This window comes from Kocuria sp. WRN011, from assembly GCF_002295155.1.
Lineage (GTDB): Bacteria > Actinomycetota > Actinomycetes > Actinomycetales > Micrococcaceae > Kocuria > Kocuria carniphila.
The window spans coordinates 57672-115342 of record NZ_NSGI01000004.1 but is presented as its reverse complement, the minus strand read 5'-3'; the positions used below and the strand labels follow the sequence as shown (position 1 = coordinate 115342).

Annotated in this window: 47 protein-coding genes and 1 tRNA gene (2 of these 48 cut by a window edge); 33 read left to right on the top strand and 15 right to left on the bottom strand. The window is 64.7% G+C overall.

Features of this window, described 5'->3' with window-relative positions:
- The 3 genes in view from CKW39_RS06770 to CKW39_RS06760 are tightly spaced (at most 35 nt apart) and all read right to left on the bottom strand, a layout consistent with a single transcriptional unit that may run on beyond the window.
- On the bottom strand, window positions 1-5162 hold the 5' portion of the coding sequence (locus CKW39_RS06770; protein ID WP_095797385.1) for a DUF6531 domain-containing protein. It extends 622 nt beyond the left edge of the window; only the first 5162 of its 5784 coding nucleotides appear in the window; its start codon is at window positions 5160-5162; its stop codon lies beyond the left edge, outside the window.
- Between the two features lie 8 nt (window positions 5163-5170).
- The gene (locus tag CKW39_RS06765; RefSeq protein ID WP_143469948.1) at window positions 5171-6064 is read right to left on the bottom strand and encodes a hypothetical protein; all 894 of its coding nucleotides are present in this window, start codon (window positions 6062-6064) and stop codon (window positions 5171-5173) included.
- 35 nt (window positions 6065-6099) lie between these two features.
- Window positions 6100-7992 (bottom strand): hypothetical protein, encoded by a 1893-nt coding sequence (locus tag CKW39_RS06760; RefSeq protein ID WP_143469947.1) that lies wholly within the window; start codon window positions 7990-7992, stop codon window positions 6100-6102.
- A 302-nt stretch (window positions 7993-8294) separates the two neighbouring features.
- Between CKW39_RS06760 and CKW39_RS06755 the strand changes: the two genes are divergently transcribed.
- Complete coding sequence (locus tag CKW39_RS06755) at window positions 8295-9089, top strand: DUF4190 domain-containing protein (RefSeq protein WP_095797382.1); 795 nt, start codon at window positions 8295-8297, stop codon at window positions 9087-9089.
- A 125-nt stretch (window positions 9090-9214) separates the two neighbouring features.
- On the opposite strand, the gene hisN is transcribed toward CKW39_RS06755, so the two are convergent.
- The 4 genes from hisN to CKW39_RS06735 are packed head-to-tail and all read right to left on the bottom strand — an operon-like array spanning window position 9215 to window position 13048.
- Window positions 9215-10018, bottom strand: coding sequence for a histidinol-phosphatase (hisN, locus tag CKW39_RS06750; RefSeq protein WP_095797381.1), 804 nt, complete (start codon window positions 10016-10018; stop codon window positions 9215-9217).
- Window positions 10019-10023: 5 nt separating this feature from the next.
- Entirely contained in the window at window positions 10024-11154 is a 1131-nt protein-coding gene (gene rsgA / locus CKW39_RS06745) for a ribosome small subunit-dependent GTPase A (RefSeq protein WP_095797380.1), read from the bottom strand.
- Window positions 11144-12496 carry a 3-phosphoshikimate 1-carboxyvinyltransferase gene (gene aroA / locus CKW39_RS06740; protein WP_095797379.1) on the bottom strand — a complete coding sequence of 451 codons (1353 nt, stop codon included), beginning with the start codon at window positions 12494-12496 and terminating at the stop codon, window positions 11144-11146. The genes rsgA and aroA overlap by 11 nt, the downstream gene beginning before the upstream one ends.
- Window positions 12497-12511: 15 nt before the next feature.
- Complete coding sequence (locus tag CKW39_RS06735; protein WP_095797378.1) at window positions 12512-13048, bottom strand: DoxX family membrane protein; 537 nt, start codon at window positions 13046-13048, stop codon at window positions 12512-12514.
- Window positions 13049-13266: 218 nt separating this feature from the next.
- Here CKW39_RS06735 and CKW39_RS06730 point away from each other — a divergent pair, with 218 nt between their 5' ends.
- Together CKW39_RS06730 and rsrA are read left to right on the top strand one after the other, a co-directional pair.
- Window positions 13267-13941 (top strand): sigma-70 family RNA polymerase sigma factor, encoded by a 675-nt coding sequence (locus CKW39_RS06730; RefSeq protein ID WP_173674292.1) that lies wholly within the window; start codon window positions 13267-13269, stop codon window positions 13939-13941.
- A gap of 4 nt (window positions 13942-13945) precedes the next feature.
- Window positions 13946-14212 carry a mycothiol system anti-sigma-R factor gene (rsrA, locus tag CKW39_RS06725; protein ID WP_095797376.1) on the top strand — a complete coding sequence of 89 codons (267 nt, stop codon included), beginning with the start codon at window positions 13946-13948 and terminating at the stop codon, window positions 14210-14212.
- Between the two features lie 79 nt (window positions 14213-14291).
- Here rsrA and CKW39_RS15935 read toward each other — a convergent pair whose 3' ends face one another.
- The 3 genes from CKW39_RS15935 to CKW39_RS06715 all read right to left on the bottom strand — a co-directional run bounded on the left by CKW39_RS15935 (window position 14292) and on the right by CKW39_RS06715 (window position 19098).
- Window positions 14292-14366, bottom strand: coding sequence for a 50S ribosomal protein bL37 (locus tag CKW39_RS15935; RefSeq protein WP_371514661.1), 75 nt, complete (start codon window positions 14364-14366; stop codon window positions 14292-14294).
- 106 nt (window positions 14367-14472) lie between these two features.
- On the bottom strand, window positions 14473-15072 hold the full coding sequence (locus CKW39_RS06720; RefSeq protein ID WP_016998288.1) for a GDSL-type esterase/lipase family protein: 600 nt from the start codon (window positions 15070-15072) through the stop codon (window positions 14473-14475).
- 117 nt (window positions 15073-15189) lie between these two features.
- A complete protein-coding gene (locus CKW39_RS06715) occupies window positions 15190-19098 on the bottom strand; it encodes a multifunctional oxoglutarate decarboxylase/oxoglutarate dehydrogenase thiamine pyrophosphate-binding subunit/dihydrolipoyllysine-residue succinyltransferase subunit (RefSeq protein WP_095797375.1) in 3909 nt (1302 codons plus the stop codon).
- A 277-nt stretch (window positions 19099-19375) separates the two neighbouring features.
- Between CKW39_RS06715 and CKW39_RS06710 the strand changes: the two genes are divergently transcribed.
- The 4 genes from CKW39_RS06710 to CKW39_RS06695 all read left to right on the top strand — a co-directional run bounded on the left by CKW39_RS06710 (window position 19376) and on the right by CKW39_RS06695 (window position 23835).
- Window positions 19376-20833, top strand: a complete 1458-nt coding sequence (locus tag CKW39_RS06710; RefSeq protein WP_095797374.1) for a GuaB1 family IMP dehydrogenase-related protein — start codon at window positions 19376-19378, stop codon at window positions 20831-20833.
- 131 nt (window positions 20834-20964) lie between these two features.
- On the top strand, window positions 20965-21948 hold the full coding sequence (locus CKW39_RS06705) for a metal ABC transporter solute-binding protein, Zn/Mn family (RefSeq protein WP_095797373.1): 984 nt from the start codon (window positions 20965-20967) through the stop codon (window positions 21946-21948).
- A 7-nt stretch (window positions 21949-21955) separates the two neighbouring features.
- A complete protein-coding gene (locus CKW39_RS06700; protein ID WP_095797372.1) occupies window positions 21956-22864 on the top strand; it encodes a metal ABC transporter ATP-binding protein in 909 nt (302 codons plus the stop codon).
- Window positions 22861-23835, top strand: a complete 975-nt coding sequence (locus tag CKW39_RS06695; RefSeq protein WP_095797371.1) for a metal ABC transporter permease — start codon at window positions 22861-22863, stop codon at window positions 23833-23835. The genes CKW39_RS06700 and CKW39_RS06695 overlap by 4 nt, the downstream gene beginning before the upstream one ends.
- Here the strand turns inward: CKW39_RS06695 and CKW39_RS06690 are convergent.
- Together CKW39_RS06690 and CKW39_RS06685 are read right to left on the bottom strand one after the other, a co-directional pair.
- A complete protein-coding gene (locus CKW39_RS06690; protein ID WP_095797370.1) occupies window positions 23740-24705 on the bottom strand; it encodes a diacylglycerol kinase family protein in 966 nt (321 codons plus the stop codon). The genes CKW39_RS06695 and CKW39_RS06690 overlap by 96 nt on opposite strands.
- 2 nt (window positions 24706-24707) lie before the next feature.
- Window positions 24708-25127: a Fur family transcriptional regulator gene (locus CKW39_RS06685; protein WP_095797561.1), complete on the bottom strand. Its 420-nt coding sequence runs from the start codon at window positions 25125-25127 to the stop codon at window positions 24708-24710.
- 81 nt (window positions 25128-25208) lie between these two features.
- Here CKW39_RS06685 and CKW39_RS06680 point away from each other — a divergent pair, with 81 nt between their 5' ends.
- Both CKW39_RS06680 and CKW39_RS06675 read left to right on the top strand, forming a co-directional pair.
- A complete protein-coding gene (locus CKW39_RS06680; RefSeq protein ID WP_095797369.1) occupies window positions 25209-25865 on the top strand; it encodes an MBL fold metallo-hydrolase in 657 nt (218 codons plus the stop codon).
- Between the two features lie 99 nt (window positions 25866-25964).
- The gene (locus tag CKW39_RS06675; protein ID WP_095797368.1) at window positions 25965-26393 is read left to right on the top strand and encodes an HIT family protein; all 429 of its coding nucleotides are present in this window, start codon (window positions 25965-25967) and stop codon (window positions 26391-26393) included.
- Between the two features lie 73 nt (window positions 26394-26466).
- Here CKW39_RS06675 and hrpA read toward each other — a convergent pair whose 3' ends face one another.
- A complete protein-coding gene (gene hrpA / locus CKW39_RS06670) occupies window positions 26467-30597 on the bottom strand; it encodes an ATP-dependent RNA helicase HrpA (RefSeq protein ID WP_095797367.1) in 4131 nt (1376 codons plus the stop codon).
- A gap of 161 nt (window positions 30598-30758) precedes the next feature.
- On the opposite strand from hrpA, the gene CKW39_RS06665 reads away from it, so the two are divergent.
- Genes CKW39_RS06665 through CKW39_RS06650 form a run of 4 tightly spaced genes read left to right on the top strand, consistent with a single transcriptional unit; the run spans window position 30759 to window position 33928 of the window.
- On the top strand, window positions 30759-31748 hold the full coding sequence (locus CKW39_RS06665) for an ABC transporter substrate-binding protein (RefSeq protein ID WP_095797366.1): 990 nt from the start codon (window positions 30759-30761) through the stop codon (window positions 31746-31748).
- A gap of 6 nt (window positions 31749-31754) precedes the next feature.
- Window positions 31755-32714 (top strand): ABC transporter permease, encoded by a 960-nt coding sequence (locus CKW39_RS06660; RefSeq protein WP_095797365.1) that lies wholly within the window; start codon window positions 31755-31757, stop codon window positions 32712-32714.
- Window positions 32715-32717: 3 nt separating this feature from the next.
- A complete protein-coding gene (locus CKW39_RS06655; protein ID WP_095797364.1) occupies window positions 32718-33551 on the top strand; it encodes an ABC transporter ATP-binding protein in 834 nt (277 codons plus the stop codon).
- 5 nt (window positions 33552-33556) lie between these two features.
- Window positions 33557-33928, top strand: coding sequence for a hypothetical protein (locus CKW39_RS06650; RefSeq protein WP_238663250.1), 372 nt, complete (start codon window positions 33557-33559; stop codon window positions 33926-33928).
- Window positions 33929-34132: 204 nt separating this feature from the next.
- Here the strand turns inward: CKW39_RS06650 and CKW39_RS06645 are convergent.
- A tRNA-Arg gene (locus CKW39_RS06645) sits at window positions 34133-34205 on the bottom strand.
- Between the two features lie 122 nt (window positions 34206-34327).
- Here CKW39_RS06645 and argS point away from each other — a divergent pair.
- From argS to CKW39_RS06600, 9 genes are all read left to right on the top strand, one after another.
- The gene (gene argS, locus CKW39_RS06640; protein ID WP_095797560.1) at window positions 34328-35998 is read left to right on the top strand and encodes an arginine--tRNA ligase; all 1671 of its coding nucleotides are present in this window, start codon (window positions 34328-34330) and stop codon (window positions 35996-35998) included.
- A gap of 4 nt (window positions 35999-36002) precedes the next feature.
- The gene (gene lysA, locus CKW39_RS06635) at window positions 36003-37442 is read left to right on the top strand and encodes a diaminopimelate decarboxylase (protein WP_095797362.1); all 1440 of its coding nucleotides are present in this window, start codon (window positions 36003-36005) and stop codon (window positions 37440-37442) included.
- Window positions 37443-37465: 23 nt separating this feature from the next.
- Window positions 37466-38782 carry a homoserine dehydrogenase gene (locus CKW39_RS06630; protein ID WP_095797361.1) on the top strand — a complete coding sequence of 439 codons (1317 nt, stop codon included), beginning with the start codon at window positions 37466-37468 and terminating at the stop codon, window positions 38780-38782.
- 82 nt (window positions 38783-38864) lie between these two features.
- Window positions 38865-39974, top strand: coding sequence for a threonine synthase (thrC, locus tag CKW39_RS06625; protein ID WP_095797360.1), 1110 nt, complete (start codon window positions 38865-38867; stop codon window positions 39972-39974).
- Between the two features lie 8 nt (window positions 39975-39982).
- Window positions 39983-40960, top strand: coding sequence for a homoserine kinase (gene thrB, locus CKW39_RS06620; protein ID WP_095797559.1), 978 nt, complete (start codon window positions 39983-39985; stop codon window positions 40958-40960).
- Between the two features lie 299 nt (window positions 40961-41259).
- Complete coding sequence (gene rho / locus CKW39_RS06615) at window positions 41260-43434, top strand: transcription termination factor Rho (RefSeq protein WP_095797558.1); 2175 nt, start codon at window positions 41260-41262, stop codon at window positions 43432-43434.
- Between the two features lie 48 nt (window positions 43435-43482).
- Window positions 43483-44577, top strand: coding sequence for a peptide chain release factor 1 (gene prfA, locus CKW39_RS06610; RefSeq protein WP_095797359.1), 1095 nt, complete (start codon window positions 43483-43485; stop codon window positions 44575-44577).
- 6 nt (window positions 44578-44583) lie between these two features.
- A complete protein-coding gene (prmC, locus tag CKW39_RS06605) occupies window positions 44584-45483 on the top strand; it encodes a peptide chain release factor N(5)-glutamine methyltransferase (protein ID WP_095797358.1) in 900 nt (299 codons plus the stop codon).
- A 10-nt stretch (window positions 45484-45493) separates the two neighbouring features.
- Complete coding sequence (locus CKW39_RS06600; RefSeq protein ID WP_254049315.1) at window positions 45494-46630, top strand: L-threonylcarbamoyladenylate synthase; 1137 nt, start codon at window positions 45494-45496, stop codon at window positions 46628-46630.
- 78 nt (window positions 46631-46708) lie between these two features.
- On the opposite strand, the gene CKW39_RS06595 is transcribed toward CKW39_RS06600, so the two are convergent.
- A complete protein-coding gene (locus CKW39_RS06595) occupies window positions 46709-47677 on the bottom strand; it encodes an NAD(P)-dependent oxidoreductase (RefSeq protein WP_095797357.1) in 969 nt (322 codons plus the stop codon).
- A gap of 155 nt (window positions 47678-47832) precedes the next feature.
- On the opposite strand from CKW39_RS06595, the gene CKW39_RS06590 reads away from it, so the two are divergent.
- The 11 genes from CKW39_RS06590 to atpA form a co-directional block, all read left to right on the top strand.
- Window positions 47833-48759, top strand: a complete 927-nt coding sequence (locus CKW39_RS06590; protein ID WP_095797356.1) for a glycosyltransferase — start codon at window positions 47833-47835, stop codon at window positions 48757-48759.
- Complete coding sequence (locus CKW39_RS06585) at window positions 48737-49606, top strand: glycosyltransferase (protein WP_095797355.1); 870 nt, start codon at window positions 48737-48739, stop codon at window positions 49604-49606. The genes CKW39_RS06590 and CKW39_RS06585 overlap by 23 nt, the downstream gene beginning before the upstream one ends.
- A 29-nt stretch (window positions 49607-49635) precedes the next feature.
- The gene (locus tag CKW39_RS06580; RefSeq protein ID WP_095797354.1) at window positions 49636-51546 is read left to right on the top strand and encodes a nucleoside-diphosphate sugar epimerase/dehydratase; all 1911 of its coding nucleotides are present in this window, start codon (window positions 49636-49638) and stop codon (window positions 51544-51546) included.
- The gene (locus tag CKW39_RS06575; RefSeq protein WP_254049314.1) at window positions 51543-52655 is read left to right on the top strand and encodes a glycosyltransferase family 4 protein; all 1113 of its coding nucleotides are present in this window, start codon (window positions 51543-51545) and stop codon (window positions 52653-52655) included. The genes CKW39_RS06580 and CKW39_RS06575 overlap by 4 nt, the downstream gene beginning before the upstream one ends.
- 95 nt (window positions 52656-52750) lie before the next feature.
- Window positions 52751-53203, top strand: coding sequence for a hypothetical protein (locus CKW39_RS06570; protein ID WP_095797353.1), 453 nt, complete (start codon window positions 52751-52753; stop codon window positions 53201-53203).
- Window positions 53190-53567: an AtpZ/AtpI family protein gene (locus CKW39_RS06565; protein ID WP_095797352.1), complete on the top strand. Its 378-nt coding sequence runs from the start codon at window positions 53190-53192 to the stop codon at window positions 53565-53567. The genes CKW39_RS06570 and CKW39_RS06565 overlap by 14 nt, the downstream gene beginning before the upstream one ends.
- A gap of 30 nt (window positions 53568-53597) precedes the next feature.
- A complete protein-coding gene (gene atpB, locus CKW39_RS06560; RefSeq protein WP_095797351.1) occupies window positions 53598-54389 on the top strand; it encodes a F0F1 ATP synthase subunit A in 792 nt (263 codons plus the stop codon).
- A gap of 109 nt (window positions 54390-54498) precedes the next feature.
- Window positions 54499-54699 carry an ATP synthase F0 subunit C gene (locus tag CKW39_RS06555; RefSeq protein ID WP_016996283.1) on the top strand — a complete coding sequence of 67 codons (201 nt, stop codon included), beginning with the start codon at window positions 54499-54501 and terminating at the stop codon, window positions 54697-54699.
- Window positions 54700-54749: 50 nt separating this feature from the next.
- Window positions 54750-55301, top strand: a complete 552-nt coding sequence (locus CKW39_RS06550) for a F0F1 ATP synthase subunit B (protein WP_095797350.1) — start codon at window positions 54750-54752, stop codon at window positions 55299-55301.
- Window positions 55301-56176 (top strand): ATP synthase F1 subunit delta, encoded by an 876-nt coding sequence (gene atpH, locus CKW39_RS06545; protein ID WP_095797349.1) that lies wholly within the window; start codon window positions 55301-55303, stop codon window positions 56174-56176. The genes CKW39_RS06550 and atpH overlap by 1 nt, the downstream gene beginning before the upstream one ends.
- A gap of 171 nt (window positions 56177-56347) precedes the next feature.
- On the top strand, window positions 56348-57671 hold the 5' portion of the coding sequence (gene atpA / locus CKW39_RS06540) for a F0F1 ATP synthase subunit alpha (RefSeq protein ID WP_095797348.1). It continues 302 nt past the right edge of the window; 1324 of the gene's 1626 nt are visible here — the first part of the coding sequence; it begins with the start codon at window positions 56348-56350; its stop codon lies beyond the right edge, outside the window.

Here is a 57671-nt window from a genome sequence, read left to right as displayed (position 1 = left end):
GCCGGGAACAGGGGAGACATGTGTTGGAATGCGTCGTACTCGACGGCGAACGGACTGTGTTTGATGGCGTCATCCACTCCCATGAGAGTCGCCAGGGGCACGTTGGTCCAGAAGGCCAGGAGGTTCACCCACGGCAGCAGGACCTTGTTCGCCACCGCATTCACCGCACGGTTTCCCGTATCCGCGCTCGTGATGGGTTGGAGCAGTCCCCGTGCTGGTGGGGGAAAGGTCCACTCGGTCTGGGTGGTCCAGTCGGGGGCGCTACCGGCCTGGGCAGCGGGAGGTGCTGGGGCGGCGTCGTCACCCAGGGGGCTCTTGGCGAGCCCGGAAGGGTCGGCAAAATCCACGGGATCGTGGCCGGCGAAGACCGTGGTTGAGGGGCTGTCCGTATAGAGCAGCGGGTCGGGAGTGAGAAACACACCCTGGCCGGGGTCGTACAACCGGGATGGTGAATCGTAGAGATCCAGAGCGTGGTTGAGGGACATGCCGCGCCAGCGCGCAGCCACGGACGGCGCGGCCAGGGGAGCGTGGCCATCACCGGAGAGGATGAGCGGTTCACCGAACGTCCCATACCGGTGCCGCTCGACCACCGCCCCGGAGGTGTTCGTGACGCACATGCTGGATCGTCCGCCATCGACATGAAGGAAGTGTCGACCCTGCTGGTCGGTGATGCACAGCGGCAGTCCTCGCAGCGGATGGGGCGTGAACTGACGCAGGGTGCCCGGCGCGCCTCGGCGCTCCTCGAGCGGCTGGCCGTCCCACCACGTGCGCGTGAACGAGCCCTCGGAATCGACGCCGCCGATCACGCGGGACAGCGCATCGTACGCAAAGGTGGCGCGGACGGCACCGCTGGTGTTGTCCCGGATCTCGACCACGCGACTGAGCGCGTCGACGTCGTAGACCCACCGGTTATCGCGCGAGCGTTGGCCGTCCCCGTGATAGGTCAACGGTTGGCCGTTCACCGAGAGGAGGCGGTGGTCCGGGCCCAGCGTCAGCAGCTCCGTGACAGGCGGGGCGCCGGCGCGCGAACGGGTCACGCTGACGCGCGCATCTGCCTTGTTCAGCACGTAGGACTCGCGCACGGTGGCGGCTGCTGCGGCAGCCGTAGCCGCGGCCAGAGCAGTTGCATGATCCTGGGGTGTCCAAACATCCGCCATGAGGCCCGGATCGAAGCCGCTGCGCACTTCCACGACCCGGTCCTTGGTGTCGAAAGTGTGCAACGAACTGTTCTTCGGCTCGGTGAGAATCCGAGTCAGCGCACGGTGCCCGCGCGGGTCGTAGCGCCCGTCCCAGCGTTCGAACACCATGCCGTTGCGGAGGTGGCGGACACTGACCAGGCGATCCAGATCGTCGTAGTGGAATTCGCTGACCACACCGTTGGGGAGGGCCAACCTCGTGGGCAACCTCATGTGACTCATCGACGCGAGGACTTCCCCGGGTGTTCCGCCCAAACTCCCCGCCGTCAGTAGTTGCACGTGCGTCGATCGCCCGGCCAGGTCATAGGTCGTGCGTTCGCTGCGGCCGTCCGGGTACCGGAGAATGCTCGTGCCGGCGGTGTCGTCATAGGTCAGGTGAACCGATCCGCGGTCCGTGGTCTCCTCGATGAGCCTGTGCAGACTGTCGTAGCGGCGCTGCGCCGTGTCCCCGGACTGTGAGGCCTGAATCAGCCGTCCCAACGGATCGTAGGAGAATTCCTGAGCCGGTACCGTGCGCGCACCGGCCGCCGCAACGGTTTCGCGCCGAACGGCGCAGCCCGCCGCGTCCAGATGGTGCCGAACCCGATGACCGGCCGGTGAGACATTCTCGATCCATGCGCCCGCCGGATCGTACGCGGTGTGCCACGCGGCCCCGCCCGGCAAGAGAGTCTCGTGCACGCGGCCGAGCGCGTCATAGGTCCACGACGTGCCAGCGTCCTCTGGATCGGTGAGCTGCGCGAGCAGACCGTCAGGCCCGTAGTCCCAGTGCGTGTGCAGCCCGAGACCACCCGGGTCGACCACGGTGTCCCGCAGCTGCCCCCACGCGTCCCACGCGAAGTCCAGGACCACGTTGCCCGGTTCGCGGCGGCGAGTCACGCGCGCGGCGGCGTCGTACTCGAGTTCCGTGCGGCCGTCCGGGCCGACGACGGCGCTCGGCAGCCCCCGCGCGTTGTACTCGTACGTCCACGTGATCTGCCGTTGGAAACCCGGGGAATCCTTGGTGACCGTCAGGCTCTGCAGATCGCCGAACGGGTTGTACGCGGCGTCGTACTCGGTGCCCACACCGTCGGCCGCAGACTCCAGCCTGCCCAGCGTGTCGTGCTGGAACGTCAGGATCCGCCCGTGGGGTAGCTCCATGCCGGTGACCCGGTCGCCGCCGTCGTAGCGGTAGCGGGTGGTGACCGGCTGTTCAGCGGTCGGATCGTGGTCGAAGGCCCAGCTCACGTGGGCCGTCACGCGCCCGCGCTCGTCGTAATCCCACGTGCTGCGGGTCAGTACTCGCGTGGGCGCGCCCGCCGACGGCGCTCCCTCCTCCGTGACTTCGAGCAGTCGGTCCTCGACACCCCAGCGATACCGCCGCAGCGCGCCGGTGGGTAGGCGGAGCGTTGCGAGCCGACCCCAGAGGTCGTAGTCGAGGGTCGTGAGAGCGCCCGTGGGCCCGATCAGGCGTATTAGTCGACCCGCGCGGTCGTAGGCGGCATGGCTAGTGCGTTGTTCAGGGGTCCCGACCGCCTGGGTTTCTCGCAGAAGAAGCCCGCGTTCGTCGAAGGTCCGCCGCGTGATGGTGCCTACCGGGTCGGTCTCCTGGACGGAGTGCCCGAGATGATCGACCCGCTGCGTCCAGACCCGCGGTTGATCGGAGTTCGCGGCCTGTCGCACGGCCACCACACGGCCCAGGACATCGCGGTCCAGCTCTGCCGTGATGAACTCGTCCGCAATTTTCGGTTCCGCGGTATCCCCGCGCGGTTGTTGGGTACGCACGGGCAATCCCGCATCGCCGAACCACGTGCGATAGCTGGACCCCGTGCCGTCTGAGGACGGGGAAACAAGGTTCTCGACCTGCCCCAGCGCGTTGCAACTGATAGTGACCACGCGACCGCCGGGACCGGTGATGCGTAACGGGTGGCCGGCGGCGTCGTACCCGAAAGTGGTTTCCAGACCGGCGTGATCGGTGTCTTGGATCATGCGGACCAGACGGGCGTCCTCCGGTCCCGCCAAGGCGTACTCGAAGGTGGTGCGGCCACCGTCGGCTGGAGTCACGGAGATGAGCCGCCCGCGAGAGTCATGCTCTAGCCGCGTGACGCTCAGATCCACGGTGCCGTCAGGTCGCGTGATGCCCGGTTGCTCGATTCGTTCCAGCAGTCCGCTGGCTCCGGGGTCTGGGCCATCCAGATCGTAGAACCAGCGCTTCACAGCCCCGGACTCCGAGGTGGAACGCGTTACCAATTGGAAGCGCGGCTCGTACTGGTTGATCTGCAGCGTCCGGCTGGGGGCCAACCCGGGGAGGGCCGTACCGACCTCCGACCGCAGGAGATTTCGACGCGCGCACGGGTTGGGGTTGTCCACGTCGAAGAGCATGCGGTGGCGGATCCCGTCCGGCGCGGTGAGGGCCGTGCAATTGCCCGCGCGGTCGTACTCGAAGTACCGGGGGACCACTCGAAACGAGCCGTCAGAGATCAGGCGGAAGCGATGTTCCAGGAGGTCGCCTCGGTAGTTGAACGTGTGCGAGTGCAGCGAACCGTCGGGCGGCATGACCGTGGTCTGCGAGGCGGGAACCGCCAGGTAGGTCTCGTTCACGGGGACGTACTGCAGCTGCTCGTAGCGGAACTGGAACTCCTCACCACCCACCAGTTGACGAGTGACGGTATTGAACGCCCACCCGGCCTCCGGACCGGCGTAGTCGGTTTCCAGGTAGGTCCGCTCCTCGGCATCCCTGATCCGCACGATGTTGTGCCGCATGGCTGGATGATCGGAGCGCTGCTCATACTCGTAGCCGGTGGTCGGTCCGCGGGGGAATTGTGCGGTGGGCGGCAGCCGGACGCACACCAGATGCTCGATCCCCGGATCGTGTCCGTATTCCACGGCGCGTGTTCCGGTGTGATCGGTGATGCCCTCCAGCAACCCGCAATTGCCGTAGCGGAAGAACAATCCGCGAGCCTCCTGGTCCAGGACGGAGGTCAGGCGGCTGAGCTGGTCGTAACTGAGGTGGACGTGATTGCCGTGTCGGTCGGTCACGGAGACGAGCGGAATGCGCTCAGGATCGGTCCACCCGGCGGGTCGAGTGAAAACCTGGACCAGCCCGCCCGGGTGTTCCAGGTGGTACGTCTCTGATGCCTCCGTTCCGCGCCGCAGATTCATCGCCGCTTCCGCGGGCGGATCCCCGCCGTTCCCGTTGTCCGTGAAGGTCATTTCCTGCAGATTGCCGGTCCACAGTGCCACGGCGCCGTCGAGCAACGGCCGGAGATACACGTTCCACGTGTGGTCCCAACCAAAGCCGAACGGCCCGTAGTACGGCCGACCGCTGCGATACGAGCGCTGCAGCAGAATCGGAAGCGTGGCGGCCGGGATCACGAGATCCGTTGCGCTCACCGTCAGCGCACCGGTGAACAAGTCCACGGGGTCTGCGTCCATGGTCGGCCGCAGTGCCTCAGGTTGGGAAAAGGTCGGATCCGGTTCGCGCGGCATCGGCTGGTTACGTCGAATGCGCTCGGCCAGATCGTCCACCTCCGCCGACGGCGCTCCCTCCGGCGCGACCCACGTCGCCAGAACCTCGGGAGACACGGGCTCGAACTGATCGAAGTGAGAGTTGGTGGGCGTCCGTGAGCTGAAGGACGGATGTGCCTTGTGGCCCTTGACCTGGGCGGTCGAGGTCACCGCCGGAGCCCCTTGGAGGCCGGGGGAGTCCCCGTCCGTAGGCGGGGCGGTTTCAACGGGCTCGGTGCTCGGTGGTGTGATCTCCGGGACGATCGGGTTCGGGGCGGGCAACGGATGGGTCTGCCGCCACGTCCCACAATCCGCGGTGACCCGGTCGATCAGGCCGCGCGAATTCTCCGTGACACCCGCGCTACCTTCCAGCGCACTGAGCACCCCGCAGGGGCTGTCCGCGACGATGACCTCGCCACCTTCATCCAGCGCACCGGTGTGGACCTCGTAGCCTTGGTCATCCCACTCCACGTCGTAGCCCATGACTCCGCCTAGCTGAGTGCGACGATTGCGGGACCGCCCGGGGACCAGACCAGGTCACCGTGATTGAGATCCACGCGGTAGGGGAGGTCGGGTGCGGCGGCCGCAGCGACGTCGTCGACGGCCTGGTACATGCGCTCGCGTTCGTCGAGGCTCGCGTAGCGGCCGTGCGCCCCGATGATCTGGGCGGGATGTTCCGAGGAGGTGCGGAAGCGTTCGATCAGGACGATCCGATGCTCCGGCGAACGAGCCGTTGTACCGTCCACCGAACCGATGAGGTGTGCCTCCAGGGCACGGGGGACGTACTCGTTCCGAGTGACCACAACGTTTCGGGTGCCAGTTCCCTGCGTGAGGGGGACGGAGGCAATGTCCAAGACCGCGGCGATAGGGAGCTCGGGGTGACGGTCCAGGAGTGTCCGCATGGCTTGGCTCGTGTCTTCCAGAACGGGGCCTGCGTCAATGTCCCGAGCAACGTTGAGGATGAAGTGCGTATGGGCGTCATCGCCCGCGTGAAGGACACTGACCAACCACACGCTGGACACGTGTCCTTCCTTGATGTTCCACAGCTCGGCGCTGTCGAGGTCATCCTCGCTCCAATCGGCGGCCCACAGCGAGCGCAGACTGCGGGCGGCGCACGCCACGGATTGCGAGAAACTGAGCACGCCGTGCTGTTCCGCCAGATACCTCAGGACGCGCAGCTCTCCGTCGTCATCGGATGCGGTCGGCTGGTCCAGCACGTGGGCGTACCGGTGCCACCATTGAAGGCTGTCCGGCCGGTTCTTCAGTTCGTCGCGCAGGCCGTAACTGATCACGCCGTGGAAGGGTCGTTTGCGGAATTTAACGGCGATTCTTGACTCTGATTCGGTATCGAGAACCGAGCGATCTGGGCCGCACCGGATATCCATGATGATCACCTTCTCCTCGGATCAATCCCGCCGTTTCACGAACTCTGCTCGCCCTCGGGACCGAAGAGTCGGCCCTCCTGAGTCGGTGACAGCCAGACCTCCCGGGCGGACTGTGGGGTGTGGTTGGCGCCCGTGAGGGCGGATCGCAGCTCGAGCGCTTGTTGTTCGTCCAGGTCCAACACTTCTCGCAGCCCCGTCAACGGCATGTCGAGCAGGTCGGCCACGGTCACGGAGGATCGCAGGTCCTTGAACCGGCGACGGACCGCAGCGGGGAGCTCTGTGACAGAGTCGATCGAGGCGTGCTGTGCCTCCGGCACGTAATGAACGAACGCCTTGGCCGCGAAATCCGTTTGGGACAGGGACACGGGTCTGGACAGCCGGTGTTCCGGGTCGATGGTGCTTCGGCGGATGCCTTCTTGGACCGCGTTGTGAAGTGACTGCGCACCCTTCACCCCCGGCCGCTCGATCACAGTGATGTTGGGTAGGTTCCGTTCGTACACCACTCCGTCGACCTCACGGACGGCGTCTTTCAGACGATCATTTCCGCAACAGACCAGTGAGCGGGCCGTCATGAACAGGGTGTCGGTGCTTTTTTCGACCTGCTCGGTTTTCACCAGGGTGATGTCCACGGTGAAGGGGTACGTAATGGACTCTTCCCGGTCCTCCGAGTCCAGAACGTAATTGGCGTATCCCGAATGAACTTTTCCAGACACTTTCACAAAGTCGTTCCGACGGTCACTGATGTGTGGGTGCTCATCGACCAGGTTGGGCTTGTCGTGGTTGTAAGTAATTCTGTAACCCGGGCTGGACAACACCGCGTCCTTGATCGTGTAGCCCTGACCCGGGTAGAAATCTTGGACCCGCCAGAACCTGTCCGCCTGGTCGTACACGGTGGTTTCGTCGTCGTCACCCTTGGGCTTAGCGTTGTATGAATCCGACCAGGAGGCGTGAATTTCACTCCCGGCAATCTCGCGAGCCTCGGTTCGGGGCACCTTACCGATGTGTCCGGTCTCCAAATAGGCCTCGATACAGAACTCCTCAGTGTCGGAGGGCCGGGCGACCACCAGGAAGAACTCCTGAATACCCTCAATATTGCGCAGCCCGTTGACAAAGGTGTGTTCGGTGTCCAGCGTGTTGGGGCGGGGCAACATGAAGAACAGTGCCCGGTTGGTCCCCAGGTGATAGCTGTCCAGCTGGTCATACAGCTGGGACAGCTGAGTGGTGAAGGAGAACGTCTCGCGTTTTTCCTGCCCGGCATCCGTGGAGCGTGAGGACATGGTTTCATCCGCGTTCAATCGTTTGGTGCCCCACTGGCCATTAGGAGCCGTGTAACTGAAGCCGCCACCGGTGCCGGCGAATGAGGCCTGCGCACTCACACCGCCGCCGCCCATATCAATATCGTAGGTTTCCAGGGACTGAGTAGTGCCGGCAGATTTGGTCAGGTTGAGCGACTCGATGGACCGGGACTGGCGCTCGTTGGTTTCCGAGGCCATCTGATACAGCTCGCGCTTCTTGGGCTCGAAATCCATGAAATACGGGTACTGCCGCAACGGGGCCCTGATGACCTGCGGAACGACCGAAACCTCCAGCACCGCACCGAAGCACGCGTAATACTGCTCCAGCGTGTTCAGATAATCCGTAATTCCCGGGGAACCACGCCACGAACTCAGCAGCCCCCGCCTCTTGAGACCTATTTCCGTGGGGTTTTCCTGATACCCGGTGATACTGCAGACCACTTTCAGATAACTGATGATCACACCGGGATAGTTCTGATATTCCTCGGGCGGCTCGTAATCGAAGATGGCCAAGGAGGAGCGCCATCTGTAGGGCGCCTCGGAGTCCCCGGTTCTCCGGTCGATCATGTCGTCACTGACGCAGCGGCGGCTCCACGGAATGTCTAGTGGCCGACGTAAATTGAAGGTGGACATGGCGAACAGCTTTCCGCCAACCGGGCATCCCCGGCCCCATGGCCAAGTGCCCCCACATGTATGTCCGGTTGCCTATAGCGCGAATTGTCCGCTCACTCATTCAGCAAGTCAACGAACATGAACACGTCCGTTTCTTATCCCTCGGATACTTATCGGTATTCGCCAATCGTGCGGGTCGCTTCTCCGAATTCCACAGTGACCGCGGCTGTCCGCGTAAATCACCGCGAGGGTATGGCACCCTGTGGAAGACTTGGCCACAGATCCCACGAACAGCCAGCACGACAGACAGGTAGGTGCATCCCATGAGCGATCGTCCCAACGAGCCGCAGTCCGGTTCTTCCTCCGCTTCCGGACACACCTCGTGCAACAACCAGCCCGAGTACGGTCAGCGCGTGGAGGGCAACGACCAGGCCTTCGGTCAGAACGCCTACGACCGGTCGCAGCAGAACTACGGTTCGCAGCAGCCCGAGTACGGCCAGTACGGCGACTCCCAGGCCAACGGTCAGCAGTACGGTAACGACCAGTACGGCAACCAGGGCTACGGCAACCAGTCCCAGTACGGTGACCAGCAGTACGGCAATGACCAGTACGGCAATCAGGGCCAGCAGGGTTACGGCAACCAGGGCTACGGTAACGATCAGTACGGCAACCAGGCGTACGGCCCGGGCGGGGCGAACAACCCCACGTACTACCAGAACGACTACAACCAGCAGGGCTACGGCAACCAGGACTACTACGGCAACGGCAAGCCCGCCGGTAACGGCCTGGGCATCGCGTCGCTCGTGCTGGGCATCATCGGCATCCTGACCTTCTGGTTCTTCGGTGTGGGTGGCCTCATCGGCCTGGTGGGTCTGATCCTCGGCATCGTGGGCTTGTCCAAGCTGCGCAAGACCCCGGGAGCCTCCAAGGCGCTGCCGATCGTGGGCATCGTGCTCTCGATCCTGGCGATCATCGGTGGCATTCTTATGGCGGCCCTGTTCTTCTGGGCCTTCGACATGATCAGTGAGTGCATGCCGTTGATCGAGTCCGGTTCCCAAACCGCTTACGAGCAGTGCGTGAACGACGCAGTCAACCAGAACATGGGTATCGACAGCTAACGCACCTTTTCCAGCATCGTGCCCCGGCACGGTCGACGACGCCGCTCCACGGGGCGGTCTCGGCCGTCCGGGGCACGAGTTGGCTAAGGGCGGGCTATGAGACTAGGTGCTAGTAAGGCTTGGTCCTAGGAACTCTCGCGCGTGCCCAGGATGTCCAGAGCGGCGTCGTGAAGCACGCCGTTGCTCGCGATCGCGTTGGCCCCGAACGGGCCGTCCTGGCCCTTGAGCGAGGTGAAGCGACCGCCGGCCTCGGTCACGATGGGCACCAGGGCGGCCATGTCGTAGAGGTTGAGCTCGGGTTCGCACGCGATGTCCACCGCGCCCTCGGCCACCAGGCAGTAGGACCAGAAGTCACCGTAGGCGCGCGTGCGCCACACGGAATCGGTCAGCTCGATGAATTGGTCGCGCACGCCCAGGTCCCGCCACCCGGTCAGCGACGAGTAGGACAGCGAGGCGTCCGAGAGTTGGTTCACGGAAGACACCGACAGCCGCGTCGCCTGCGACAACGAGCGACCCGTGAACGCACCCGAACCCAGGGCAGCCCACCAACGACGGTTGAGCGCAGGAGCGGAGACCACACCAGCCACGACCCGGTCGTCCTCGACCAGGCCGATGAGCGTGGCCCACACGGGCACACCACGGACAAAGTTCTTGGTGCCGTCAATCGGGTCGATCACCCATTTGCGGGAGCCGGAACCGGTGGTGCCGAACTCCTCGCCGATCACGGCATCACGATTGCGGACTCGGCCCAGCTGCGAACGGATCACCGATTCGGCCTCGCGATCCGCGTCCGTGACGGGGGTGAGATCCGGTTTGGTCTCCACGTGAAGGTCCTGGGCCTTGAACCGACGCATGGTCAGCCCGTCCACAGAATCGGCCAGAATGTGCGCGAGACGGAGATCCTCCGTGTAACTGCTGGGTGGTCGCATGAACTCTACGTTATCGCCTGTCCTAGGTGCTTTTCGTCGGCGCCCGCCTGTGTTTCCCCGCGCGATGCCGCCAGCAGCCTGCGCAGCGACTCGAGCCTGAGCGGGGCTGCCGGGGAAGCTTCGGGCCGCTGGACCCACTCGTCCAGCGCGCAGCCGGGGGAGTCCTGGGTATGCAGGCAGCCGCGCGGGCAGTCCGCAGTCGCTGGCACGAGGTCGGTGAACGAGTTGAGAAGTTCTTCCTCGCTCACGTGGGCCAAGCCCAGCGAACGGATGCCCGGGGTGTCGATGACCCACGTGCCGGGGGAGGTGTCCGGCATGCGGAGGGCCCGGGCGGAGGATGACGTGTGGCGGCCACGACCCGTGACGTCGTTGACGCCACCGGTTGCCCGCTCCGAGCCCGTGAGCGCGTTGACCAGTGTGGATTTTCCCACACCGGACGGCCCCAGGAACACGCTGATGTGCCCGTCCAAGATGGTGCGGAGTCGCTCGATGGAGGCCTGGGAAATCGCCAGGGATTCCTCGTGTACGCCCGCGGCGGGTCGGCCGCCCAAGGCGTCCGTCGGTTCGGTCGAGACGGTTTGGACATCCAGCGCCGCCACGTAGGTGAGGAACTCGGCCGGGTCCTTCAAATCGGTCTTGGTCATGCAGATGACGGGGGTGATGCCCGCGTCCGACGCCGCCGCGAGACCACGATCCACAAAGCCCGTGCGCGGGGTGGGGGACTCGGTGGCCAGGACCAGAACGAGCCGGTCCGCGTTGGCCACGATCACCCGCTCGACCGGATCCGTGTCGTCCGCGCTGCGCCGCAGGATGGTGGCCCGAGGTTCGATGCGCACAATGCGCGCGAGGGTATCCGGGTCGCCGCTGACGTCGCCGACGACGCCCACTTGGTCACCGGGGACGATCGGCTTGCGGCGCAGTTCTTTGGCGCGGATGCACACCACGGTGCGCTGATCATGGCTCTGCTCGTTGACCACGCACGTGTACCGGCCACGGTCCACGGCGATCACGCGAGCGATCACGGCGTCCTCGTGGGTGGGGCGCTGCTTGGTGCGTGGACGGGAGCCCTTCTTATTGGCTCGCACCCGGACGTCGGACTCGTCCCACTGCCGCTGTGCGCTGGAATTACGCGTCATGGCTGACCAGAGTGGTCCACATCTGGGGGAAATCGGGCAGCGTCTTGGACGTGGTCCCGATGTTCTCCACGCTCACGTCAGGTATCCGCAGACCGATGATGGCGCCCGCGGTGGCCATGCGGTGATCCTCGTAGCTGTGGAACACCCCGCCATGCAGGGGAGCGGGAGTGATGATCAGGCCGTCCTCGGTCTCTTCCGCGTTGCCACCCAACCGGTTGATCTCGGTGGTCAGAGCGGCGAGGCGATCGGTTTCGTGTCCTCGCAGGTGCGCAATCCCGCGCAACTGCGACGGGCCGGTAGCCAAAGCACACATGGCCGCCACGGTGGGAGCGAGCTCACCGGCCTCGGACAGATCCAGGTCAACACCGTTGAGCTGCGCCGGACCGGTTGCGGTCAGCACACCGTCTATCAGGTCAACGGAGCCGCCGAACTGCGGCAGGATGCTCCGCCAGTGATCGCCACCCTGGGTGGTGTGGGAGGGCCAATCCGGGATGCTCACGGTGCCGCCGGTGACCATGGCAGCGGCCAGGAACGGTCCGGCATTGGAGAGGTCAGGCTCCACGGTGACGTCCAGACCGGGCACGGCGGTGGGTTCCACCCGCCACTCGGTATCGCTGACGCGTGTGGCGTTGACACCGGCCTCGCGGAGCACCTCGACGGTCATGGCCACGTGGGGCAGGGACGGTACGCCGGCGGTGTCGGACTCGTGTTTGAGCACGAGAGGGGCGTCGAAACGCACGGCGGACAGCAAGAGCGCGGAGACGAACTGGGAGGAACCGCTCGCGTCGATGGTCACGGTGCCGCCGGCCACGCGGCCGGTTCCGGAGACGGTGAGCGGCAGGGTGCCGCGGCCGTCGTCCTCGACCGTGACGCCCAGGTCGCGCAAGCCTTGGATCACGGGACCCATGGGGCGGACGCGAGCGTGCGGATCGCCGTCGAACTGGGTGTCCGCATTGAGGAGCGCGGCCACGGGCGGGACGAACCGCATGACCGTGCCGGCCAAACCGCAGTCGATGTGACGGGGTTCGGGGCGGTGAACGTCAGCGGTGGGACCCGAAGGAATGGGGGTAATGGCGAGATCCGAACCGAAGGGGCCGGATACGCCGGTCGGCTCGATCACCGCGCCCAATTGCTGCAGCGCGGCGATCATGAGCTCGCTGTCACGTGAATACAACGGCTTGTGCACCACCGAAGGTTCGGAAGCCAAGGCCGCCAGGACCAGATATCGATTGGTCAGCGATTTGGAACCGGGAATGGCCACGGTTCCGCTCACCGGGCGATCACCCGTGAAGGGCGCGGCCCACTGGGACTCGGGGTGCGACAAGCCGTTGTCTGTATTCACAGTGTGGTTGACCCCTTAGTGGCTGACGGCGTCCTGGACGGCCTTCTCGGCCTGGGCGAACTTCTTCTTGGTGTCCTTGGAGACCTTGGCGGCGTTCTTACGAACATCGTCCGCGAGGTGGCTGGCGCGCCACGCGAGGGAGGGGTTGCCCGAGGTGTCAACGGACGCGATCATCACGGCACCGACCAACGAGAGGTTCTTGAACACGTTGTTGCGGCGGTTGGATTTGGCCTCCTTGGTGGAGGTGTCCGCGGACTGGTACTGCACGTAGGTGTTGATGGCGGTGGTGCCCAACAGCACGGACGCGGAAAGACGGGGGAGCTTGCTCAGCGCGAGAGCGGAAGCGGCCAACACCTGTGCGGCGGCAATGCCCTGGGCCACCTGGGCGCGGTTGGCGGTCACGGGACGGACCTGCGGCAACACCTGCTCCACCTGCTTCAGGACCGGGTCCAGCTTCTCGGCTGCGGCCGAGGAATTACGGAATGCTTCGACACCGCCGGCAACGTAACCGGTGGCGAGCAGGGGACGGGCGAGACGACGAACGATGCTCATGGTTCCTCCTTTTGGTCCCGGCATTTCCGGGAGGGCACGTCTTTCATCCTAACGGGGTGCCACTGTGCGGCGCACGGGAATAGGGCGATGGGTCCACCGTGTTATTCACCAATAGACAGCAAGCGCCACACGCGTGGCTCATCATCGGCACGACAACGCGACCCACGGAAGGCAGGCAGCGCATGATCATGACCGCCCCGACCGTAGACTGGGCCGTGATGAACGATCATGATGAGCTCGAGCAGCAGGCCACTACCGACACGGTGGACGTCAGCGAGGAAACCACACAGCAGCGCCGCGAACGATTCGAACGCGACGCCATGCAGTACGTGGATCAGCTGTACGCCGCCGCGCTGCGGATGGCCCGCAATCCCGCCGATGCCGAGGACCTGGTCCAGGAGGCCTACACCAAGGCCTTCTCCGCGTTCCACCAGTACAAGCCGGGGACCAACCTCAAGGCATGGCTGTACCGGATCCTGACCAATACCTACATCAACCTGTATCGCAAACGGCAGCGCGAACCGCGCCAGGCCAACACGGACACGGTGGAGGATTGGCAGTTGCACCGGGCGGAATCCCACACGTCCAAGGGGCTGCGATCGGCCGAGGCCGAGGCCCTGGACCACCTGCCGGATTCGGACGTGAAGCGAGCGCTGCAAGAACTTCCCGAAGAGTTCCGACTCGCCGTGTACTTCTCCGATGTAGAGGGTTTCGCCTACAAGGAGATCTCCGAGATCATGGACACGCCCATCGGCACCGTGATGTCGCGACTGCACCGAGGCCGCAAGCTGCTCCGGGAAAAACTGGCCGACTACGCCACCGAGCGGGGTTTCGACACCTCCAAGGGGACCAAGAAGTCCAAGGGCGAGACAACATCGAAGGACCGAGGCTGAACCAATGGCTGACAACGACTGCCAGAACGGCTGCACCGACGAACGCATCCGTCGCATTTACGAATACCTTGACGGTGCGCTGACCAAGGAGGATCTCGAAGAGATCCACGCGCACCTCACGGACTGCCCCGAGTGCGAGCGCGAATACAACCTGGAGTGCGTGATCCGCACCGTGATCAAGCGATCCTGCACCGAGACTGCCCCCGCGCAGCTCAAGCAGTCGATCCTCACGCGCATCGAAGCGCAGTGCAGTGATCACCCGGCGGCCTGACCCTCACCGGCTTTTCTCGGCTTAAACAACAACGCCCGCAACCGTAATGGTTGCGGGCGTTGTTCGCACTGCACAGAACTCAGGCGTTGGGCCGCTTTCCGCGGTTCGCAGAGTTCTTGCGGCGGTCCTTGCGCTTACGTCCACGCTTGCTCATGGTGTACCTCCTGCGTTGATTCGACTGGGCACCGTCCGCCAGTATCTCACAACCTGGCGTTTACTCCGAGTTGGCCGGATTTCCACCGCCAACGGCGCTCACGGACTTATCGGGGTTCGGGCAGGTTCAGCCAGTTGTACCAGCCGCGGTGCAGCACCAGCCACGCCATCAGCCCGTAGCCGGCCTGTCCGGGGTGACCGTGGTTGGCGGCCAGGTCCTTGCGCCACTGCTCGTGGTGCTGCAGCGGGTTGAAGGTGTCCACGTAGACGTGCTGACGCCGGGTGGTTACGTCACCGAAAGCCGCCGAGAGATCGGCGATCTTGCGGTTGCGTTCTGGGTCCAACGTGGGCGGGGGACCGACCACCAGAACCTTGATGTTGTTCTGGGTCGCCTGATCCACGATGTTCGCCATGTTCAACCGGGAACGGGCCGAGGTGATGTCCAGGTCCACGTCCATGGCCGAGGGAGCGATCACCAAGCGGTTGTCGCACATGGAATCGAAACGGCGGGAGGCCTCGTCGAACCAGCGTTCGTTGAGGGACTCGCTGCCCTCACCGGGCGCCGCCAGGTTGTAGGCGTCCACGGGCACGATGTCCCGCGGGGTGCGGGCCAGCACTCGACCGAACCAGCCCAGGGCACGGGGGTCTTCCACACCGGCTAGCAGTTCGTCACCGACGGCCACAATGCGGATCCTGCGTTGGTCCACTATTCCTCTTCCTTTGCTCATAACGTGTCTCGGTGGCCACCGTAAACCACGATGGCCACCGAGGGGAAAACGTGTCCGTTGCGGCCCCGATCTCACGGGGCCGCAACGCAGTGATGATTACTCGCCGCGGTCGAAGGCCTGCTGCACCAAGGTTTCGAGTTCCTTCGCGTGGCGCTTGGCCGAACCGTTCGCCGGGGAAGCCGAGGCCGGGCGCGAAGCTAGCTTGACCGGGCGGTCCAGCTGCGGCACCAGGTTCACGGCCATGAACGGCCAGGCACCCTGGTTGGCGGGCTCGTCTTGTGCCCACATGATGCGGGCCTCGGGGTAGCGGGCCAGTTCCTTCTTGATCTCGTTCTCGGGCAGCGGGTAGAGCTGCTCGACACGAATGATCGCGGTCGAGTGGTCGTCGGACTTCTCACGCTGCGCGGCGAGATCGTAGTACAGACGACCGGACACCAGAATCACGTCAGTGACCTTGGAGTCGTCGAGGTTGGCGACGTCCGGGATGACCTGCTGGAACGTACCCTGCGTGAAGTCCTCGATGGGGGAGGCCGCTGCCTTCAGACGCAACAACTGCTTGGGCGTGGCCACGATCAACGGGCGACGCGGGCGCGAGTAGGCCTGACGGCGCAACAGATGGAAGTGGTTGGCCGGGGTGGACGGATTCACCACGGTCATGTTCCGCTCGGCGCACAGGGTGAGGAACCGCTCGATACGTGCCGAGGAGTGGTCCGGGCCCTGTCCTTCGAAGCCGTGGGGCAGGAGCAGGACCAGCGAGGAACGCTGACCCCATTTCTGTTCGGCCGAGGAGATGAACTCGTCCACGATGGTCTGCGCGCCGTTGGTGAAGTCACCGAACTGCGCCTCCCACACGGTGAGCGCCTCGGGACGCTCCACGGAGTAGCCGTACTCGAAGCCCAGCACGCCGTATTCGGAGAGCAGTGAGTTGTAGATGGACAACTTGGCCTGGTCACCGGACAGGTTGTTCAACGGTGCCCACTCGGAGCCGTTCTCGGCGTCGAAGAAGACCGCGTGACGCTGCGTGAAAGTACCGCGGCGCACGTCCTGACCGGAGAACCGGATCGGGACACCTTCCATGAGCAGCGAACCGAAGGCCATGAGCTCGCCCATGCCCCAGTCCACGCCGCCCTTCTCGGTCATCTCGTTGCGGCGGTCCAGCAGCTTCTGCAGCTTGCGGTGGGTGGTGAAACCCTCCGGGGCCTGCACGTGGGCCTCACCGATACGGCGGGCGACCTCTTCGGTGATGGCCGTGGACTTGGGGATCGAAACTCCCGTGTCCGCCTGCTGGGCCGAGGGGCGCTCGATGTTGGCGATAGCGGCGGCGTCGCCGGTGACCAGCGGGATCGTGGAGGTCTGGGCCTCGTGGGACTCAGCGAAGACCCGCTCGAGGCGCTCCTGGTAGTCCTTGAGCGCGCGATCGGCCTCTTCCTGGGTGATGTCACCGCGACCCACGAGGTTCTCGGTGTAGATCTTGCGGGTCGAGCGCTTGCCGTCGATCAGGGAGTACATCAGCGGCTGGGTCATCGAGGGATCGTCGCCCTCGTTGTGACCGCGGCGGCGGTAGCAGACCAGGTCGATCACGACGTCCTTGTGGAAGCGCTGGCGGTACTCGAAGGCCAGCTGACCCACGCGGGTCACGGCCTCGGGGTCGTCCGCGTTGACGTGGAAGATCGGGGCCTGCACGGCGCGGGCCACGTCCGTGGAGTACGTGGAGGTGCGCGCGCCGGAGGGCGAGGTGGTGAAGCCGATCTGGTTGTTGACCACCACGTGGATGGTGCCGCCCACGTTGTAGCCCTCCAGGCCGGACATCTGCATGACTTCGTACACGATGCCCTGGCCGGCCATGGCGGCGTCGCCGTGGACCTGAATGGGCAGCACGGGGAACGTGCCGTCACCCTCGGGGCCGGCACCGAGCACGTCGGTCTTGGCGCGGGCGATACCCTCGATCACGGGGTCCGCGGCTTCCAGGTGGGACGGGTTGGCGGCCAGGTAGACCTGGGTCTCGTTGCCGTTGTCGGAGGTGAAAACACCTTCCGTGCCCAGGTGGTACTTGACGTCGCCGGAACCCTCGATGGAGCGGGGATCCTGGCTGCCCTCGAATTCGCGGAAGACCTGTGCGTAGGACTTACCGGCGATGTTGGTCAGTACATTGAGGCGGCCGCGGTGGGCCATGGCGATACCCACGCCGGCCAAGGACTCGTCAGCGGCGTCGGAGATGATCGCGTCCAGCAGCGGGATCAGGGATTCGCCGCCCTCCAATGAGAAGCGCTTCTGACCCACGTACTTGGTCTGCAGGAAGGTCTCGAAGGCCTCGGCTGCGTTCAAACGACCCAGGATGCGGAACTGTTCCTCGCGGGCCGGCTTCTGGTAATCGTGCTCGAGCTTGTTCTGGAACCACTCACGCTCTTCGGGATCCTGAAGGTGCATGTACTCGATGCCCACGGTGCGGCAGTACGCGTCACGCAGTCGCCCCAGGATCACACGCAGGGTCAGCAGGTCTTGGCCACCGAAACCGCCGGTGGGCCACTCGCGCTCCAGGTCCCACAGGGAGAGTCCGTAGCTGCGGATGTCCAGGTCCGGGTGCTTGCGCATCACGTACTCGAGCGGGTTGGTGTCCGCCATCAGGTGGCCGCGCACGCGGTACGCGTGGATCAGCTGCTGAATGCGGGCAACCTTGTTGATCTGGGTCTCGGGGTTGACCTGGTTGTCCACGGCCCAGCGAACGGGCTCGTAGGGGATGCGCAGGGCCTCGAAGATGGTGTCGTAGAAGTTGTCGCCACCGAGCAGGTAGTGCTCCACGAGCTTGAGGAACTCACCCGAGCCGGCACCCTGGATCACGCGGTGATCGTAAGTGGAGGTCAGGGTGATGATCTTGGAGACACCCATGCGCGCAGTGGTGCGGGGAGAGGCGCCCTTGTACTCGGCGGGGTAGTCCAGCGCACCCACGCCCACGATGCACGCCTGACCCTTGGACAACCGCGGAACGGAGTGCACGGTGCCGATACCACCCGGGTTGGTCAAGGAGACCGTGGTGCCCTGGTAGTCCTCCATGGTCAGTTCGCCGGAACGGCCGCGCTTGACCACGTCTTCGTAGGCGGTCCAGAACTGCATGAAGGTCATGCCCTCGGCGCCCTTGATGTTGGGCACCACCAGGTTGCGGGAGCCGTCCTTGTTGGGGATGTCGATGGCAATGCCGAAGTTCACGTGGGCCGGCTGGATCGCGGCGGGCTTGCCGTCCACTTCGCCGTAGACCACGTTCTGCGACGGGTAGTTGGCCAGCGCGCGGATCACGGCGTAACCGATCAGGTGGGTGAAGGACACCTTGCCACCGCGGTTACGGGACAGGTGGCTGTTGATCACCAGGCGGTTGTCGATCAGCAGCTTGGCCGGCACCGCGCGCACGGTGGTTGCCGTGGGCACGCTCAGCGAGGCGTCCATGTTGGCGGCCACGGCCTTGGCGGGTCCGCGCAGCTTGACGACCTTGTCCTGTGCTTCGACCTCTTCCGGCTGTTCCTTGGGCTTGGGCTTGGCCGCACCCTCCGGCTGAGCGCGGATGGGACGCTTGGTGGGCGATCCTTCGTTGCCGTTGGTCTCCTGGTCCACGCCTTCCGGCTTGCCCTTGGCCTTGGAGCCTCCGGTCGTTGCCGACGGCGCTGCGGCGCGCTTGGGCTCACTGGACTCCGAGCGGGGCTTGGCTTCGGCCTTGGCCGCCGGGGCGGTCTTTTCCTGGGTCACCTTGGGCTTGTTCTCCTGTGTAGATGAAGAAGCAGCCGCCTTGGACGGGGCGGCTGCGGAAGTTTTGGTCGCAGCACCGTTCGACATGGAAGCGGCCTGCGAGGGGGAAGCGGAGTCGGAATCAGAGCCCTTGCTCATTTCCTCGAAAATGGGCCACCACTTCTTGTCCACGGAGTTCTTGTCGTCCTGGTACTTCTCGAACAGCTCGTCGACGAGCCATTCATTACCGGCGAATTCTTCGGGGATCAGGTGGTGCGGCTGCTCTGGCACGGGAGATACGCCTCTTCCATATGACGGTGTGCTCCGGTGGTTGCTCGGTAGACCACCACCGGTCGGTGGTGCCGACGGTATGTCTCTCCGCCAGCGGACGTGGTGGCCTCATTTCCCATAAGGCCGTACTAAGCCAACAGTCTAATGAGGCGAACACCACCTGGCCAGTCCATCCTGACCGCTCGGTAGGTTTCGTCGTTCGAGCGTGACGAACCCGTGACGGACCCTCCGCGGACGACCTGACGAGGCAGTTGGCGGGCCCGTAGTATGGGGTCTCGTGCGATTCCTGACGACTCCCAATACAGACCTCACCTACAACGACGTCTTCCTGGTGCCCTCCATCTCCCGTGTGACGTCCCGCTTCGATGTCGATCTCTCCCCGGCGGACGGCACCGGCTCCACCATTCCGTTGGTGGCGGCCAATATGACAGCCGTGACCGGTCGACGCATGGTTGAAACCATGGCTCGCCGCGGCGGCCTGGGCATCCTGCCCCAGGACATCCCGCTGGACGTCATCTCCAAGGTGACCGGCTGGGTCAAGGGCCGCTCGCCCCAGTACGAGACGCCGGTGGCACTGCACGAGACGGACACGGTCCATGATGCACTCGGTGTCATGCACAAGCGCCCCCACGGCGCCGTGCTCGTCACGGACGCGCGGGACCACTACCGCGGGCTGGTGCTCGCCGCCGATTGCCAGGACGTGGACCGCTTCACTCAGCTCGCGGACGTGATGCGAACCGACGGCCCGGTCTTCCAGGTCGAGGACTTCGACGGCCAGGATCGCAACACTGCGATGCGCGCCGCCTACGAGCAGCTGGCGGCCTCGCGACTCAGCGCTGCGCCCGTGCTGCGGGATCGCATGATCGAGGGGGTCCTGACACAGAAAGGCGCGGTGCGCTCCACGATCTATGAGCCCGCTCGCGACCAGCAGGGCCGGTTGCAGGTCGGTGCGGCCGTGGGAATCAACGGCGACGTGGCCGCGAAGGCCGCAGCACTGCTCGACACCGGTATCGACGTGTTGGTGGTCGACACCGCCCACGGTCATCAGATCAAGGCCATGCAGGCACTCGAAGCCGTGCGCGCCCTGGATCCGCAGGTCCCCATCGTCGCCGGCAACGTGGTCTCCGCCGACGGCGTGCGCGACCTCATCGGCGCGGGTGCGGACATCGTGAAGGTCGGTGTGGGCCCCGGAGCCATGTGCACCACGCGCATGATGACGGCGGTCGGTCGCCCGCAGTTCTCCGCGGTCGTGGAGTGCGCGGAGGCCGCCGCCGATCTCGGCAAGCACATCTGGGCCGACGGCGGCGTCAAGCACCCGCGCGACGTGGCCCTGGCGCTCGCCGCCGGCGCGAGCCAGGTGATGATCGGGTCGTGGTTCGCGGGAACCCACGAAGGACCCGGTGACCTCAACATCGATGCCGATGGGCGGGCCTATAAGGAGAGCTTCGGGATGGCTTCCGCGCGGGCGGTGCGTCACCGCACGCGTGGTGAGGACGAATTCGCTCGCGCTCGCAAGGCGTTGTTCGAAGAAGGCATCTCCAACTCCAAGATGTACCTGGACCCCCAGCGCCCCGGCGTCGAGGACCTGGTCGATCACATCACCTCCGGCGTGCGCAGCTCTATGACGTACGCCGGGGCCACGTCATTGGCGCAGTTCGCCAACCGCGCGGTCGTGGGAATCCAGTCGCAGTCCGGTTACGACGAGGGTCGCCCGCGCTCGGAATCCTGGAGCTGATTGGTTCTTCCGGAAGGGAATCCCTCGGCGGGGCTTATTGAGAATGATTAGTGATATGCTCTCCGTAGCTCACATGCAATCCATTCTCAATAAACCCCTGCTGTTGAGAATGACCCGAAGGAGATGATTCCGTGTCCGCACGCGTCCAGGGCCTGAGGGCCCGCCCGTTCGTCCGTTCCGCCGTTGCCGTATCCGCACTAAGCGCGTTGGCGCTCACCGGGTGCTCGGCAAACTCGGGCGACGCTCAGGAAGGTGACGCGGCGGCGTCGGACGGGGACAAGGTCACGGTGGTGACCTCGACCAACGTGTACTCGGATCTCGTGGAACAGGTCGCCGGCGACCACGTGGACGTCACGCCCATCATCGACTCCGCCGCGCAGGATCCGCACTCGTACGAGGCATCGCCCCAGGATCGGCTGACCATCGAGAAGGCGGACGTGGTGATCCTCAACGGCGGTGGCTACGACGCTTTCATGGAGGACATGACCACGGACTCGCAGAAGGTCATCAACGCGGTGGACGTCTCTGAGTTGGAGGGCAAGGAAGAAGCAGCCGAGGCGCACGACGAAGAAGGTCACGAAGGCCACCACCACGAACCCGGCGGTTTCAACGAGCACGTCTGGTACGACTTGGACACCATGCAGACGTTGACCGAGCGCATCGCTGAGCAGCTGGGAGAGATCGACCAGGACCGCTCGAAGGAGTTCACGGACAACGCCACAGCACTCAACGACCGGTTGTCCGGAATGAAGACCGAGCTCGAGTCGTTGAAGGCCTCGGGTGGTTACGTGGCCACCGAGCCGATGCCCGGATATCTCTTGCAGGACGCGGGTCTCCACGATGACACTCCCGCGGAATTCATGACCGCGATCGACTCGGAATCCGACGTGGCTCCCGCCGTCATGAAGGAAACCACGGACCTGGTCACGAGCGGTCACATCGACCTGTTGGCGTTCAACCAGCAGACCTCGACCGGTCAGACCGAGAAGCTGCGCGAGGACGCGGAAAAATCCGGTGTGAGTGTGGTGGAATTCTCCGAGACCCTGCCTGACGGTAAGAACTACCAGGAATGGATGCAGGACAATATCGACCGCGTCTCCCAAGCAGTGAAGTAATAGCCGTATGACCCTCCCCACCAAGGTGGCACCAACCATTCACACTTCAGCGGCCCAGCCCGCCACTCCCACCACCACGCCGTGGTCCGCCCCAGACAACCAGCGGGATTCGGGCCAGGCAGTGGTCGAACTCAAGAACGCGGATCTCGCTTTCGGCGACCGCGTGCTGTGGCGCGACCTCAACCTCACCATTCGTGAAGGCGAGTACTTCGCCGTGCTCGGTTCTAATGGAACGGGTAAGACCAGTTTCCTCAAGGTGCTGCTCGGGCTGCTCCCGCTGACCCGGGGAACGGTCTCGGTCACGGGGGAGCGCCCCGGAGCGGCCTCGCGACATGTGGGGTACGTACCCCAGCAGCGCGGCTTCTCGCCACGGACACCGCTGCGTGCCCGGGACCTGGTGGCCCAGGGCATCGACGGGCACAAGTGGGGGATCAGGCTCCACAGCCGCGCGGTCAACGAACGGGTGGACGAGCTGCTCGACAAGGTCGGCGCGGGCGATTACGCCAACGCCCCGGTGGGGCTGCTCTCGGGTGGCGAGCAGCAGCGACTGCGCATTGCCCAGGCCCTGGCCACCGACCCGGAATTGTTGCTGTGCGACGAGGCGCTACTGTCCTTGGATCTGAATCATCAGTACATCGTCAGTGAGCTGGTCAACCAGCAACGCGTGGACTCGGGTAGCGCCGTGGTGTTCGTGACGCACGACATCAACCCGATCATCGATCACGTGGACCGCATCCTGTACCTGGCCGGCGGCTCCTTCAAGATCGGCACGCCCGATGAGGTCATGCGCTCCGAGGTGCTGTCGGAGCTGTACGGCGCCGACATCGAGGTGCTGCGCAGCAACGGCCGCATCATCGTGACCGGTCGCCCCGACAACACCCACCACATCTCGTCCCAGGAAGGTCTCATTCCGTGATCCCAGCCCAAGTCGATTGGGACTCGATCGTCGATTCCGTGTTCGTCTTCGACAACTACGGTGAATTGCTGGTGCTGCTGAGCAACTCGCTGTGGGCCGGTGCCCTCCTGGGGCTGGTCGGAGGGCTGGTGGGCACGTTCGTGATGATGCGCGACCTGGCCTTTTCGGTGCACGGCATTGCGGAACTGTCCTTCGCCGGCGCGGCTGCGGCCCTGTTGATCGGTTCGGACATCGTGACCGGTTCACTGCTAGGCTCAGTGCTTGCCGCGCTGATCATCGGTTTCATGGGACTGCGCGCCCGGGACAGTAATTCGTTCGTGGGCGTGCTCATGCCGTTCGGGCTGGGCCTGGGGATCCTGTTCCTGTCGCTCTACGAAGGTCGCTCGTCCAATAAGTTCTCGTTGTTGACCGGTCAGATCGTGTCCGTGTCCCCGGTGCAGCTGACATCCATGATCGTGTTGTCCATCGTGGTGGTGGCCGGGTTGCTGATCGTGTGGCGTCCGCTCACGTTTGCCAGCACGGATCCCGTGGTGGCCGAGGCCCGCGGCCTACCCGTGCGCACCCTGTCCATCGTGTTCATGGTGCTGCTGGGTATTTCCGTGGCCATGTCGGTCCAGATCGTGGGCGCGCTGCTCGTGCTCGCCCTCTTGATCACCCCGGCTGCCGCGGCCATGAATCTCACGGTGGCACCGGCGCGGATCGTGGTGCTGTCGGTGGTCTTCGCGGAGCTGTCCATGGTCGGCGGCATCCTGCTGGCGCTGGGCGGATCCATTCCGATCAGCCCCTACGTGACCACCATTTCGTTTGCGATCTGGCTCGTCACCCGCGTGATCCGTGGAATCCGTGAGCGCGGCTCCTCGTATCGTCGAGGCGGCTCAGAAAAGGACCCGCACGGCCGCGGGCAGGATACGCACCTGCACGGGCAGGGGCCCCAGGGGCTCCCCGTCCCCGTGAGCAACGTGCGCGGGTAGTTCACCCGACGGCGCATCGTGCGGCGTCACGGTCATCGCGGTGACAGGTTCCAGCGCGATCTCCGCCAGGTTTTCGTGGGTTTTCAGTAGCAACCGCGGCAACAGGAACAAGATCCGCAGGGGCCGGGCGTCGGACACGGCAAAGAGTTCCGCCAGTCCGTCCCGATGATCGGCGCGCGGCACGATGGTCAGGCCACCCCCGTAGGACGACGTATTGGCCACCGACAAGAACGTGGCCCGGCGATCGACCACGCGCCGAGCGCCGTCGGGCCGGGTGTAGTCGATCGTGTAGTCACGCGAGGTGAGTCGCAGAATTTCCCAGACCAGGGCGACCGCGTATTTGGCGGAGACGCGGATTCTGCTCCAACGATTGGCGCGCGCGTTGACGCGGGCATCCAGGCCCAGGCACACGGTGGTCGCGCACACGTGTGAGGTGCCGTCGGCACAGTCCACGGCCAGGAGATCCATGTGCTCAGGCGTGGTTTCCAGACCGCGCAGCACACGGCCCGCGGCGCGTTCGGTGTCGCGCGTGGGGATCCCGCAGAACCTGGCCAGGTCGTTACCTGAGCCCGCCGGGATCAGACCGAACGCCACATTCACGCCCTGTTGCCCCACCTCGTGCAGAACCTGGAGGACCAGATGGGCCATGCCGTCCCCACCGACGGCAACCACGGCGGCTACGTGCAGAGCGCGGGATCGCAGGGTGCCGGTTAGTGTGGCGGAAAGCTCCCGCGCGGACGGGGCGTCGATGAAAACCGCGGTGTACCCGACTGCGGAAAAGATGCCGCGCGCACGGTCGCACGCAACGCGTGCCTGGGGGGAATTCCCGTTGTGCACCAGGAGGATGTCGCGGGGACGTTGAGCCGCCACCGTCAGCGTGACTCGCGCGCGCAGTTACCGCAGATGCCCGTGATTTCCACGGTGTGGTCCACGTCCGTGAACCCGTGCTCGTTGGCGGTGTCATCCGCCCAGTCCTCGATCGCGGGTGCCTCGAGCTCAACCGCGGCACCGCACGAACGGCACACCAGGTGATGGTGGTGGTGCTCGGCCTCGCAGCGGCGGTAAATGGCCTCACCCTCCGCGTTACGCAGGACGTCCACCTCGCCGGTGTCCGCCATGGACTGCAGGATCCGGTAGGTCGTGGCCAGGGACACGGACTGCCCCTCGTCCTGAAGGCGGCGGTGTAATTCCTGAGTGGAAATGAAATCTTCGAGGCTCCGCAGTGCCCCGGCAACGGCCCGGCGCTGCTTGGTGTTACGCACCTCGGGTTGCCCGGTGGTTTTTGTGCTCACGCCCGTCCCTTCCATGTGCTTGCTTCTTCAACCATGCTAACGGTTCGCATCTGCGGGGTGTTCCCGAGCTAGGCTGAAGTCATGTTGCTGACCAAGTTCACACACTCGTGCGTCCGGCTGGAGAAGAACGGCACATCCCTGGTGATCGACCCCGGGTCGTTCTCGGAGGTCGAGGAGGCGCTGGACGGCGTCAATCTGGTGCTGATCACCCACGTCCACCCGGACCACTACGACGCGAAGCGGCTGACCGCGGCGCTCGCGGAAAATCCCGAGCTGAACATCTACGCACCGCAGTCGGTCATCGACGAACTCGCGGAGGCCTCCGGGGAGGCCACGGACCGGTTGCACGCGGTCACTGCGGATTCCACGTTGTCGCTGGGCCCGTTCGAGGTCAAGACCTTCGGCGGCCAGCACGCACTGATCCACCCGCTGATTCCCACGGTGGACAACGTGGGCTTCGTGATCGACGACGCCGTGTTCCACCCCGGCGATTCCTTCGCCGTTCCGCACGGGCTGACCGTGCCCACCGTGCTGGTCCCGTTGCACGCCCCGTGGTCCAAGATGTCCGAGGTCATCGACTTCATCATCGCAACCCGCGCCACCAACGTGTACCAGATCCACGATGCGCTGCTCTCCGATATCGGTTTCGGGATCGTCGAGAAGCAGGTCACCAAATTCTCCGAGATGTACGGCACCGAGTACCGCCACCTGGAAACCCGCGAGTCCGTGGAAGTCTGATCCGCACCGTCCCGTAACCCGGCCGCGGCCCATGGCGGGTGGGATCCGCGGATCGAGACCACCGTACAGACCCAGAAGTTCGATCGAAAGGAAGTCACCGTGAGCTCCGTTTTCACCAAGATCATCGAGGGCGAACTGCCCGGCCGGTTCGTGTGGTCGGACGAGCAGTGCGCCGGATTCCTGTCCATCGCACCGCTCTCGCAGGGACACGTCCTGGTGGTGCCACGCGAGGAGATCGACTCCTGGCTGGATCTGCCCGACGAATTGGCGGAGCACCTGATGACCGTGTGCAAGACCGTGGGCCAGGCCATCGATGAGGTCTTCTCACCCAAGCGCGTGGGACTGATGATTCAGGGCTTCGAGGTGCCCCACGCCCACCTGCACGTGTGGCCCACCAACACGATCGAAGAATTCGATTTCGACCAGGTGGACAAGGACCCGGACCCCGAGGTCATGGACGAGACGGCCCGCAAGATCCGTGGCGCACTGGTCGCCGCCGGTCACGAGGCCCACGTTCCCCAGGACTAGGGGTAGCAGATGGCGCCGGGCACCACTGGTGCGCGGTGCCTCAGCTCATGGACATCCGCCGAGGCGGGTTGGCTCAGCGTTGCGTCACGTCGCGCAGTGCTTTGCGGACCCGCTTTTCCGATACCGTGCGCGCGGTGCCCAGCTCCTGTGCGAACAGCGATACGCGCAGCTCTTCCAGATCCCATCGAACACGGGTGAGCGCCTCGGGCACGGGAGCGGTCGGGGGAACGGCCGCCCGTGCACCGCGGTAATCCTGTTCGATGTCCTGAACCAGCACCATGTTCACGCTGTCGCGCTGGATATGGCCCGAGAGCTTGTCCAGACGCGCATTGATGGCTTTCACGTAGCGGGGTAGGTGCTGCAGCGCGTGCCATCCGGTGTCCGCCACGAATCCGGGGTAGATCAGGCGATCGATCTGCTCGGACATGTCCTTGAACGCGGGCACCGCAGCCAACGAGCCCGGCTTTCTGAGTCGCTTGCGTAGCGTGGTGGCTTCCGCGAGCGTCTCGGTGACCAGAGCCGTCACCGCGAACACCGTATCGATCAATTCGGCGCGCACGTGCACGGCCAACTCGTCGAATTCGGCCTTGGTGAACGGCGGTTCCTCGGGTACCAGCCGGTCGATCGCGGCCACGGTGCAATCGCGAATCAGCGCGTCCACGGAACCGTGCGGATTCTGCGTGAAGATCAGCCGTTCCCGCTGGCTCAGATGATCCACGACGTAACGATGCACCGACGGCAGCGTGCGTTCCAGCAGCGCAATCACCCCGTGGCGCTGTGCCGAACGTTGTTCGTCCTGCTGGGTCAGGATCCGCAGGTCCACGGTGGGCTCCTGCGTCGCGCCCTTACCGGTCTTTGCGGCATTGGGATTGTCCCGGCGGACCATGAGCGTGGGGTAGCCGGTGATGGTCTGCCCCGCTACCTGGGTCTGCACCGAGCGCGGCGGGTCTTTCTCCGGCCAGGTCGTCAGTCCCGTGCGTTCCAGACTTTCCGCCGACGACGCCGCTCCGCCACCCTTGGCACCTCGCCCGCCGCGACCCTTTGCCCCCGGACGCGGTGTATCGGGCTTACCGGACCGCTGAGCGCCGGAGGTGCCCCCGGCGGCGTCGGCGGCGTTGGCGAAGTCCGCGAGTTGGGAGGCCGCGCTGCCCAGCGAGTCGGCCAGGGCGCGGCGGATCTGCGGCCTGAGCCGATCCTTGAGTTCGGCGAGGTTCCCGCCGGTTCCGAGCACCTTGTTGCGGGCGTCGCGCACCTCGAAGTTCATGCGCAGGTGAGCCGGAAGCACGCTGGGCTGGAAGTCCGTGGCCTGCACCTGATGTCCGCGCAGCCGGCGCAGCACGGTGGCCAGGGATTCCAGTAGCGAATCCGTTTCCGGGGAGAACTCCGCCGACAGCACGTCCACTGCGGTGGCGGCCATGTCCGGGGCGGGTACGAAGTTGCGCCGCACGGCCTTGGGCAGGGACTTGATGAGGGCGGTGACCAACTCGGTGCGCAGACCGGGGATGTGCCACTCGAATTGCTCCGGGGCCAGACGATCCAGGAACAGCACGGGCACGCGCACGGTCACACCGTCAGCGGTCTCCGAACCGGGGGAGAACTCGTAGTCGAGGTCCAGCGACAGGATGCCGTCCGGAGACGCCACGTTCCAGGTGCGCGGGAAGGACTGCGTGTCGAGCTCGGCGACCTCCGGGGCGATCAGCGCGTCCGGATCCAGGTCCAGCAGGTGCTCGTTGCTGCCGCGCGCCTTCTTCCACCACGCGTCGAAGTGCCGCTGGGACACCACGTCCGCGGGGATGCGCGCATCGTAGAAGTCGAAGAGCACCTGGTCATCCACGCGCAGGTCCTTGCGGCGCATGCGGTTCTCGAGTTCCTCCACACGCTCCAGGCGCTGCTGATTGCGCTGGTAGAACCGGTGCCGTGTTTGCCAGTCACCTTCGACCAGGGCGTGGCGGCTGAACAGTTCGCGAGAGAGCTGCGGGTCCACCCTGGAGAACTGCACGGGTCGCTCGGTCACGAGTGGCAAGCCGTACAGCGTGACCTTCTCGTACGCCATCACGGCACCGCGGGAGCGGGACCAGTGTGGCTCCGAGTAGTTGCGCTTGATCAGATCCGGTGCCAGCTCCTCGACCCATTCCGGGTTGATGCTCGCGTTGGTGCGCGCCCACAGCCGTGACGTCTCCACGAGTTCTGCCGAGACGACCCAGTCCGGAGACGTCTTGAACAGGGCAGAACCGGGGAAGATCGCGAACTTGGTGCCGCGGGCACCGCGGTAGTCGCGGGTGCGTTCATCACGCACTCCGATATGGCTCAGCAGACCGGACAGCAGGCTCTGATGAATGGCGTCCTGATTGCCGGCGACGTCCAGCTCACGGGAGCTCCCCGGGTCGATCCCCACTTCGCGGGCGATCTGACGCAATTGGGCGAAGAGGTCCTGCCACTCTCGGATCCGCAGGAAATTGAGGTACTCGCGCTTGCACAGCTTGCGGAACTGCGAGGATGACAGCTCGTGTTGCTGTTCCTGGATGTATTGCCACAGCAGGCCGTAAGACATGAAGTCGGACGTCTTGTCCTTGAACCGCTTGTGGAACTCGTCCGCGGCCTGCCGATGCTCCAGCGGCCGTTCGCGTGGATCCTGAACCGTGAGCGCTGCAGCAAGCACCATGACCTCGCGGACGCAATTGCGCCGCTTGGCCTCCACGATCATGCGCCCCAGCCTCGGGTCCACGGGCAGGGCCGCCAGGACGCGGCCGGTCTGGGTGAGTGGCGAATCCTGCTGGCCGCGGCGGCGTCGTCCCCGGGAACGACCGCGACCACCCGACGACGCCGCCTGCTCGCGTTGCTCGTTCTGGCCACCCGAGCGCAGCGCGCCGAGTTCGCGCAACAGCACCACGCCGTCCTTGACGGCGCGGGAATCCGGCTTCTGTACGAACGGGAATTCGGAGATGTCCGTGGGCTCGCGCACCACACCCACCGAAATCATCTGCAGGATGACCGCGGCCAGATTGGTGCGCAGGATTTCGGGGTCGGTGAACTCCGGGCGGGACTCGAAGTCCTCCTCGGAATACAGGCGAATGCACACGCCGTCCGACACACGGCCGCAACGGCCGGCGCGCTGCCGCGCGGACGCTTGGGAAATCCGCTCGATGGGCAGGCGCTGTACCTTGGTGCGCGCCGAATAGCGCGAGATTCTGGCGGTGCCCGGGTCGATCACGTACTTGATGCCGGGGACCGTCAGCGAGGTCTCCGCCACGTTGGTCGCGAGCACGATCCGACGCTTGGAAGACGGCGCGAACACCCTGTTCTGCTCCGCCATGGACAACCGGCCGAACAGGGGTAGCAGCTCGGTGCCGGCCAGTGCGCGATTGCGGTCGATGACTTTGGCCAGCGCGTCCTGGGCGTCCCGGATCTCGCGTTCACCAGCGAAGAAGATCAGGATGTCGCCGGGCGGCTCGGAAGCGAGCTCCACCACGGCATCGCACACGGCGTCGATGGGATCGCGGTCCTCGTCCTCGAGGCCGTCTCCCGTGTCCGCCTCGTCATCGCCGCCGTCGCCGGTGCGGGGCTGGGCGAGCGGACGGTAGCGGACCTCCACCGGGTAGGTGCGGCCCGAGACTTCGATGATGGGGGCGGGCTTCACCTGGTCGCCGTCCTCGGCGGGTTCAGCGAAGTGCTCGGCGAACCGCTCGGGATCAATGGTTGCCGAGGTGATGATCAATTTGAGATCCGGGCGGCGGGGGAGCAGGCGCTTGAGATACCCCAGCAGGAAATCGATGTTGAGGGAGCGCTCGTGGGCCTCGTCGATGATGATCGCGTTGTAGCGGCGCAGCATCGGATCGTGGCTGATTTCGGCAAGCATGATGCCATCGGTCATCAGCTTGACCTTGGAGTCCTTGCCGACCTCGGACGTGAAGCGCACCTGGTAGCCGACCGTCTGCCCGACCTGCTCGCCCATCTCGTAGGCAATGCGTTCAGCCACGGAGCGTGCGGCGATGCGGCGCGGCTGGGTGTGGCCGATCAACCCGTTCTCACCCAGACCCAGCTCCAGGCACATCTTGGGTAGCTGTGTGGTCTTGCCGGAGCCTGTCTCACCGGCGACCACCACCACCTGGTGATCACGAATGGCAGCGCTGATGTCGTCACGGCGCGCGCTGACCGGAAGGTTCTGGGGGTACACGATGCGGGGCGTGGTGCTGGACTCAGTCATGTCAACGCCCCAGTCTACGGGTCCGGGGCGGTACGCCACTCACGGCGTGCGGGCCCGTCAGAACACGATCCCATACCGAATGTGTGCCACGTCTCATTTTTTGACCGAACGGCAGGTAATATCCAGGCACCACTATTTGTCTTGAAAGGACGCCCACCATCATGAAGCGCACTCTTTCGCTAACCGCAGCGGTCGCCGCTTCCGCCCTGGTCCTGACCGCTTGCGGTTCGGGCGGCGGTGCCAGCCAGTCCGAGGAACCCCAGGAAGTCTCCGTGGGGATCGCTCAATTCGTGGAACACCCCTCGCTCGATGCCGCGCGAGAAGGTTTCGTAGCCGCCTTGGAAGAAGGCGGCTACAAGGAAGGCGACAACCTGAAGTTGGACGTGCAGAACGCCTCCGGTGACCAAGCCACCGCGACCAACATCGCCTCCAACTTCGCGTCGTCCGATAACGACTTGATCCTCGGTATCGCGACACCCACCGCTCAGTCCCTGGCACAAGCCGTGACCGACAAGCCCGTCCTGTTCACCGCCGTCACCGATCCCGTGGACGCCGGACTCGTGGACTCCATGGACGCGCCCGGAGCCAATATCACCGGTACGACCGACATGAACCCGGTCGAGGACCAGATCAAACTCATCAAGCAGTTCAAACCGGACGCCAAGTCCGTGGGCATCATCTACAGCTCCGGCGAGACCAACTCGCAGATCCAGGTGGAAGAGGCCAAGAAGGCCGCCGAAGCGGAGGGTCTGACCGTGGAGGAGAAGACCGTGACCACCACCGCGGAGGTCGCCCAGGCCGCGGAGTCCTTCAACACCGATTCCATTTACGTCCCCACCGACAACAAGGTGGTGGCCGGCCTCGAAGCAGTGGTCGGCGCCGCCGAGTCCAAGAAGATCCCGTTGATCGTGGGTGAAGGTGACTCGGTGGAACGCGGCGGTCTGGCAACCGAGGGCATCAGCTATGAACAGCTCGGCAAGCAGACCGGGGAAATGGCCCTTCGCATCATCGAGGAGGACGGCGACCCCGCCGAGATGGCCGTGGAATCCCAGAAGGAGACCCACTTGATCATCAATGCCGAGGCCGCCAAGGCCATGGGCATCGAGGTCCCCAAGGCACTGCTTGATTCCGCCGATGCAGTGATCCGGTAACCATTCATGATCGCCGGAATCGAACTCGGCCTGATCTACGCCGTGATGGCCCTGGGCGTCTATCTCACGTTTCGTGTGCTGGACTTCCCGGACCTCACGGTGGATCAGTCCTTCACCACTGGGGCCGCCACCGCGGCCATGATTATCCTGGGTGGTGGCAGCCCCTGGCTGGGCACCATCGCGGGATTCTTCGCCGGTGCGCTCGCGGGTCTCATCACGGGTCTGCTGCACACCAAAGCCCACATCAACGGCTTGCTGGCGGGTATTTTGACCATGACCGCCTTGTACTCCATCAACCTCAGAGTCATGGACAGCAAGGCCAACCTGGCACTGCTGCGCGAGGACACCGTATTCACCCCGCTGCGCGAAGCCGGGTTGCAGGGATCCGCGGTGGGAGTGCTCCTACTGCTCGCCGGGGTGCTGCTGGTCAAGGTCCTGCTTGACTGGTTCCTCTACACGGACGCCGGCTTGGCCATGCAGGCCACCGGTGACAACCCGGACATGATCCGTTCCTTTGGCGTGAACACGGATAACCAGAAAATTCTCGGTCTGTGCCTGTCCAACGGCATGGTCGGCTTGTCCGGTGCGCTCGTGGCTCAGTACCAGGGTTTTGCGGACATCGGCATGGGTATCGGCCTGATCGTCGTGGGCCTGGCTTCCGTGATCCTGGGTCAGGGCATCTTCGGAACGCGCACGGTCATCATTGCCACCGCGGCCGTGATCTTCGGGTCCGTGCTGTACCGACTGGTGATCACCGCGGCCCTGCAGCTGGGTCTGAACCCGTCCGACATGAAGCTGATCTCCGCCGTACTGGTGGTCATCGCGTTGGTGCTTCCGCAAATGACGTTCTTCAAGCGGTGGAATGCGCGCCGCAAGGACCGCGAGGCACGCAAGGTCCAGGCCGGCGTCGAACCCGGCGTGGGGACACCCGCTACCGTGGGCGGTCGCACAGGAGAGGGGCAATAAACCATGTTGACCATCACCGACGTGCGGAAAACGTTCTTCGCCGGAACCGTCAATGAACGCGTGGCTCTGGACGGCGTGAGCCTGACCGTGGAACCGGGAGATTTCGTGACCGTGATCGGCTCCAACGGCGCCGGTAAATCCACGATGTTGAATACGGTCTCCGGGTCGATCATCCCGGACTCCGGCAGCATCCAGGTCTCCGGCGAACCGGTCACCAAGCTCGGGGAACACAAGAAGGCCCACTGGATCTCTCGCGTGTTCCAGGACCCCATGAAGGGTTCCTCGCCCAATCTGACCATCGAGCAGAACATGGCCATTGCGTCCCGCCGCGGCAAGTCTCGCCGACTGTCCATGGGCGTGACGCGCTCGCGGAAACAACAGTTCCGGGACGAGCTGGCCAAGTTGGAACTCGGGTTGGAGAACCGGCTGGGTGCCAAGGTGGGGTTGCTGTCCGGCGGCCAACGCCAGGCACTGTCCCTGCTCATGGCAACGTTCTCATCACCGGAGATCCTGCTCCTGGACGAGCACACCGCGGCCCTGGATCCCCAGCGCGCCAAGCACGTGACGGAACTGACCGAGCGCATGGTGTCCGAACAGAACCTCACCACCATCATGGTCACCCACAACATGGAACAGGCCCTGCGTCTGGGTAACCGGTTGATCATGATGCACGAGGGCAAGATCCTGTTCGAGCTGAACGAGGAGCAGAAGGCCAGATCGACCGTGTCCGATCTGCTGTCGGAGTTCCAGAAACTGCAAACGGTCAGCGGGGAACCCACACTTGATGACGCTACGCTGCTAGAAACAGTCCGCGTCACCAAAGAAGGAAAACCGTAGTCATCGTGAACACGAACAGGCGCCAGCGCACCACATCAGTCATCTCTTTGGCGGGTCTGCTGGCCCTGTTCGTGTGCATCTTCACTCTTCCTCCGGCCCTGGTACACCTCGGGCGGGCGGCGTCAGAAAGTGCATCGGTGCCCCTGACCGGCACCGCACTGGCCACGATCATCGTGGGCTTCGGCACGCTTCTGATCGGTGGGGTGCTGAGCATCATCGGCATGGCGCGGAGGCGTACCACGGCCCCGGTGCACAACCCGGAAGATGACTACGTGGCCGAGCAGTTCGGCGAGGGGGAGATGCTCCACGACTACGACCCCATGGAGCTGAATCCGCACCTTCGGGCGCGGCAACGACACGGCGATAACGAGCGCTGACGAACGAAACCCCCGGGCTGTTGCTCCGGGGGTTTCTTCGTGGTGCAGCGTGCATAACCGGTTGCATCGACCGCGCTGAGGCGAGGGGCGGGGCCCGACCGCCGAGTGGGCGTTGTTGGGTACGAGGCCGAACCGCGACGGAAGAGGACCGCGCGGGGCGGGGGAGCGGCGTCGTCGACGGAAAAGGCGCGTTAAACGAAAAAGTGCCCGCGATAGGAATCGAACCTACGACCTTCTGCTCCGGAGGCAGACGCTCTATCCCCTGAGCTACGCGGGCGGGGGCTGTCCTGCGGGTCCGTGAACCGGGCCGTGAACAACTCGATCGATATTAGCAGGTTCGTCACGGCAGGCGAATTGACTCGAATCGGTGGGTGCCGTTCGTCCCGTTACACTGGACCGGTGACTCCTGAAGAACTTTCCGCTGCCGTATCCGCATGCCTACACGATGCCGTGGCCGCCGGTGATCTCACCCTGGTGGACGGTGCAGAGCTTCCCGAAGCGAAGATCGAGCGCCCCAAGAATCGTGAGCACGGGGACTGGGCCACCACCGTGGCCATGCAGGCGTCCAAGAAATTCGATCGTAAGCCGCGCGAGATCGCCGAGATCCTGGTCGAACGCCTGAGCGCAGTTCCCGGCGTGGCCGCCGTGGACATCGCCGGTCCCGGATTCCTGAACATCACGCTCGACGCCGCCGCGGCCGGTGAGCTCGCGCAGTCGATCGTGGAGCAGGGCACCTCCTTCGGTACCTCAGACGTTCTGGGCGGAACCGCCATCAACCTGGAATTCGTCTCCGCCAACCCCACCGGCCCCATTCACCTGGGTGGCACCCGCTGGGCCGCAGTGGGTGACTCGCTGGCCCGCATCCTGCAATCGCAGGGCGCCCAGGTCACCCGCGAGTACTACTTCAACGACCACGGTGCGCAGATCGACCGATTCGCTCGCTCCCTGCTGGCCCGCGCCCGCAACGAGGACGCACCCGAGGACGGCTACGGCGGACAGTACATTTCCGACATCGCCCAGCGCGTGCTCGAACAGCACCCGGACGCCCTGGAGTCCGAGGATCCACAGGAAGTTTTCCGCGCCGCCGGTGTGGAGTTGATGTTCCAGGAGATCAAGTCCTCGCTGCACGAATTCGGTGTGGATTTCGACGTTTTCTTCCATGAGAACTCGCTGTTCGAGGGTGGGCAGGTCGAACAGCTGGTCGAACAGCTCAAGGACTCGGACGCCATGTATTTCGAGGACGGCGCCTGGTGGCTGCGGTCCACGGACTACGGGGACGACAAGGACCGCGTGGTCATCAAGTCGGACGGCAACGCCGCCTACATCGCCGGTGACATCGCCTACTTCAAGGACAAGCGGGGCCGCGGCGCGGACCTGTGCATCTACATGCTCGGCGCGGATCACCACGGCTACGTGGCACGCCTCAAGGCCGTGGCCGCAGCCCTCGGGGATTCCCCGGAACGCGTGGAGGTCCTGATCGGTCAAATGGTCAACCTGGTCCGCGAGGGCGTGGCCGTGCGCATGTCCAAACGCGCCGGCACCGTGGTCACCATGGAAGACCTCGTGGAGGTCGTGGGCGTGGACGCCGCACGCTACTCCCTGACCCGCTATTCGGTGGACTCCAACATCGATATCGACCTGGATGTGCTGACCAAACGCTCCAATGAGAACCCGGTCTTCTACGTCCAGTACGCCCACGCCCGCACGTGCGCCGTGCAGCGCAACGCAGAGGCCGCCGGTGTCCGTCGCTTCACCGAAGAGGGCGCCAGCACGTTCGACGCCGCTCTGCTGGATCACGCCCGCGAGGCAGACCTGCTCGCCGCGCTGGGACAGTACCCCTCCGTGGTCGCCCAGGCCGCTGAACTGCGTGAACCGCACCGAGTGGCCCGCCACCTGGAACTGTTGGCCGGCACATACCACCGCTGGTACGACGTGTGCCGCGTGGCACCGCAGGGCGACGGCCCGGTCGAACCCGTACACAACTCTCGCTTGTGGCTCAATGACGCCGTGCAACAGGTCCTGGCCAACGGCCTGGCCCTGTTGGGTGTCGGCGCGCCGGAACGGATGTGATCTCGTGAGCTCAGTAGACAACGCCCACCAACTCGCTCCTGGATGGCTGACCGTCCCCGAGGACAACGCCACGCTGGACCCCAAGGTCTTCACCGAGCAGTACGCCCGGAATGATCGCGGGTGCGTCACCGTGGACGGTGTGTCCGTGGCCGAGTTGGCCGAACGTTACGGGTCACCGAGCTACGTGATCTCCGAGGACACCTTCCGCTCTCGCGCCCGGGGTTTCCGCGAGGCCTTCGAGGCCGCGTTCACACCCATGGGCATTGACGTGGAGGTCTACTACGCGTCCAAGGCGCTGCTCAATACGCACGTGGCGCGGTGGGCCCAGGACGAGGGCCTCAACGTGGACACCGCGTCCGGTGGCGAACTCGAGGTCGCCCTGCGCGCCGGAGTCGATCCCGCCAGGATTGCGTTGCACGGCAACAACAAGTCAGCGGCGGAGATCACCCGTGCACTGGACAGCGGCGTAGGGCGGATCGTGGTGGACTCCCTGCCGGAGATCCAGCTGGTTGCGGACCTTGCCCAGAAGCTTGCGGTACGCGCGCCCATCATGCTGCGCGTGACGCCGGGTGTGCACGCGTCCACCCATGAGTTCATCGCCACGGCCCACGAGGACCAGAAGTTCGGGATGTCCCTGAACCCCTCGGTGGAGGGGGAGGACTCACCGGCGCTGCAGGCCATCGCCCAGTGCGTGGCGTTGCGCGAACACCTGGACCTGCGGGGTCTGCACTGCCATATCGGATCGCAAATTTTTGCGGCGGAAGGCTTCGGCCAGGCCGCCGAGCGCGTACTGGCCCTGCGCGACACCGTGGCCGAACGCTGGTCCACGGTGCTCCCCGAGCTGGACCTAGGCGGTGGCCACGGCGTGGCCTATACGAGCGCTGACGAACCCCGCACCGCGCAGTCGATCGCTACGGACCTCGCCGAACACCTGGCCGGATTGCTGAAGAACTCCGAGTCGCCGGCCCCTCATCTCTCATTCGAGCCCGGTCGCTTCATCGCGGGTCCTTCCGGGGCCACGGTGTACACCGTGGGCACCGTGAAGACCGTGACGGTCAGCCCCGGCGTGGAACGTCGCTACGTGTCCGTGGACGGAGGCATGAGTGACAACGCCCGCCCGGTGCTCTACGACGCCGATTACACGGCGGTACTCGCCAGCCGCGTGTCGGACGCCGAACCGGTGCTCACTCGCGTGGTCGGAAAGCACTGCGAATCCGGTGACATCGTGGTCCGGGACGTCTACCTCCCGGCGGATGTCACGGCCGGTGACCTACTGGTCGTGCCCGTGACCGGTGCGTACTGCTGGGCGCTGTCCAGCAACTACAACTGGCTCACCCGACCCGGAATGATCAGCGTGGATGCTCAAGGACAGGTCCAGGTTCTGATCCGCGCCGAAACCGTCGACGATCTGCTGGCCCGGGACACCGGCGCGAGCGCCGAATAAGCCCCCAAGGAATATCAGGAGCAATGACTACTTCAGCGACTTCGCACCCACAGACTCCCCACTTGAAGGTCGCCCTGTTGGGCGCCGGCACCGTGGGATCCCAGGTGGCCCGCGTGCTGCTCGACTCCAAGGACGAACTCGCCCTTCGCTCGGGCGTCACGCTCGATCTCGTGGGCGTGGCCGTGCGCGACGTGGACGCCAAGCGAGATTACGAGATTCCGCGCGAATTGCTCACCAGGGACGCGGATTCCGTGATCGACGCCGCGGACATCGTGGTGGAACTGACCGGTGGCATCGAGCCCGCCCGCACCCGCATCCTGCGCGCCCTCAACGCCGGCACCACCGTGGTCACCGGTAACAAGGCGCTGCTCGCAGCTCATGGCCGCGAACTCCAGGACGCCGCGGCGGCGTCGGGCTCGCAATTGTCCTACGAGGCCGCCGTGGCCGGCGCGATCCCGATCGTTCGCCCCATGCGCGACTCGCTCGCCGGCGACAAGGTCACCCGCTTCCTGGGCATCATGAACGGCACCACCAACTTCATCCTGGACCAGATGGACACCACGGGCGCCGCGTTCGACGACGCCCTGGCCGAGGCCCAGGAGTTGGGTTACGCCGAGGCCGACCCCACCGCCGACGTCGAGGGGCACGACGCCGCCGCCAAGGCCGCCGTGCTCGCCTCGCTCGCCTTCCACTCGACCTTCACCCTGGACGACGTCCACTGCGAGGGAATCACCGCGGTGACCGCGGAAGATGTCGCAACCGCGGCCGAGGCCGGGTACGTGATCAAGCTGCTGTCCGTGGGTGAGCGCACCGAGGACGGCGTGAACCTGCGCGTCAACCCCGTGATGATTCCCCGCAACCACGTGCTCGGGGGAGTGCACGGTGCGTACAACGCTGTCTTCGTCGAGGCCGAGAACGCCGGCTCGCTCATGTTCTACGGCCAGGGCGCAGGAGGCGAGCCCACGGCGTCGGCCGTTCTGGGCGACCTGGTGTCCGCCGCTCGAGCGATTGCGCGTGGTGCCGAGGGCATCCCGCTGAGCGATCACGCCAAGCTGCCCGCCGTGTCCATGGACAACGTGACCACGCGCATGGCCATCACCGTGACCGTCAAGGACCGCTTGGGTGTGCTCGCTCAAATTGCCCAGGTCTTCGCGGACCACGGCGTATCCATCTCCACCATGCATCAGACCGAGGATCCCAAGGATCAGGCCATCTCCGTGCTGCGCCTGGTGACCCACACGGGCCGCCACCGTGATCTCATGGACACCGTGGGTGCACTGCGTGAGTTGCCCGTGGTGGCCGAGGTGCTCTCGGTGATCCCCGTGGAGAACGGCGACTAAGTCCACCGCCCCGCGGGGCGTTCATAAACTTCAATGGGTGGTGAACGCCGCCCACCGTCACACAGCGTCGAGGAGAACCGGTATGGCACACGTCTGGCAGGGCGTTATCAACGAGTACAAGGACCGCTTGCCGGTCACCGAGGCCACCGAGGTCATCACCATGGGTGAGGGTGGCACGCCGCTGATCCAGGCTCGTGCCCTGTCCGAACTGACCGGCAGCTCAGTGTGGCTCAAGTTCGAGGGCATGAACCCCACCGGTTCCTTCAAGGACCGCGGCATGACCATGGCCATCACCAAGGCCAAGGAAGAGGGTGCGGAGGCCGTGGTGTGTGCCTCGACGGGCAACACCTCCGCCGCCGCTGCGGCCTACGCCAAGCAGGCGGGCATGCGCTGCGCCGTGCTCGTGCCCGAGGGCAAGATCTCAATGGGCAAGATGTCCCAGGCCGTGGCCCACGGCGCGGACATCATCCAGATCGAAGGCAACTTCGACAACTGCCTGGAAGTCGCGCGCAAACTATCCGAGTCCTATCCCGTGTTCCTGGTGAACTCGGTCAACCCGTACCGTATCGAGGGCCAGAAGACCGCGGCCTTCGAGGTCGTGGACACCCTGGGCGACGCCCCGGACATCCACGTGCTCCCGGTCGGTAACGCCGGCAACATCACCGCGTACTGGAAGGGTTACAAAGAGTACGCCTCCGAGACCCCGGCGACCTCCGGTGAGAAGTTGGCACCCGTGTCCACGCACACACCGACCATGTGGGGCTTCCAGGCTGCTGGCGCCGCACCGCTCGTGCTGGGCCACCCCGTCACTGAACCGGAGACGATCGCCACCGCCATCCGAATCGGCAACCCCGCTTCCTGGGACACAGCCATTGCGGCCCGTGACGAGTCCGGCGGTCTGATCGATTCCGTGACGGACGAGCAGATCATTGAGGCCCACCGCTGGCTGTCTTCGCGCGAGGGCGTGTTCGTGGAGCCCGGTTCGGCCTCCGGTGTGGCCGGCCTGCTCAAGAAACAGCGCGCGGGCGAGGTGCCCAGCGGCAAGACCATCGTGATCACCGTGACCGGTCACGGCCTCAAGGATCCGCAATGGGCCATCAAGGGTGCCGAGGCCGAGGACGCCAGCGCCGTGGAACCCAAGCGCGTTCCCTTCGACGTGGTCCCCGTGGCCGCAGCCTTGGGGTTGGAGTGACCGAGGTCGTGAACGAGCAGGTAGTCGCCGCACCGGGCACGAGCGTGTCGGTGCGGGTCCCCGGATCCACCGGAAACGTGGGTCCCGGTTTCGACACCCTGGGACTGGCCCTGGGTTATTACGACGAGCTCACGGTCACCCGCATCGAATCCGGTCTCGAATTCGAGCTCACGGGTGAAGGGTCGGAGAACGTGCCGCAGACCGCGGATCACCTGGTGGTCCGTTCGATGCAGGCAGTGTTCGACGCCGCCGGGGCCGGTTCCCTGCCCGGGTTGCGGTTAAAGGCGCACAACCAGATCCCGCACGGTCGTGGCATGGGATCCTCGGCCTCGGCCGTGGTCGCCGGGGTGCTGGCCGCCAACGCATTGCTCTCTGACACCGCACGGCTGGATGATCGCACCATCCTGCAGGTGTGCTCCCAGCTCGAGGGGCATCCGGATAACGTGGCCCCCACCCTGTACGGGGGACTCACCGTGTCCTTCGAACAAAACGGCGAATTCGTCAGCGTGCCCGTGCATGTGCACGAGAACGTGATTCCGATCGTGGCCATCCCGGACTTCGAGGTGGCGACCTCAGTGGCCCGCGGCCTGCTGCCCGATACCGTTTCGCATCGCACCGCTGCGGTCACTGCCGGTCGTGCTGCACTGTTGGTCGAGGCGCTGAGCAACCGTCCCGAGTACCTGCTTCCGGCCACGTTCGACCTGCTGCACCAGCCCTACCGTGCCCAGGCCATGGGCCCGAGCTTCGAGCTCATGACCCAGTTGCGCGAGCGCGGATTCGCGGCGCTGATCTCCGGTGCCGGACCCACCGTTCTCACTCTGGCCAACGGCCCCGAAGCGGCGGAACAGGTGGTTGCGGCTATCGATGAGATCACCGCGGATGCGGATTCCGCGGCCCATACCCACAACAGTGAGGACGTGTCGTGGCGTGTTATGGCGCTACGCGTTCCCGCTGAGGGTGCTAAAGTGGGCGTATCCACGCAATAGGCCCTGGGTTCGCCCACGCGGTTCAAGCGGAGTCCCGCATTCGAGTCAGCTTTCGTGACCGAGCGTCACTGCTGTTTCAATGCGTCGCCTCAGTGCGATTCCTTTTCATGATGACCAGGTCACCTCTGTGATGTGACCGCAACTGGTGGATCAGAGGGATCAGAGGACCTCATTGCTGATTTTCTAGCGCGCAGTCTGCGCGCATTCAACGTGGCCCGCAGTAGGTGGCCCACAACAATATCGTCGGGTCAGTGTGCGATGTCATCGCCACGGCCCCCATCGAGTCAGAAGGAACCTTCGTGACAGAAACCACCGCCCCCGAACAGGGAACGGAAAACTCCAAGCCGCAGAACACTGGTTTGTCCGGGCTGAAACTTGCACAGTTGCAGGCTCTCGCCTCCCAGTTGGGCATCACCGGCGCTCGTCGGATGCGCAAGTCTCTGCTGGTCGAGGCCATCGAGGCCCACCAGCGCGGCGGTGCCGTGGCCGAACGTGACAAGGCCGTGGAGGAAAAGATCTCGGAAACCGCGCGCAAGGCATCGACCCGCCGTGCGTCGTCGTCGGAATCCGCACCCTCCCAGAATGCACCCAAGGACAGTGCCGCCTCGGACCAGGACGAGAAGTCCGCCGATGCCGCCAACGGCCCCGCGAACCAGGACGAGGACCAGAAGAACGACTCCCAGGGCGACAACCGCTCGGGACAGAACGAGCGTCAGTCCGGCTCGCGCCGCTCCCGCCGTGCGTCCGCTTCCGGCCGCGGGGATCGCTCCCGTAACCAGAAGGATTCGGAACAGCAGGAGAACCAGGACCAGCAGTCCAAGGACTCTGGCCAGGAAAACCAGGGCGAGCAGTCCGAGAACTCCCAGAACGAGCAGAACGAGGACTCCAAGGATTCCTCCAACCGCGGCAACCGCAATCAGCGCTCGCGCGGCAACCGCAACGATCGTAACGACCGCAACGATCGTGGCGATCGCAAGGACGGCAACAACTCGCGCGAAGAGAAGTCCGGGTCCAACGACCAGGACAACGCCTCCCGTGACGACAAGGGGTCCCGCGACGACAAGCAGGATTCCAACCGCAAGGACTCCTCGCAGGACGGCCAGAACCGCAAGGACGGTAACGAGCGCAACGACCGCGGTAACCGCAGCCGGAACGATCGCAACGACCGGAACAACGACGGCAACGACCGTGACGGCAATTCGCGTCGTAACCGCCGCAACCGCAATCGAAACGATCGCAATGACCGCAACGATCGCAACGAGCGTCGCAATCGCCGCAGCCGCAACAACGGTCCGGACGTCGACGACATCGAGATCACCGAGGACGACGTCCTGTTGCCCGTGGCGGGCATCCTGGACGTGCTCGACAACTACGCGTTCGTGCGCACCTCGGGTTACCTCCCGGGTCCGTCGGACGTGTACGTGAGCCTGTCCCAGGTCAAGAAGAACAACCTGCGCAAGGGCGATGCGATTGTGGGTGCCATTCGCGCACCTCGCGAGGGCGAACAGAACAACAGCTCCCGTCAGAAGTTCTCCGCGCTCGTGCAGTTGACCTCCGTCAACGGTCGCAAACCGGAGGAGAACAAGGACCGCACCGAGTTCTCCAAGCTGGTTCCGCTGTACCCGCAGGAGCGCTTGCGCCTGGAGACCGAGCCCAAGAAGATCGGTCCCCGCGTGGTCGATCTGGTGGCTCCGATCGGTAAGGGCCAGCGCGGCCTGATCGTGTCCCCGCCCAAGGCCGGTAAGACCCTCATGTTGCAGGCGATCGCCAACGCGATCACCACGAACAACCCCGAGGTGCACCTCATGATGGTGCTCGTGGACGAGCGTCCCGAGGAAGTCACCGACATGCAGCGCACGGTGAAGGGTGAGGTCATCGCCTCGACCTTCGACCGTCCCGCGGACGATCACACCACGGTGGCCGAGCTCGCGATCGAGCGCGCCAAGCGCCTGGTGGAAATGGGTATGGACGTGGTGGTCCTGCTGGACTCCATGACCCGCCTGGGCCGCGCCTACAACCTGTCCGCCCCCGCCTCCGGACGCATCCTGTCCGGTGGTGTGGATTCGGCAGCGCTGTACCCGCCCAAGAAGTTCTTCGGCGCCGCTCGTAACATCGAGAACGGTGGCTCGCTGACCATCCTGGCCACGGCGCTCGTGGAGACCGGTTCCAAGATGGACGAGGTCATCTTCGAAGAGTTCAAGGGCACCGGCAACATGGAACTGCGCCTGTCCCGCCAGCTCGCGGACCGTCGTATCTTCCCCGCCGTGGACGTCAACTCTTCCGGCACGCGCCGCGAGGAGAACCTGCTCTCCGCGGACGAGATCAAGATCATGTGGAAGCTGCGCCGCGTGCTGTCCGGTCTGGAACAGCAGCAGGCTCTTGAACTGCTCACCAACAAGTTGCGTGACACGCAGTCCAACACGGAGTTCCTGCTGCAGGTCCAGAAGACCACGCTGGCCAACGGCAAGGACTAGCGAGAACTCGTCGCTGTCCCGTTCCACCCGTCGATAGGAGACCTTTCAATGTCCGATCCCGTTCAGCCGCTGCTGGATGAGCACGCTCAGCTGCAGCGCGAACTGGCGGATCCCGCCGTGCACGCAGATGCGGGCAAGGCCCGCAAGCTGGGCCGGCGGTACTCCGAACTCAACGGCATTGTCGAAGCCCATCGACGGGTGGAACAGCTTTCCGAGGACCTCGAGGCCACGCGCGAGCTCGGCAGCGAGGACCCGGAGCTGGCTTCAGAGATCGCCCCGCTCGAGGCCGAACTGGAAACTGCTCAGGAAGTGCTGCGCCGCAAACTGATCCCCCGGGATCCGGATGACGGCCGCAACGTGATCCTCGAGATTAAGGCCGGCGAAGGCGGCGACGAGTCCGCTCTGTTCGCCGGTGACCTGCTGCGCATGTACATGCGTTACGCGGAGTCGCTCAAGTTCAAAACCGAGGTGCTCTCGTCCACCCCCACCGAGTTGGGCGGTTACAAGGACGTGCAGCTCGCGGTGAAGTCCACGTCCAACGATCCAGAACACGGTGCGTGGGCGCGGTTGAAGTACGAGGGCGGCGTGCATCGCGTGCAGCGTGTGCCGGCCACGGAATCCCAGGGTCGCGTCCACACCTCGGCCGCCGGTGTCTTGGTGTTCCCCGAGGTCGATGAGCCGGACGAGATCGACATCAGCCAGAACGACCTGAAGATCGACGTCTACCGATCCTCCGGCCCCGGTGGTCAGTCCGTGAACACCACGGACTCCGCGGTGCGCATCACTCACTTGCCCACGGGCATCGTGGTGGCCATGCAGAACGAGAAGTCGCAGTTGCAGAACCGTGAGGCCGCCATGCGCGTTCTCCGGGCGCGCATCCTGGCGCACCAGCAGGAGCAGATCGACGCGGAGAACGCCGCCGTGCGCAAGTCGCAGGTGCGCACCGTGGACCGTTCCGAGCGCATCCGCACCTACAACTACCCCGAGAACCGCATCGCGGATCACCGCACGGGGTACAAGTCCTACAACCTGGATCAGGTGCTGGACGGCGCCCTGGAACCCGTGGTGAACTCCGCGATCGAGTTGGACGAGAAGACCCGTTTGGAACACCTCGGTCAAGACCAGGCTGGGAAGCAGGACTGACCGGCGGTGGAAGCTACCCTTGCCCAGGCTCTGCGGTGGGCGCACGGTGAGCTTGCGGGGGCCGGTGTACCGTCTCCCGACACGGACGCCGTACTTCTCGCAGCTCATCTCATGGGCTTGAGCAGGGGAGAGGTCGAGGCCAAAGCCATTCTGGGTGCCTCCGAACCCGCGGGGTTCCGCGAGCTCGTGGCCCAGCGGGCTCAGCGCATTCCGCTGCAGCACCTGACGGGTAAGGCTCCGTTCCGTCAGCTTGAGCTGTCGGTGGGTCCCGGGGTTTTTGTCCCCCGCCCCGAAACCGAACTTCTGGTCCAACTCAGCCTGGATGAAGCTCGGCTGTGGCGAGAAACTGGAGTACCACACCCCCGGGTCATGGATCTGGGGACCGGTTCCGGTGCCATTGCCCTGGCCATTGCCACGGAAGACCCCACCACTCGCGTGTTCGCGGTGGAAAAAGAGGACTCAGCCTTCGACTGGGCGCAACAGAACCTGCGCGGTTCCAAGGTCACACTCACGCAGGCCGATTATCAGGACTACGAGCCTGAGAACGCGGGCACGTTCTGCGTGGTGGTGAGCAATCCGCCCTACGTCCCGCCCGAGGACATTCCCACGGAGCCTGAGGTCAGGGACTATGACCCACCCACGGCGCTGTACGGGGGAGCTGACCACGGGATGGCACTGCCCTGCGCCGCCATGGACACCGCCGTACGGCTGTTGCGGCCCGGTGGAGCATTATTCATGGAACACGCCGAGTCCCAGGTGGCTGCCATGGAGCGTGAACTTGCCGCCCGTGGTTTCGTGGAGATCCAATTGCATTGCGACCTCGCCGGGAAACCCCGTGCGACAGGCGCGCGCAGACCGGATGCGGATGAAGATTCCAGCATCGATCCGCACCAGACGTTGAGCTAAGGAGACGCTCGTGAGTGCCACGTACAAGTGCGCAGACCAAGAATCCATGGGCGCGGCGATCGATCACGCGGCGCGCGTCGTGTCAGACGGCGAATGCATCGTCATGCCCACGGACACGGTGTACGGCATCGGTTGCGATGCGTTCTCTCCCATGGGCGTCCAAACCTTGCTCGGCGCCAAGGGCCGCACACGCCACATGCCGCCCCCCGTGCTGATTGCCAATCCCGGGGTCTTGGCCGGTCTCGCCGATCAGGTCTCCGACGACGCCCGCGCCCTCGCCGAAGCCTTTTGGCCCGGTGCCCTCACGCTCGTGTGCTGGGCTCAGCCCACCCTGGGTTGGGATCTCGGGGAAACCCACGGCACGGTGGCCCTTCGGGTTCCCGATGACCACGTCGCGCGGCAAGTTCTCGAGCAAGTCGGCCCCATGGCCGTGTCCTCCGCGAACCTCACGGGCATGCCGGCCGCGCTCAACGCCGACGACGCCCAGGACATGCTCCAGGACCGCGTCGCCCTCTATCTCGACGACGGCGCTCGGCCCACGGCCGAGCACGCGGCGGAGAATCCCAGCGGACTCCCGTCGACCATCGTCGACTGCACCGGTGACGTGCCCGTGGTGCTGCGCCTGGGTACCATCGGACTCGATGAATTACGCTCCGTGGTTCCCAACGTGGACGGTGGAGACTCCACGACGGATGTCGAGACCGATGAGACGAGCGCGGACATCACCACCAGCGAGAGCGGTCCGAAGGGCGGGGCGAACGAGTCGGGTGAGAACGGCGACCACGATGCCTCGCCGAACGCAGGGGAGAGCCACGATGCCTCGCCGAACGCAGGGGAGAGCCACGATACTGAGGTGACCGCCGCGGCGTCGTCGGCATCGCAACCCGATGCGGAACGCACGATCGACCGGTGGCGGCACCGGAACGACGTCGGCGACCGGACGACACGCCGCGCGACGGCCGAACCATTGGTCGAGCCGGGAGCGCCCGAGGCCGAGGTGGCCAGGGCCCTAGTGCAGAACGCGGCCGCAAAACCTGGCGCGCGCGTGGATCAAAATCGCAATCGCGCGGATGCGTCCCAACCTCGATGGAACGGGACGTCCGCACTGAGCGTGGACGAGGCCAGCCAATTGGTCAACGGATCCTGACGCATCTCCGCGAAAACAGACGCACGGCGAGGGCCGCAACCGTGATGGTTGCGGCCCTCGCCGTGGCTGGTCAGGAGCTTACTTGCCCAGTGACAAGTGCGCCTGGCGCAGTACCTCTTGCACGTTGGGCTCGGGGATCACGCCGTTCTCGTGCGCCCACCCGGGCACCTGACGCTGACCGAACCAGGTAACTTCGAGACGCCGGATGGCCCCGTTGAACCGATTATTGGCCAGTCCCGAAACCCAGAATCCACCGTCGATCACGGCGCGGCACAGGAACGGCGGTAGCTGCAGGGGATTGCGACGACCGGCATCGCGCAGAACAGAGCCAGTGGTCGCGCCCTCCCAGGGTTGCAGGATCACGGCGGGCAGTGGCTCGGGGAATTCGCCCACGGCCACGGCGAACTGGGCGAGAGCCTTGACCGACGTGACCGGGGTGGGCGCGGTTCCGTCACCGGCGACCGACGAGAACACCGAGGACGCGAACTTGGCCAGCAACCGCGTGGTGCGCCGCCCGCTGCCCATGACCGAGGTTGCGCGCAGCACCGTGAGCTGCGGGGCATGGGACTCGGTGTCCCACTGTGACCGCAAGCGGTACAGGGCGGATTCGCCCAGTGCCTTGGACAGCGAGTAGGCGGAGAACGGTGCGGTACGAATGGACTCGTCCAGCACGGGAGCATCTCCCTGGACCGAGGCGGAGCTGATGTGGATGACCCGTCGAACACCCGTGCGGTGCGCGGCCAGTGCCACCAGAACCGGCAGCAGGGCGTTGGCGCCGGTCAGCGACTGCTGGTGAGTCTGATCGGGCGCGGCCAATCCGGCGGCGTTGATCACGATGTCTGCGCCGGCGAACGAATCCGCCAGGTAGTCGATGACCGACTCCAACCGCTGCGCATGCTCGATCAAGTGGTGCACGGTGGTGGCCGGAGAGGCCAACCGGGGCGTGGACACGGGGGTCACGGCAATGTTCTTGGTCTGCAGGGCAGTGGTGATGGCCGACCCCACAAAGCCCGTGGCTCCGAGTACTCGCCAGCTACTAGCTGTCACGGTGAATCTCCTCCCGACATTGGTTTCTTCATCGTACGGCAGCGAACGGGCGCTGACCGTGTCCGGGAGATTGTCAGCCGCGCGTTGATAGAATCCGTGAGTCCAGCGGGGCCTCACGTTGTGGGTCCCTCACAGTACTTTCCGCGGGAGCAACCATGACTCGAGCCAGTTCACACCCGGCGCAGAGCCAGCGCGTCAGCGTCGCGTGCGTGACGCAGGACCGTCCCCGCGATGTGGACCAACTGATCGCGGGTCTGCGGAGCCAGACGGATCCGATCGACAGCCTGTGTCTGGTTGATGCAGGCAAGACGGCCTTGGACGAAACGCATCTTCGCGGGCTGATCGACGGTGCGTTCGAACTGCGTTACCTGCGCTCGGAAGCCAACCTGGGTGGTGCCGGTGGTTTTTCCCTGGCCATCCTTACGGCCCTGTCCACGGGTGCGGATCAGGTATGGCTCATGGACGACGACGCCCACCCCGAGGACGAAAACTGCCTGCGAACCCTGCGCCAAGCCGCCGCCGAACGGAACCTGGCCGTGGTGTCCCCGCTGATCGTGGCGCCCCAGGACCACGGCACGTTGTCCTTCCCGTTCCGCCTCGAGGGAACCATCACGCACTCTCGAGCTGACATCCAATCTTTAGGGTTCATCCCTTCCTACGCCGCCTTCTTCAACGGTGCGCTCATGGACGAGTCGGTGTTCTTCACCGTGGGACTCCCTGATCTCAAGCTGTTCCTGCGCGGGGACGAAGTGGACTTTCTGGTGCGGCTGCGCAAATCCGGCCTGTCCTTCGGAACTGTGACCACCACCGCCGTGGCACATCCTCCGGGATGGGACGAGGAACAGGTGGTCATCCCCGGAAAGCTCCAGGTGCTGATCCCTCCGGGCCAGTTCAAGCAACAGCACTTCTTCCGCAACCGCGGCTACGTGTCGTGGCGGTACAAGCGCGTGGTGCAGTTGGCCGCAGACGCCATCGGGTATCCGGCGTATTACCTGCAGCGCGGCGATCTCAAAGGATTGCGCACGTGGGCCGGCCGGTACGTCAATGGAATGCGGGGACGTGGTTTCGGTGGCCCTCGCTAAGCCCCTGGACCCTTGCGAATCTCCCGCCCCTTTCTCGCTGCTGGTTCCCGTCTACCGCGGGGATTCCGCGCACCGGGTGCGGCGGGCCATCGACTCCAATACCCACGAACAGACCCGGCCCCCGGCGCAGGTCGTGATCGTGCGTGACGGCCCCGTGCCGCAGGAGATCACGGACGAGCTCGACCGGATCAGCGCGGCGTCGGCGGTGCCCGTGGTGCGCGTGGAACTCGAACACAACGCGGGGCTGACCAATGCTCTGAACACGGGGCTGTTGTGGTGCTCCCACGATGTGGTGGCCCGCGCGGACGCTGACGACATCTCTTACCCGGACCGTTTCGAACGGCAGTTGCCGCTGATCGAGGCCGGTGCGGATCTCGTGGGTGCCTCCATGCATGAAATCGGCGATGACGAGACCACCCCCTTGGCCCTGCGCCAGGCACCGGTGGGTCGTTCCGAGATCGCCCGGGTGGCCAAGCGCCGCAACCCGATTTCTCACCCCTCCGTAGTCTTTCGCCGTAGCGCGGTGGAGGCGGTCGGTGGCTATGAACACGTCCCCATGGCCGAGGACTACTGGCTGTGGGCGCGCATGCTGCATGCGGGTGCGGACGTCCGCAACGTGTCCGAACCGCTGGTCGGTTACCGGGTGTCTGCGGGTTCCTATGAGCGGCGCGGTGGGCCCCGCGTGTTTCTGGCGGAAATGGCGTTGCAATGGAAATTGCGCCGTTTGGGGTACGTGGGCTTCATACAATGGGCGACGAACGTGACCGTGCGGGGCGGGTACAGGTTTGTACCGCTCAAGGCGCGGGAAACGGCCTATCGGTTCATGGTGGGCCACCGCAACAGCTAGTTCGCGTGCACGAAAGGACGTCAACGCGCATGGGGAACCCCCAAATCAATGCCCCCTCGGCGGAGAAGCCGGTCGCGTGGCTGTGGATCCAGATGATTCTGGATTCCGCCGCGTGGATTGTCGCCATGTGTGTGGCGGTGCTTCTGCGCTACGAGATGAACGTGCAGTTCGTCTCCGTGGGCGGCTTGGTGATCACGTGCGCCGTGGCGGTAGCGTGCCAGATGGTGGTGGGCTTCTCCTTCGCGCTGTACAAGGGGCGCTACTCCTTCGGCAGTTTCGAAGAAGCCAAACTGCTGGTCGTGGTGACCGTGATCGTTACCGCCATCCTGGAGGTCGTGCTCCTGGTGTTCGGTGTGGCCATGGGGATCCCGCGATCCATTGGATTCATCGCATTCCCGTTCGCGTGCTTGTTCATGGCGGCCTTCCGCTACCTCAAGCGCATGTACCAGGAGTCCACGGCCAAGCCGGGGGCCGAGGCCCAGCACGTGGTGGTCTTCGGTGCCGGCTACCTGGGCACGTTCCTGGTCCACCGAATGATGCAGGATCCGTCCTCGGAGTTCCTGCCGGTCGCTCTCATTGACGACGATCCCGCCAAGAAGCACCTGCGGATCTCTTCGGTTCCCGTGATGGGCACCCTGCACGACGTCGCCCGCGTCCTGGAAGCCATGCGGTCGGCCGTTCTCATCGTGGCGATCTCTGACGTCGAACCGCGCCTGATGCGCCGAGTGTCCGACGCCGTGGCCGGCACCAACACGCGGGTGATGACCGTGCCACCGCTCACCGACATGTTGACCGCCAACAAGCAGAGCGTGGATCTGCGGGACATCGCCATGGAGGATCTCATCGGACGCCGCCCGGTGGATATCCACGTGCACGCGATTGCCGGATACGTCACGGGTAAGCGCGTACTGGTCACGGGTGCGGGCGGTTCCATTGGTTCCGAACTGTGCCGTCAACTCGTGGGTTTCGAACCCGCCGAACTCATCATGTTGGACCGCGACGAAACCGGTTTGCAGTCCACTCAGCTCTCCATCACCGGTCGCGGCCTGCTGGACGGCAAAGACACCGTCCTCGCGGACATCCGCGACACCGAGTCCCTGGAGCACATCTTCGAGAAGCGGCAACCCGAAGTCGTCTTCCACGCGGCGGCCCTCAAGCACGTCTCGTTGTTGGAGCAGTTCCCGGACGAGGCCTGGAAAACCAACGTGATGGGCACGCTCAACGTGCTCAATGCCGCGGCCAACGTGGACGTGGACGTGTTCGTCAACGTCTCCACGGACAAGGCCGCTAACCCCACCACCGCGTTGGGGCATTCCAAGCGGGTAGCGGAAAAACTCACGGCGTGGATGGCCGGTCAGACCGGGAAACGCTACGCGTCCGTGCGATTCGGCAACGTCTTCGGCTCGCGCGGTTCGATGCTCCCATTGTTTGCCGAGCAGATTCGCCAGGGTGGACCCATCACGGTGACTCACGCTGACGCCACCCGCTACTTCATGACCATCCCCGAGGCCTGTCAGCTGGTCATTCAGGCCGGTGCCATCGCCAGCGGGGGAGAGGTCCTCATCTTGGACATGGGCGAACCCGTCAGGATCTTGGACATCGCCGAACGACTGCGCACGATGTCCGGCCGCGAAGACGTGGAGATCGTGATCACCGGTCTGCGCCACGGCGAGAAGCTCCACGAGGATCTGATCGGCGCGGGCGAGAGTGACGAACGCCCACTGCACCCCAAGATCTCTCATGCCCGGGCCGAACGCCTGGACCCCGCACATCTGGACCGCCATGTGTGGAAGGTGCGCGGCGGCATGCTGTTCACCGGTTCCATCCCCGTCATCACGGACAGCACCCAGCCCCGCATCACCGACTTTTCCGTCCCCCGGGCACGAGAACACCAGAAGCCATCCCCCCACGCTGACCGCAACGGGGGAGACCGCTCATGACAGGTTCCATCATCACCACAATGTTCATCTCGTCCCGCGTCGAAGGCCCGGGAGCCATTCCGGAGGCCGAGATGCTGGAGGAGTTGTTGACTCTCGCTCTCTGGCTGGGCGGCGGGGCGTTCCTCATCTCCGTCCTCCTGCCGTTCGTGATCAAACCGCTGTTGGCCCGTTGGGGAGTCATCGATATCCCGTCGGACCGGTCATCTCATGATCGTCCGGTGATTCGCGGCATGGGACTCGCCGTGGCCGTGGCCATTGGCGTGATGTACACACTGGCCCTGGCGCTCGGAGTGGTTGAGGTCGACCGTTCCGTGTCATTGATCGTGCTGGCCATGATGGTCGCGAGTGCCGCTCTGGGCTGGCTCGAGGATTACCGGGGCGCGTCCGTGGGAACCCGCCTCGGGGTACAGCTGCTGATCGGTGCGCTGGGTACGGGCGCCCTGATCGTGTCTCTGGGGATCGCCGTGTGGTGGTGGCCGGTGGGCGTGATTGCCCCGGTCGCCTACATCAATATCGCCAACTTCATGGACGGGATCAACGGGATCTCCGGAATGCACGGCACGGTGGTGGGCCTGTTCTACGCCTGGGCCGGTGCGGCGAACGACATGACCTGGATGATGTGTGCTGGTCTGGTCGTTGCGGGTGCCTTCGCGGGCTTCCTGCCGTGGAACCTGAGCCGAGGCACCGTCTTCCTGGGCGACGTCGGCTCCTATGTGCTCGGCGGAAGCTTGGTCGCGATCGCGATCGGAGCATTCCTCTCCGGTGTGTACGTGGAGTACTTGCTGCCGCCCCTGCTGATTTATTTCGCGGATACCACCGTCACGCTCGTCAAGCGGGTTCAGCGCGGCGAGATCTGGTACAAACCGCACCGCGAGCACGTGTACCAGCGCCTCACTGACGTGGGTCTGTCTCACGTTCAGTCCTCGCTGGTCGTCACACTCGCGACGGTCCTGGTGAGCCTCATTTCCTTGTGGGGGCTGAGGGCCGACGGCGCCGGTTCGGTTCTCGCGGGCCTGGCCACCGCCGCCGTGGTGGTCCTCTACCTGTGCCTGCCTCGTATCCTTCGACCCTTGACCCGCCGTGGTCGACGGATCGTGACGCCATCATGAGCTCAGGGGAACCCGTTTCCGTCCCGACGACGCCGGCACGGGAGGTCTACGGCCGTCCCGTTCTGGTTCTGAGCGTCACATCCATACTTCTTGCTGTGATTCTCATCACCTGCGTGGCCGTCATCGATGTGGATCCGTTGTGGCGATCCATTGGTCTGGGCACTGGGTTGGTGATTCTGAGTACGGGCCTCACGGTCTTCGTGACCGTACTCATGTACCGACTGGCGCCGGCCGCTACCGCTCCCGCACTGGCCCTGCTGTACCTGCTCAAGGTCGTGGTCATGGGGTGGTACCTGCTGTCGGTGGGTGCTCCCGACTGGCTGCACTCGCTGGGGTTCGCCATCTCGGTTGCCGCCGGCCTGGTCCTGTCCTGGCTGGTCCTGGCACCCATTGCCATGCGGGCCAGCTCCGTTTTGGCCAGTGAATACACGGCGGTGGTACGCGCAAAGGAAGAACAGGCCGCAGCCGAAGCGCAGGCCGAGTCGCCAACTATCCTGGATGAAAACTCATCCGAACCGACCGAAGGCGGAGAGTATGACCGAGCGTGAACCCGATCTTTCCAACTCACCGCAACATGACGGGCGGCGTGTCGGAACGCCCGCGGCCGGCTCGGAATCCGACGAGGCGCTCAGTACCGCGGGCGAGCTCGTTCAGAGCGGTGGATTGGCCGGGGGGCTGACCATGTTGCTGTACATCGTGGTCGGTGGAGGGTTCTGGAGTTTGGTAGGCTGGGGCGCGGATCACCTGCTGGGAACAGGGTGGTTGGTGATCGTGGGAGCCGTATTTGGTGCGGCTGCCGGGATCTATCTTGGTTACCTCCACACGCGGGAGGGCCTGAACTCCAGTCCGACCCAGATGGAGAACCCGACAAAGACATCGACGTCTGATCAGGGCCCCTCGCCCCGAGTGTGACCGGTCTGGATACCGCAGAAAGGACCCGTATTGAACCCCGCCTTGAGGATTCCGGCCGAATTCGTGGCCCCGTCAGTTGAGGACGCGCACCTGCCTCCCTTCTTCTCCGTGGGAACATTTGAAGTCGGCAAGCATTCTTTGTTGATCCTGTTGTCGGTGGTTCTCATCGCTGGGTTCTTCATGTACGTCGTCCGCCGCCGCGCTCTGGTCCCTTCCAAGGGGCAATACCTGGGCGAAATGGGATACGGGTTCGTCCGTAATCACCTCGGCCGCGACATCATCGGCGAGAAGGAATTCCGCCCGTACATCCCGCTGCTTTTCACCTTCTTCTTCTTCATCCTGGTGAACAACCTGTTCGGCTCCATTCCGGTGCTGCAACTCCCGACCTTCTCCCACCCGGGCACTGCGTACGTCTTCGCGGCCATCGCCTATATCGTGTGGGTCTTCGTGGGCATCAAGCGTCACGGCTTCGGCGGTTTCTTTGTGAAGATGACCATGCCGCCGGACGTCCCCAAGGTCCTCTACATCGTTTTGATCCCCCTCGAGTTCCTCTCGAACATGATCATCCGCCCCGTCACGCATGCACTGCGTGTGTTCGCCACGATGTTCGCCGGCCACATGGCCATCATGGTCGCCGCTGGCTTCACCGCCTACCTCGCCACGGGCGTGGGTGGCGCACTCGGTATCGGCGGATCCATTTTCGGCGTGATCTTGGGCCTCTTCATTTACTTCCTGGAGGTTCTGATTCAGATCCTGCAGGCCTACATCTTCACCCTGCTGTTTGCCGTGTATGTACAGGGCTCGCTGCAGGAGGGGCACTGACCCCATGAAGCAGTGGTCCACTCGGACCGCTGATGTGACCATCGTCCATTTACGATTCCAGTAATGGCATCACTGCCCAACACGGGCACCCAGAAAGGAAATATCCATAATGGAAGGTTCGCTTAGCGTCATTGGCTACGGTCTCGCTGCCATCGGTGGTGGCATCGGTGTGGGTTTGATCTTCGCTGCGTACATGCAGGCAGTTGCTCGCCAGCCCGAGTCCCAGCGCGTGATTCAGCCGATGCTGTTCATGGGCTTCGCCGTGGTCGAGGCTCTGGCCATCCTGGGCTTCGTGCTCGCACTCCTCTAAGAGCGGCTCGTCCGCACTTAGCCCTTAACTAGAGAACAGGAATCGCGCACATGACCGCAATGTTGTTGGCAGCAGAAGAAGGGGCCAGCCCCCTTTTCCCCAATGCCTGGGAAATGCTGATCACCGCCATTGGGTTCCTGATTCTGCTTTTCATCGCGATCAAGTTCATCGTTCCGGCGTTCGAAAAGGTCTACCGCGACCGCACCGAAGCCATCGAAGGTGGACTTGCCAAGGCCAAGGCCGCTCAGGCCGAAGCCAAGGCTGCTCGCGACGAGTACAACCAGCAGCTTGAGAGCGCCCGCCTCGAAGCCCAGAAGATTCGCGAGGAAGCCCGCACCGAGGGCGAAAAGATCCTCGCGGACTTCAAGGATCGTGCAAACGTCGAATCCGCTCGGATCACCGAGAACGCACACAAGGCCATTGAGGCCGAGCGTGCCGCCGCAGTGGTTTCCTTGCGCGACGAGGTCGGCACCTTGGCAACGCAGCTCGCTTCCAAGATCGTCGGGGAATCCCTGAACGACGACGCTCGTGCAAACCGCGTGGTCGATCGCTTCCTAGCTGATCTTGAGACCGAGCAGGGTCGCACAGGAGCTGCACGGTAATGGCAGAAGCATCGAACGAACCCTACCGTCCCCTCACAGTGGACATTGATCGCTGGGCTTCGGAAGCAAACGTCGAAACGGCCAAGCAGCTGTTCGGCATGCTCAACGTCATCGACGGCAACGGCGCTCTGCGTCGTGCGCTGACGGATCCGTCACGCGCAGCCGACGATCGCGTCAAGCTCGTTCACAAGCTCTTCGGGGAGCGGACTCACAAGTCCGACACCGTGGAGGCTGTGGCCGGGTTTGTGCACCGGTTGTTGGGCAACGAGGAACACGATCCCGCTATCGAGATCGTGTCCGAGCTTGTGAAGCAGCGCTCCGCCAACGAGCGGCAGCTCGGTGATGGCATTGAACGAACCGCAGTGATGATGGCAGCGGCTGCTGCCGAGAACCGCGGTGGACTCCATGCCATGGAATCTTTGGTGGATGAACTGATTCAGTTCAAGAACACCGTGGATCACTCCGAGGAGATCCAGGGTGCCTTCGCCGATTCGCGCGCCAGCGCGGAGGCCAAGGCACAGCTCGCATCCCGACTGATGCCCAATGCATCTGAGGAGGGCGCCCTGTTGACTCAGCGCGCCGTCAGCGAGCCCCGTGGAGCTTTGCCCGGTCGTTTGATCGAGCGCTTCGCAGATGTTGTTGCCGAGCGGCAACAGCGCTGGATCGCACACATTGTGACGTCCCGTCCGCTGAGCCACGAACAGCTGGAGAAGCTGCGTCAGAGCCTGAACGCTCTGTACCAGCGCGATCTCAAGCTTGCCGTGGAGGTAGACCGCTCACTGATCGGCGGCTTGCGAGTCCAGGTCGGTGAGGAAGTCATCGACGGGTCCGTGACCCATCGTCTGGGCCAGTTGCAGCAGCGAATCGGAGCCTGATCCCCTGGTGGAGCGGGGATCGCGGGGAGTCGGTCGATGCCGGCATCTCGTCGCGTTGCCTCCACCGACCGTTGACACGGTCAGCAGGCGATGGGGCAACGCATCGCGACAAAAAGAAGTTAGGTCATTGCGCGGGCGATGATCACGAAACGTAGAGAGCAGGGACAGCAGATGGCCGATGTGACCATCAATGCCGACGAAGTCCGTAGTGCGCTGAACGAGTTCGCGGCGTCCTACGAACCCGGCAATGCAGAACGAGTAGAAGTCGGACGTGTCGCCAGCGCCGCTGACGGTATCGCCCGTGTCGAGGGTCTTCCCTCGGTCATGGCCAACGAGCTCCTGAAGTTCGAGAACGGCGTTCTCGGCCTGGCCTTGAACCTGGACACTCGCGACATCGGTGTCGTGGTGTTGGGTGACTTCCAGGGCATCGAAGAGGGCCAGGAAGTTCACCGTACCGGTGAGGTTCTGTCCGTACCTGTGGGCGAGGGTTACCTCGGCCGCGTGGTGGACCCGTTGGGTGAGCCGCTGGACGATCTGGGACCGGTGGCAACCGACGGCCGTCGCGAGCTGGAGCTGCAGGCTCCGGGCGTGACCATGCGTAAGTCGGTCCACGAACCGCTGCAGACCGGTATCAAGGCCATCGACGCCATGATTCCGATCGGCCGTGGCCAGCGTCAGCTGATCATTGGTGACCGTCAGACCGGTAAGACCGCCATTGCCGTGGACGCCATTCTGAACCAGCGTTCCAACTGGGAATCGGGCGACGTCGAAAAGCAGGTGCGTTGCATTTACGTGGCCATCGGCCAGAAGGCATCCACCATTGCTTCGGTGCGTCAGACCCTCGAGGACAACGGTGCCCTGGAGTACACCACGATCGTGGCTGCTCCGGCTTCCGAGTCCGCCGGTTTGAAGTACCTGGCCCCGTACGCGGGTTCCGCGATCGGTCAGCACTGGATGTACAACGGCAAGCACGTTCTGATCGTGTTCGACGACCTCTCCAAGCAGGCAGAGGCCTACCGTGCCGTGTCGCTGTTGCTGCGTCGTCCGCCGGGACGTGAAGCGTACCCGGGTGACGTGTTCTACCTGCACTCCCGACTGCTGGAGCGTTGCGCCAAGCTCTCCGATGAGCTCGGTGCGGGTTCGATGACCGGCCTGCCGATCATCGAGACCAAGGCGAACGACGTTTCCGCGTTCATTCCGACCAACGTGATTTCGATTACCGACGGTCAGATCTTCCTGCAGTCGGACCTGTTCAACGCGAACCAGCGCCCCGCAGTGGACGTGGGTATTTCCGTGTCCCGCGTGGGTGGTGCCGCACAGGTCAAGGCCATGAAGAAGGTTTCCGGTACGTTGAAGCTGGATCTGGCGTCCTACCGCTCCATGCAGGCGTTCGCGATGTTTGCGTCCGACTTGGACGCGGCATCCCGCCAGCAGCTGACCCGCGGTGAGCGTCTGATGGAACTGCTCAAGCAGCCCCAGTACACGCCGTACCCCG

Bases quoted from the DNA above. Each gene is read 5' to 3' on its own strand.
- CKW39_RS06765 (WP_143469948.1), bottom strand. From the start codon at position 6,064: ATGGATATCCGGTGCGGCCCAGATCGCTCGGTTCTCGATACCGAATCA.
- CKW39_RS06760 (WP_143469947.1), bottom strand. From the start codon at position 7,992: ATGTCCACCTTCAATTTACGTCGGCCACTAGACATTCCGTGGAGCCGC.
- CKW39_RS06755 (WP_095797382.1), top strand. From the start codon at position 8,295: ATGAGCGATCGTCCCAACGAGCCGCAGTCCGGTTCTTCCTCCGCTTCC.
- hisN (WP_095797381.1), bottom strand. From the start codon at position 10,018: ATGCGACCACCCAGCAGTTACACGGAGGATCTCCGTCTCGCGCACATT.
- rsgA (WP_095797380.1), bottom strand. From the start codon at position 11,154: ATGACGCGTAATTCCAGCGCACAGCGGCAGTGGGACGAGTCCGACGTC.
- CKW39_RS06735 (WP_095797378.1), bottom strand. From the start codon at position 13,048: ATGAGCATCGTTCGTCGTCTCGCCCGTCCCCTGCTCGCCACCGGTTAC.
- CKW39_RS06730 (WP_173674292.1), top strand. From the start codon at position 13,267: ATGAACGATCATGATGAGCTCGAGCAGCAGGCCACTACCGACACGGTG.
- rsrA (WP_095797376.1), top strand. From the start codon at position 13,946: ATGGCTGACAACGACTGCCAGAACGGCTGCACCGACGAACGCATCCGT.
- CKW39_RS06700 (WP_095797372.1), top strand. From the start codon at position 21,956: ATGACCCTCCCCACCAAGGTGGCACCAACCATTCACACTTCAGCGGCC.
- CKW39_RS06680 (WP_095797369.1), top strand. From the start codon at position 25,209: ATGTTGCTGACCAAGTTCACACACTCGTGCGTCCGGCTGGAGAAGAAC.
- hrpA (WP_095797367.1), bottom strand. From the start codon at position 30,597: ATGACTGAGTCCAGCACCACGCCCCGCATCGTGTACCCCCAGAACCTT.
- CKW39_RS06665 (WP_095797366.1), top strand. From the start codon at position 30,759: ATGAAGCGCACTCTTTCGCTAACCGCAGCGGTCGCCGCTTCCGCCCTG.
- CKW39_RS06660 (WP_095797365.1), top strand. From the start codon at position 31,755: ATGATCGCCGGAATCGAACTCGGCCTGATCTACGCCGTGATGGCCCTG.
- CKW39_RS06655 (WP_095797364.1), top strand. From the start codon at position 32,718: ATGTTGACCATCACCGACGTGCGGAAAACGTTCTTCGCCGGAACCGTC.
- CKW39_RS06630 (WP_095797361.1), top strand. From the start codon at position 37,466: ATGACTACTTCAGCGACTTCGCACCCACAGACTCCCCACTTGAAGGTC.
- thrC (WP_095797360.1), top strand. From the start codon at position 38,865: ATGGCACACGTCTGGCAGGGCGTTATCAACGAGTACAAGGACCGCTTG.
- prfA (WP_095797359.1), top strand. From the start codon at position 43,483: ATGTCCGATCCCGTTCAGCCGCTGCTGGATGAGCACGCTCAGCTGCAG.
- CKW39_RS06590 (WP_095797356.1), top strand. From the start codon at position 47,833: ATGACTCGAGCCAGTTCACACCCGGCGCAGAGCCAGCGCGTCAGCGTC.
- CKW39_RS06580 (WP_095797354.1), top strand. From the start codon at position 49,636: ATGGGGAACCCCCAAATCAATGCCCCCTCGGCGGAGAAGCCGGTCGCG.
- CKW39_RS06575 (WP_254049314.1), top strand. From the start codon at position 51,543: ATGACAGGTTCCATCATCACCACAATGTTCATCTCGTCCCGCGTCGAA.
- CKW39_RS06565 (WP_095797352.1), top strand. From the start codon at position 53,190: ATGACCGAGCGTGAACCCGATCTTTCCAACTCACCGCAACATGACGGG.
- CKW39_RS06555 (WP_016996283.1), top strand. From the start codon at position 54,499: ATGGAAGGTTCGCTTAGCGTCATTGGCTACGGTCTCGCTGCCATCGGT.
- CKW39_RS06550 (WP_095797350.1), top strand. From the start codon at position 54,750: ATGACCGCAATGTTGTTGGCAGCAGAAGAAGGGGCCAGCCCCCTTTTC.
- atpH (WP_095797349.1), top strand. From the start codon at position 55,301: ATGGCAGAAGCATCGAACGAACCCTACCGTCCCCTCACAGTGGACATT.